Annotated in this window: 49 protein-coding genes and 3 pseudogenes (1 of these 52 running past the window's edge); 23 read left to right on the forward strand and 29 right to left on the reverse strand. The window is 67.3% G+C overall.

The genetic code is table 11. The features are described from left to right. Positions 1 to 330: 330 nt before the first annotated feature. The 4 genes from GQ56_RS0131345 to GQ56_RS0131360 are packed head-to-tail and all read left to right on the forward strand — an operon-like array spanning position 331 to position 6,864. Positions 331 to 1,827 (forward strand): efflux transporter outer membrane subunit, encoded by a 1,497-nt coding sequence (locus GQ56_RS0131345; RefSeq protein WP_031402413.1) that lies wholly within the window; start codon positions 331 to 333, stop codon positions 1,825 to 1,827. After that, positions 1,824 to 2,897, forward strand: coding sequence for an HlyD family secretion protein (locus tag GQ56_RS0131350; RefSeq protein WP_031402414.1), 1,074 nt, complete (start codon positions 1,824 to 1,826; stop codon positions 2,895 to 2,897). Before GQ56_RS0131345 ends, GQ56_RS0131350 begins: the two co-directional genes overlap by 4 nt. Beyond that, the gene (rbbA, locus tag GQ56_RS0131355; protein ID WP_031402415.1) at positions 2,894 to 5,737 is read left to right on the forward strand and encodes a ribosome-associated ATPase/putative transporter RbbA; all 2,844 of its coding nucleotides are present in this window, start codon (positions 2,894 to 2,896) and stop codon (positions 5,735 to 5,737) included. The genes GQ56_RS0131350 and rbbA overlap by 4 nt, the downstream gene beginning before the upstream one ends. Positions 5,738 to 5,739: 2 nt before the next feature. Then, positions 5,740 to 6,864 carry an ABC transporter permease gene (locus GQ56_RS0131360; RefSeq protein WP_031402416.1) on the forward strand — a complete coding sequence of 375 codons (1,125 nt, stop codon included), beginning with the start codon at positions 5,740 to 5,742 and terminating at the stop codon, positions 6,862 to 6,864. Positions 6,865 to 7,195: 331 nt separating this feature from the next. On the opposite strand, the gene GQ56_RS0131365 is transcribed toward GQ56_RS0131360, so the two are convergent. Next, positions 7,196 to 7,651, reverse strand: a complete 456-nt coding sequence (locus GQ56_RS0131365; protein WP_031402417.1) for a hypothetical protein — start codon at positions 7,649 to 7,651, stop codon at positions 7,196 to 7,198. 276 nt (positions 7,652 to 7,927) lie between these two features. Between GQ56_RS0131365 and GQ56_RS0131370 the strand changes: the two genes are divergently transcribed. Next, on the forward strand, positions 7,928 to 9,331 hold the full coding sequence (locus GQ56_RS0131370) for an MBL fold metallo-hydrolase RNA specificity domain-containing protein (protein WP_031402418.1): 1,404 nt from the start codon (positions 7,928 to 7,930) through the stop codon (positions 9,329 to 9,331). 75 nt (positions 9,332 to 9,406) lie between these two features. On the opposite strand, the gene GQ56_RS0131375 is transcribed toward GQ56_RS0131370, so the two are convergent. From GQ56_RS0131375 to GQ56_RS0131390, 4 genes are all read right to left on the reverse strand, one after another. Further along, the gene (locus GQ56_RS0131375) at positions 9,407 to 10,447 is read right to left on the reverse strand and encodes a zinc-dependent alcohol dehydrogenase family protein (protein WP_031402419.1); all 1,041 of its coding nucleotides are present in this window, start codon (positions 10,445 to 10,447) and stop codon (positions 9,407 to 9,409) included. Positions 10,448 to 10,615: 168 nt separating this feature from the next. Beyond that, entirely contained in the window at positions 10,616 to 12,469 is a 1,854-nt protein-coding gene (locus GQ56_RS0131380; protein ID WP_031402420.1) for a PHA/PHB synthase family protein, read from the reverse strand. Continuing rightward, positions 12,466 to 13,212, reverse strand: a complete 747-nt coding sequence (locus tag GQ56_RS0131385; protein ID WP_031402421.1) for a beta-ketoacyl-ACP reductase — start codon at positions 13,210 to 13,212, stop codon at positions 12,466 to 12,468. The genes GQ56_RS0131380 and GQ56_RS0131385 overlap by 4 nt, the downstream gene beginning before the upstream one ends. After that, positions 13,202 to 13,738 (reverse strand): hypothetical protein, encoded by a 537-nt coding sequence (locus tag GQ56_RS0131390; protein ID WP_031402422.1) that lies wholly within the window; start codon positions 13,736 to 13,738, stop codon positions 13,202 to 13,204. Before GQ56_RS0131390 ends, GQ56_RS0131385 begins: the two co-directional genes overlap by 11 nt. A gap of 189 nt (positions 13,739 to 13,927) precedes the next feature. On the opposite strand from GQ56_RS0131390, the gene GQ56_RS0131395 reads away from it, so the two are divergent. The 5 genes from GQ56_RS0131395 (at position 13,928) to fnr (ending at position 18,545) form a co-directional block, all read left to right on the forward strand. Further along, positions 13,928 to 14,767 carry a universal stress protein gene (locus GQ56_RS0131395; RefSeq protein WP_031402423.1) on the forward strand — a complete coding sequence of 280 codons (840 nt, stop codon included), beginning with the start codon at positions 13,928 to 13,930 and terminating at the stop codon, positions 14,765 to 14,767. Positions 14,768 to 14,989: 222 nt separating this feature from the next. Then, entirely contained in the window at positions 14,990 to 15,493 is a 504-nt protein-coding gene (locus tag GQ56_RS0131400) for a universal stress protein (protein WP_031402424.1), read from the forward strand. Beyond that, positions 15,490 to 16,323 carry a universal stress protein gene (locus GQ56_RS0131405; RefSeq protein ID WP_031402425.1) on the forward strand — a complete coding sequence of 278 codons (834 nt, stop codon included), beginning with the start codon at positions 15,490 to 15,492 and terminating at the stop codon, positions 16,321 to 16,323. Before GQ56_RS0131400 ends, GQ56_RS0131405 begins: the two co-directional genes overlap by 4 nt. A gap of 501 nt (positions 16,324 to 16,824) precedes the next feature. After that, positions 16,825 to 17,472, forward strand: a complete 648-nt coding sequence (locus GQ56_RS0131410; protein WP_031402426.1) for a response regulator — start codon at positions 16,825 to 16,827, stop codon at positions 17,470 to 17,472. Positions 17,473 to 17,771: 299 nt separating this feature from the next. Then, entirely contained in the window at positions 17,772 to 18,545 is a 774-nt protein-coding gene (gene fnr, locus GQ56_RS0131415; RefSeq protein WP_031402427.1) for a fumarate/nitrate reduction transcriptional regulator Fnr, read from the forward strand. Positions 18,546 to 18,569: 24 nt separating this feature from the next. On the opposite strand, the gene GQ56_RS0131420 is transcribed toward fnr, so the two are convergent. Continuing rightward, positions 18,570 to 19,559 carry a zinc-dependent alcohol dehydrogenase family protein gene (locus GQ56_RS0131420; protein WP_031402428.1) on the reverse strand — a complete coding sequence of 330 codons (990 nt, stop codon included), beginning with the start codon at positions 19,557 to 19,559 and terminating at the stop codon, positions 18,570 to 18,572. Between the two features lie 167 nt (positions 19,560 to 19,726). On the opposite strand from GQ56_RS0131420, the gene GQ56_RS0131425 reads away from it, so the two are divergent. The 4 genes from GQ56_RS0131425 to GQ56_RS0131440 all read left to right on the forward strand — a co-directional run bounded on the left by GQ56_RS0131425 (position 19,727) and on the right by GQ56_RS0131440 (position 22,502). Next, positions 19,727 to 20,728 carry an Acg family FMN-binding oxidoreductase gene (locus GQ56_RS0131425; protein WP_031402429.1) on the forward strand — a complete coding sequence of 334 codons (1,002 nt, stop codon included), beginning with the start codon at positions 19,727 to 19,729 and terminating at the stop codon, positions 20,726 to 20,728. Positions 20,729 to 20,775: 47 nt separating this feature from the next. After that, positions 20,776 to 21,111, forward strand: a complete 336-nt coding sequence (locus GQ56_RS0131430) for a c-type cytochrome (protein ID WP_031402430.1) — start codon at positions 20,776 to 20,778, stop codon at positions 21,109 to 21,111. A 40-nt stretch (positions 21,112 to 21,151) separates the two neighbouring features. Next, the gene (locus GQ56_RS0131435; protein WP_031402431.1) at positions 21,152 to 22,138 is read left to right on the forward strand and encodes an LOG family protein; all 987 of its coding nucleotides are present in this window, start codon (positions 21,152 to 21,154) and stop codon (positions 22,136 to 22,138) included. Between the two features lie 139 nt (positions 22,139 to 22,277). Beyond that, positions 22,278 to 22,502: a hypothetical protein gene (locus tag GQ56_RS0131440; RefSeq protein ID WP_031402432.1), complete on the forward strand. Its 225-nt coding sequence runs from the start codon at positions 22,278 to 22,280 to the stop codon at positions 22,500 to 22,502. Between the two features lie 394 nt (positions 22,503 to 22,896). On the opposite strand, the gene GQ56_RS0131450 is transcribed toward GQ56_RS0131440, so the two are convergent. The 5 genes from GQ56_RS0131450 to GQ56_RS0131475 all read right to left on the reverse strand — a co-directional run bounded on the left by GQ56_RS0131450 (position 22,897) and on the right by GQ56_RS0131475 (position 25,911). Further along, positions 22,897 to 23,547, reverse strand: coding sequence for a BON domain-containing protein (locus GQ56_RS0131450; protein WP_031402433.1), 651 nt, complete (start codon positions 23,545 to 23,547; stop codon positions 22,897 to 22,899). 301 nt (positions 23,548 to 23,848) lie between these two features. Next, positions 23,849 to 24,283 carry an Hsp20/alpha crystallin family protein gene (locus GQ56_RS0131460; protein WP_031402434.1) on the reverse strand — a complete coding sequence of 145 codons (435 nt, stop codon included), beginning with the start codon at positions 24,281 to 24,283 and terminating at the stop codon, positions 23,849 to 23,851. Positions 24,284 to 24,462: 179 nt separating this feature from the next. Further along, a complete protein-coding gene (locus tag GQ56_RS0131465; RefSeq protein WP_031402435.1) occupies positions 24,463 to 24,738 on the reverse strand; it encodes a DUF1488 family protein in 276 nt (91 codons plus the stop codon). 110 nt (positions 24,739 to 24,848) lie between these two features. Further along, positions 24,849 to 25,319 (reverse strand): universal stress protein, encoded by a 471-nt coding sequence (locus tag GQ56_RS0131470; RefSeq protein WP_031402436.1) that lies wholly within the window; start codon positions 25,317 to 25,319, stop codon positions 24,849 to 24,851. Between the two features lie 133 nt (positions 25,320 to 25,452). Further along, positions 25,453 to 25,911 (reverse strand): hypothetical protein, encoded by a 459-nt coding sequence (locus GQ56_RS0131475; RefSeq protein ID WP_031402437.1) that lies wholly within the window; start codon positions 25,909 to 25,911, stop codon positions 25,453 to 25,455. A 451-nt stretch (positions 25,912 to 26,362) separates the two neighbouring features. On the opposite strand from GQ56_RS0131475, the gene GQ56_RS0131480 reads away from it, so the two are divergent. Next, on the forward strand, positions 26,363 to 27,979 hold the full coding sequence (locus GQ56_RS0131480) for a bifunctional aminoglycoside phosphotransferase/ATP-binding protein (protein WP_031402438.1): 1,617 nt from the start codon (positions 26,363 to 26,365) through the stop codon (positions 27,977 to 27,979). 58 nt (positions 27,980 to 28,037) lie between these two features. Here GQ56_RS0131480 and GQ56_RS0131485 read toward each other — a convergent pair whose 3' ends face one another. From GQ56_RS0131485 to GQ56_RS0131505, 5 genes are all read right to left on the reverse strand, one after another. Continuing rightward, the gene (locus tag GQ56_RS0131485; protein WP_031402439.1) at positions 28,038 to 28,487 is read right to left on the reverse strand and encodes a CBS domain-containing protein; all 450 of its coding nucleotides are present in this window, start codon (positions 28,485 to 28,487) and stop codon (positions 28,038 to 28,040) included. 152 nt (positions 28,488 to 28,639) lie between these two features. Then, a complete protein-coding gene (locus GQ56_RS45940; protein WP_152601914.1) occupies positions 28,640 to 29,029 on the reverse strand; it encodes a hypothetical protein in 390 nt (129 codons plus the stop codon). Between the two features lie 411 nt (positions 29,030 to 29,440). Continuing rightward, positions 29,441 to 30,322: an endo alpha-1,4 polygalactosaminidase gene (locus tag GQ56_RS0131495; protein WP_161788591.1), complete on the reverse strand. Its 882-nt coding sequence runs from the start codon at positions 30,320 to 30,322 to the stop codon at positions 29,441 to 29,443. Positions 30,323 to 30,677: 355 nt separating this feature from the next. Next, a complete protein-coding gene (locus GQ56_RS0131500) occupies positions 30,678 to 31,082 on the reverse strand; it encodes a VOC family protein (protein WP_031402441.1) in 405 nt (134 codons plus the stop codon). A gap of 332 nt (positions 31,083 to 31,414) precedes the next feature. Next, positions 31,415 to 32,380: an SDR family NAD(P)-dependent oxidoreductase gene (locus tag GQ56_RS0131505; RefSeq protein WP_031402442.1), complete on the reverse strand. Its 966-nt coding sequence runs from the start codon at positions 32,378 to 32,380 to the stop codon at positions 31,415 to 31,417. 139 nt (positions 32,381 to 32,519) lie between these two features. On the opposite strand from GQ56_RS0131505, the gene GQ56_RS0131510 reads away from it, so the two are divergent. Beyond that, positions 32,520 to 33,440, forward strand: a complete 921-nt coding sequence (locus GQ56_RS0131510) for an AraC family transcriptional regulator (RefSeq protein WP_031402443.1) — start codon at positions 32,520 to 32,522, stop codon at positions 33,438 to 33,440. A 369-nt stretch (positions 33,441 to 33,809) separates the two neighbouring features. Continuing rightward, the gene (locus GQ56_RS0131515; protein ID WP_031402444.1) at positions 33,810 to 35,015 is read left to right on the forward strand and encodes an NAD(P)/FAD-dependent oxidoreductase; all 1,206 of its coding nucleotides are present in this window, start codon (positions 33,810 to 33,812) and stop codon (positions 35,013 to 35,015) included. Between the two features lie 59 nt (positions 35,016 to 35,074). Here the strand turns inward: GQ56_RS0131515 and GQ56_RS0131520 are convergent, their stop codons facing one another. From GQ56_RS0131520 to GQ56_RS0131555, 8 genes are all read right to left on the reverse strand, one after another. Further along, positions 35,075 to 35,596, reverse strand: coding sequence for an RrF2 family transcriptional regulator (locus GQ56_RS0131520; RefSeq protein WP_031402445.1), 522 nt, complete (start codon positions 35,594 to 35,596; stop codon positions 35,075 to 35,077). 416 nt (positions 35,597 to 36,012) lie between these two features. Next, positions 36,013 to 37,533: a flavin-dependent monooxygenase QhpG gene (gene qhpG, locus GQ56_RS0131525; RefSeq protein ID WP_235212799.1), complete on the reverse strand. Its 1,521-nt coding sequence runs from the start codon at positions 37,531 to 37,533 to the stop codon at positions 36,013 to 36,015. A 14-nt stretch (positions 37,534 to 37,547) separates the two neighbouring features. After that, positions 37,548 to 38,960, reverse strand: coding sequence for a radical SAM/SPASM domain-containing protein (locus GQ56_RS0131530; protein WP_031402447.1), 1,413 nt, complete (start codon positions 38,958 to 38,960; stop codon positions 37,548 to 37,550). Next, positions 38,950 to 39,813, reverse strand: coding sequence for a hypothetical protein (locus GQ56_RS0131535; protein WP_034198383.1), 864 nt, complete (start codon positions 39,811 to 39,813; stop codon positions 38,950 to 38,952). Before GQ56_RS0131535 ends, GQ56_RS0131530 begins: the two co-directional genes overlap by 11 nt. Further along, positions 39,803 to 41,239: a hypothetical protein gene (locus GQ56_RS0131540; protein ID WP_031402449.1), complete on the reverse strand. Its 1,437-nt coding sequence runs from the start codon at positions 41,237 to 41,239 to the stop codon at positions 39,803 to 39,805. The genes GQ56_RS0131535 and GQ56_RS0131540 overlap by 11 nt, the downstream gene beginning before the upstream one ends. Before the next feature lie 9 nt (positions 41,240 to 41,248). Further along, complete coding sequence (locus GQ56_RS0131545; RefSeq protein WP_031402450.1) at positions 41,249 to 42,763, reverse strand: ferritin-like domain-containing protein; 1,515 nt, start codon at positions 42,761 to 42,763, stop codon at positions 41,249 to 41,251. Positions 42,764 to 42,979: 216 nt separating this feature from the next. Continuing rightward, a complete protein-coding gene (locus tag GQ56_RS0131550; RefSeq protein ID WP_031402451.1) occupies positions 42,980 to 44,971 on the reverse strand; it encodes a flavin monoamine oxidase family protein in 1,992 nt (663 codons plus the stop codon). Between the two features lie 33 nt (positions 44,972 to 45,004). Next, positions 45,005 to 46,201 carry an FAD-dependent oxidoreductase gene (locus tag GQ56_RS0131555; RefSeq protein ID WP_031402452.1) on the reverse strand — a complete coding sequence of 399 codons (1,197 nt, stop codon included), beginning with the start codon at positions 46,199 to 46,201 and terminating at the stop codon, positions 45,005 to 45,007. Between GQ56_RS0131555 and GQ56_RS44930 the strand changes: the two genes are divergently transcribed. The 3 genes and pseudogenes from GQ56_RS44930 (at position 46,184) to GQ56_RS0131565 (ending at position 47,581) form a co-directional block, all read left to right on the forward strand. Continuing rightward, positions 46,184 to 46,450, forward strand: a complete 267-nt coding sequence (locus tag GQ56_RS44930) for a hypothetical protein (protein ID WP_152601916.1) — start codon at positions 46,184 to 46,186, stop codon at positions 46,448 to 46,450. The two genes, GQ56_RS0131555 and GQ56_RS44930, sit on opposite strands and share 18 nt — an antisense overlap. A gap of 306 nt (positions 46,451 to 46,756) precedes the next feature. Continuing rightward, positions 46,757 to 46,981 (forward strand): annotated as a pseudogene (locus GQ56_RS47395) (IS6 family transposase); the annotation flags it as partial. 66 nt (positions 46,982 to 47,047) lie between these two features. Then, a complete protein-coding gene (locus GQ56_RS0131565; RefSeq protein ID WP_152601917.1) occupies positions 47,048 to 47,581 on the forward strand; it encodes a hypothetical protein in 534 nt (177 codons plus the stop codon). Between the two features lie 638 nt (positions 47,582 to 48,219). Here the strand turns inward: GQ56_RS0131565 and GQ56_RS0131570 are convergent. Further along, positions 48,220 to 49,428: a chitinase gene (locus tag GQ56_RS0131570; protein WP_407638613.1), complete on the reverse strand. Its 1,209-nt coding sequence runs from the start codon at positions 49,426 to 49,428 to the stop codon at positions 48,220 to 48,222. An 835-nt stretch (positions 49,429 to 50,263) separates the two neighbouring features. Between GQ56_RS0131570 and GQ56_RS0131575 the strand changes: the two genes are divergently transcribed. Then, positions 50,264 to 51,667 carry a GGDEF domain-containing protein gene (locus GQ56_RS0131575; RefSeq protein ID WP_031402455.1) on the forward strand — a complete coding sequence of 468 codons (1,404 nt, stop codon included), beginning with the start codon at positions 50,264 to 50,266 and terminating at the stop codon, positions 51,665 to 51,667. Positions 51,668 to 51,765: 98 nt separating this feature from the next. On the opposite strand, the gene GQ56_RS0131580 is transcribed toward GQ56_RS0131575, so the two are convergent. Further along, positions 51,766 to 52,476, reverse strand: a complete 711-nt coding sequence (locus tag GQ56_RS0131580; RefSeq protein WP_407638614.1) for a lytic polysaccharide monooxygenase auxiliary activity family 9 protein — start codon at positions 52,474 to 52,476, stop codon at positions 51,766 to 51,768. A gap of 321 nt (positions 52,477 to 52,797) precedes the next feature. Between GQ56_RS0131580 and GQ56_RS0131585 the strand changes: the two genes are divergently transcribed. Next, the gene (locus GQ56_RS0131585) at positions 52,798 to 53,070 is read left to right on the forward strand and encodes a hypothetical protein (protein WP_031402457.1); all 273 of its coding nucleotides are present in this window, start codon (positions 52,798 to 52,800) and stop codon (positions 53,068 to 53,070) included. A 29-nt stretch (positions 53,071 to 53,099) separates the two neighbouring features. Then, a pseudogene (gene tnpA / locus GQ56_RS0131590) lies at positions 53,100 to 53,419 on the forward strand (IS66 family insertion sequence element accessory protein TnpA); the annotation flags it as partial. Between the two features lie 304 nt (positions 53,420 to 53,723). On the opposite strand, the gene GQ56_RS0131595 reads toward tnpA, so the two are convergent. From GQ56_RS0131595 to GQ56_RS0131605, 3 genes and pseudogenes are all read right to left on the reverse strand, one after another. Further along, positions 53,724 to 54,131, reverse strand: a complete 408-nt coding sequence (locus GQ56_RS0131595; RefSeq protein WP_081894998.1) for a hypothetical protein — start codon at positions 54,129 to 54,131, stop codon at positions 53,724 to 53,726. A 107-nt stretch (positions 54,132 to 54,238) separates the two neighbouring features. Further along, a pseudogene (locus GQ56_RS0131600) lies at positions 54,239 to 55,290 on the reverse strand (DUF746 domain-containing protein). Continuing rightward, positions 55,290 to 56,348: the 3' portion of a ShlB/FhaC/HecB family hemolysin secretion/activation protein gene (locus GQ56_RS0131605; RefSeq protein ID WP_031402461.1), read on the reverse strand. It continues 681 nt past the right edge of the window; 1,059 of the gene's 1,740 nt are visible here — the last part of the coding sequence; its start codon lies off the right edge, out of view; its stop codon occupies positions 55,290 to 55,292. Before GQ56_RS0131605 ends, GQ56_RS0131600 begins: the two are co-directional and overlap by 1 nt.

A 56,348-nucleotide genomic window follows, 5' to 3' on the forward strand; every position in this document is an offset into this window, starting at 1 on the left:
GGATGGCGGGTGGCACGTGCCACGTGGCGAACGACGGCCGAATGCCCGGGTGAATGCAAATCGATCGCGCAGCAGGGCTGCGACGGGATCGCGACCCGGGCACCACACGGCCCGCGACGCCCCTCCCGCACCACCTCGTCGCAAGCGCCCCGCCGCGAGAAACCTTGATGAACCGCCGATCTGTCAACCGAAGCACCGCTCGAAACGCAATCCCGCCGAGGTGATTCAGATCAAGGGTCGGCGCTGCAATCGTCGGATATAAGTGAACCCCGAAGCGGCGACGTCACGAGGCGGCGCCACCCTGCGTTCCCGTATTCGCCGAGGCCTTCCATGCGCGCCATCGCGCTTTCCGCAGTCTTCCGCTCCGCAGCCGTCCGGTCCGTGCGCCTCGTTGCGCTCGCAACGAGTCTCGGCGTGCTGTCCGGATGCCTGTCGCTCGCGCCGCGCGACGACCGTCCCGCCGCGCCGATTCCCGCCGTCTTTCCCGATCCGTCGGCCGGCGCGGCGCCCGCCGACGCGCAGGTGCCCGCGTGGCAGGACTACTTCGTCGATGCGCGTCTGCGGGCGCTGATCGCGCAGGCGCTGGCCAACAATCGCGACCTGCGCGCGGCTGTCGCGCGCGTCGGGCAGGCCCGCGCGGTCTACGGCATCCGCAGCGCGGATCAGTGGCCGACGATCGGCGCGGGCGCGGCCTATGCGCGGTTTCGCGCACCGGGCGGCTTCCTGACGCCGACGCCGTTCATCGGCCAGGTCTACGACGTCCAGCTGGCCGAAACGCAATGGGAAATCGATTTCTGGGGCCGCGTGCGCAACCTGAAGGACGCGGCGCTGCAACGCTATCTCGCGAGCGACGCCGCGCGGCGCGCCACGACCTTGAGCGTGATCACCGCGGTCGCGGACGCGTACCTGACCCTGTGCGAGTACGACGAGCGCATCGCGCTGACCCGCGCGACGATCGACACGCGGCGCGAGTCGCTGCGGATCTTCCGGCTTCGCCACGCGGCCGGCGCGATTTCGCGCCTCGACCTGACGCAGGCGGACATCCTGCTGCAGCAGGCGGAAGCGCTCGGCGCCCAGCTGCAACAGGCGCGCGCGGCGGCGGCCGACGCGCTGGCCCTGCTGGTCGGCGCGCCGCCGGATCTGGCCGGCGCGCCGCTCGCGCTCGACGACGGCGCCGTCGCACCGTCGCTCGCCCCCGGCCTGCCGTCGTCGCTGCTCGTCCACCGGCCGGACGTGATCGCGGCCGAGCACGAGCTGCAGGCGACGCGCGCGAACATCGGCGCGGCACGCGCCGCGTTCTTTCCGCGCATCGCGTTGACGAGCTCGATCGGCTCGGGCAGCAGCGCGCTGCACGACCTGCTGACGTCGGGCACCGGCGTCTGGTCGGTCATCCCGAACGTGACGCTGCCGCTGATCGACGGCGGCCGCAACCGCTCGAACCTCGCACTGGCGCACGCGCAGCGCGACGAAGCGCTCGCGCAATACGAACGGACGGTGCAGCGCGCGTTTCGCGACGTGTCCGACGCGCTCGCGTCGCGCTACTGGCTGGCCGACGAGGTGCGCATCGAGCACGCCACGCTGGTCTCGCAGGCCGAACGGGCGCGCCTCGCAAAGCTGCGCTACGACAGCGGCGCGACCCGCTTCCTCGAGGTGCTCGACGCGCAGCGGGACCTGATGAACGCGGAACAGCAATGGGTGATGACGCGCCGTGCGCTGCTGTCGAGCCGCGTCGCGCTGTACGGCGCGCTCGGCGGCGCCACGCACGAACGCGACGATGCCGTCACGCCACCGACCAACGATTCGACGAATCCGGATTCCACACGATGAACATCCAAAAGCGCCCTCTTCTTATCGGGGCCGGCGTCGCCGTGCTCGCGATCGGCATCATGTTTTACGGGTGGACGCGCTGGCGCGACGGGCAGGCCGATGCCGGCCTGGCGAGCGGCAACGGCCGCATCGAGGCGACCGAGATCGATGTGGCGACCAAGCTGCCGGGGCGCGTCACCGCGATGCTCGTCGACGAAGGCGACTTCGTGAAGGCCGGCCAGCCGCTCGCGCGCATGGACATCGTCGTCCTGCAGGCGCAACTCGACGAGGCCCGCGCCCGGGAGCAGCAGGCCGTGAACACGGCGGCGAGCATCGACGCGCAGGTCGCGCAGCGGCGCAGCGACAAGGCGGCGGCCGAGGCCGTCGTCGTCCAGCGGGAAAGCGAACTGGACGCGGCGACGCGGCGGCTCGCGCGCTCCGAGACGCTGTCCCGCGACGGCGCGTCGTCGCTGCAGGAACTCGACGACGATCGCGCGCGGGCCGGCAGCCTGCGGGCCACCGTGAACGCGGCGCGCGCACAGGTGGACGCCGCCCAGGCCGCGATCGACGCGACCCGGGCCCAGCTCGTCGCGGCGCATTCTGCAGTGACGGCCGCGCAGGCGACGGTCGCACGCGTGCAGGCCGACATTTCGGACAGCGATCTGACCTCGCCGCGCGACGGGCGCGTCCAGTATCGCGTGGCCGAATCGGGCGAGGTGCTGCCCGCCGGCGGCAAGGTGCTCAACGTGGTCGACCTGTCGGACGTCTACATGACCTTCTTCCTGCCCGAGACGGTGGTGGGCCGCGTGCCGCTCGGCGCCGACGTGCGGATCGTGCTCGACGCCGCGCCGGAATACGTGATTCCGGCCCGCGTGTCGTATGTATCGAGCACCGCGCAGTTCACGCCGAAGACGGTCGAGACGGCCACCGAACGGCAGAAGCTGATGTTCCGGGTGAAGGCGCGCATCGACCGCGATCTGCTGCAGCGCCATCTGAAGCTCGTCAAGACGGGGCTGCCGGGTGTCGCGTGGCTGAAGGTCGACCCGCAAGCCGCCTGGCCGGATCGCCTCGCGATCAAGGTGCCTCAATGAAATCGGCGCTCCCCGCCGATACCGGCGCAGGCTCGACCGAAGCGCCGCCGGCACCGCCGGCCCCCGCGCCGGTCGCGCGGCTGTCCGGCGTCTCGCTGCGCTACGGCGACACATGTGCGCTCGACGACGTGACGCTCGACATCCCGGCCGGCCGCATGATCGGGCTGATCGGGCCGGACGGCGTCGGCAAGTCGAGCCTGCTGGCGCTGGTGTCCGGCGCCCGCGCGATCCAGCAGGGGCAGGTCCGGACCCTCGGCGGCGACCTGTCGTCGCGCCGCCATCGCGCGCAGGTCTGCCGGCGCATCGCCTACATGCCGCAAGGCCTCGGCCGGAACCTGTACGCCACGCTGTCCGTCGAGGAGAACCTGCAGTTCTTCGCGAGGCTGTTCGGCCACGACGCGGCGGAGCGGCGCCGCCGGATCGACGCGCTCACGCGCAGCACCGGCCTGCGGCCGTTCCTGGACCGCCCCGCCGGCAAGCTGTCCGGCGGCATGAAGCAGAAGCTCGGCCTGTGCTGCGCGCTGATCCACGACCCGGACCTGCTGATCCTCGACGAACCGACGACCGGCGTCGATCCGCTGTCGCGCGCGCAGTTCTGGGAGCTGATCGCGCGCATTCGCGCCGCGCGGCCGGCGATGAGCGTGCTGGTCGCGACCGCCTACATGGACGAGGCGCGGCGCTTCGACCGGCTGATCGCGATGGATGCCGGCCGGGTGCTGGCCACCGGCAGCCCCGACGAGCTGCTGGCCCGCACCGGGTGCGCCACGCTCGAGGACGCGTTCGTCGCGCTGCTCCCGGACGAGCAGCGGCGCGGCCACCAGCCGATCCGGATCGCGCCGTTTCAGCCCGACGACGCCGCCGGCTACGCGATCGAGGCCGACGGGCTGACGATGCGGTTCGGCGATTTCGTCGCGGTCGATCACGTGAGCCTGCGGATCCGGCGCGGCGAGATCTTCGGCTTCCTCGGCTCCAACGGCTGCGGCAAGTCGACCACGATGAAGATGCTCACGGGCCTGCTGCCCGCGTCCGAGGGCACGGCCACGCTGTTCGGGCGGCCGGTCGCCGCGGACGATATCGACACGCGCCGGCGGGTCGGCTACATGTCGCAAGGGTTCTCGCTGTACGGCGAGCTGACCGTGCGGCAGAACCTCGTGCTGCATGCGCGCCTGTTCGGCGTGCCGGAGGCGGACGTGCCGGCGCGGGTCGCCGAGATGGTCGAGCGCTTCGGGCTGGCCGGCGCGCTCGACGCGCTGCCCGAGCGCCTGCCGCTCGGCATGCGACAGCGGCTGTCGCTCGCGGTGGCGATGGTGCACAAGCCCGAGCTGCTGATCCTCGACGAGCCGACGTCCGGCGTCGATCCGGTCGCACGGGACGATTTCTGGCGGCTGATGATCGAGCTTGCGCGGCACGACCGCGTCACGATCTTCATTTCGACGCACTTCATGAACGAAGCCGAGCGCTGCGACCGCATCTCGCTGATGCACGCGGGCCGCGTGCTCGCCAGCGCCGCACCGGCAGAACTCGTCCGCACGCGCGGCGCCGGCACGCTCGAAGAGGCGTTCATCGCGTACCTGACCGATGCGCAGCGCGCGGACAGCGTCCCGACGGACGCCGACGACGACGCGGGCTGGCTCGCCGCGCCGCCTGCCGACGCAACGAGCGCCGAACCGGGCGCCGAAGCCGGCACGGACGGCGGCGCCGGCCGCGCCGGCCCGTGGTTCAGCGCGGCGCGGGCGGGCAGCTACCTGTGGCGCGAAGTGCTGGAGCTGCGCCGCGACCCGCTGCGCGCGACGCTCGCGCTGTTCGGATCGCTGGTCCTGATGTGCGTCATCAGCATCGGCATCAGTCTCGACGTCGACAACCTGACGTTCGCGGTGCTCGACCGGGACCAGTCGATCCTGAGCCAGGACTATGCGCAGAATCTCGCCGGCTCCCGCTACTTCGTGCCGCGCGCGCCGCTTGCGGACGAGCGCGACATCGACCGCCGCATGCGCAACGGCCAGTTGTCGCTCGCGATCGAGATTCCGCCCGGGTTCGCCCGCGACGTCGCGCACGGCCGGCGCGTCGAGATCGGCGCGTGGGTCGACGGCGCGATGCCGATGCGCGCCGAGACGATCCGCGGCTACGTCGCCGGCATGCACGAGAACTGGCTGCGCGACCAGGCGAAGCGCCGGCTCGGCGCGTCGCTCGCCCCGGCGGTCGAGATCGCCGTGCGCTATCGCTACAACCCCGACGTCAGGAGCCTGCCCGCGATGATTCCGGCCATCATGCCGATGCTGCTGCTGATGCTGCCCGCGATGCTGACGGCGCTCGCCGTGGTCCGCGAACGCGAGCTGGGGTCGATCGTCAACCTGTACGTGACGCCCGTCACGCGGGCCGAATTCCTGCTCGGCAAGCAGGCGCCCTACGTGATGCTGGCCATGCTGAACTTCCTGCTGATGGTCGTGCTGGCGGACGTCGCGTTCGGCGTGCGGATCAAGGGCAGCTTCATGACGCTCGCGGCCGCCGTGCTGATTTTCAACGTGGTGGCCACCGGCATCGGGCTGTTCGCGTCGACCTTCACGCGCAGCCAGATCGCCGCGATCTTCATGACGATCGTCGGCACGCTGATACCCGTCGTGCAGTTCTCGGGGCTGCTCACGCCGCTGTCGTCGCTGGAAGGCGCCGGCAAGTGGGTCGGCACGGTCTATCCGGCCACCTACATGCTCGCGATCAGCCGCGGGGTGTTCAACAAGGCGCTCGGCTTCGGCGACCTGTCGTCGCAGTTCTGGCCGCTGCTCGCGGCGGCGCCGGTCATCCTGGTCATGACCGGCATCCTGCTGCGCAAACAGGAGCGCTGACCATGTCGCGCCTGCTCGTCATTTTCCGGCTCGGGGTCAAGGAACTCTGGAGCCTCGCGCGCGACCCGATCCTGCTCGCGCTCATCGTCTACACATTCAGCGCGTCGATCTACGTCGCCGCCACCGCGCGCCCGGAGACGCTGCACAAGGTGCCGATCGCGCTCGTCGACGAGGACGCCTCGCCGCTGTCCGCGCGGATCGCCGCGGCGTTCTTCCCGCCGCAGTTCGCGCCGCCCCCGCTGGTCGACGCGCGCGCAGCCGATCGCGGCCTCGACAACGGCGACTACACGTTCTCGCTCGACATTCCGCCGGATTTCCAGCGCGACGTGCTCGCCGGCCGCCCTGCCACGATCCAGCTCAACGTCGACGCGACCCGCATGACCCAGGCGTTTACCGGCGCGGGATACGTCCAGCAGATCGTGTCGGGCGAGATCGACGCGTTCGTGCGGCGCTATCGCGGCGCGTCGTTGCCTCCGGTCGATCTGGCGCTGCGGATGCGCTTCAACCCGAATCTCGACGAAGTGTGGTTCGGCGCGCTGATGGAGCTGATCAACAACGTGACGATGCTGTCGATGATCCTCACCGGGGCCGCGCTGATCCGCGAGCGCGAGCACGGCACGATCGAGCATCTGCTGGTGATGCCGGTGACCGCCGCGGAAATCATGCTCGCGAAGGTGTGGTCGATGGGGCTGGTCGTCACGGTGGCGGCCGTCGCGTCGCTGACGCTGGTCGTGAACGGCGCGCTGCACGTTCCGATTCCGGGGTCGATCCCGCTGTTCGTCGCCGGGATGGCGCTGCACCTGTTCGCGACGACGTCGATGGGCATCTTTCTCGCGACGCTCGTGCGCAGCATGCCGCAGTTCGGCATGCTGCTGGTGCTCGTGCTGCTGCCGCTGCAGTTGCTGTCGGGCGGGCTCACGCCGCGCGAAAGCATGCCGCTGGCCGTCCAGGACATCATGCTGGCCGCGCCGACCACGCATTTCGTCGAGCTGGCGCAACGCATCCTGTATCGGGGCGCGGGCCTCGACGCGGTCTGGATGCAGTTCGCGGTGCTGTTCGCGATCGGATGCGCGCTGTTCGCGCTGTCGCTGATGCGGTTCCGGAAGACGATCGGCCAGATGGCGTAATCGTCCGATCGCCCGCGCGGCGCACGGGTTCGTCCGTCGATGCGGAGTCCGTCGACGCGGGTCGAGCGTGCCGGGGATCGGCACGCGACGCGCTGGCGCTCGCGCAGGCCGGCTGCGACGCGGGAAGCGAAGGCTACGGGCCGCTTCCGGTCGCCGACAGGCAATACGGCCAGGCCGGCCCTGGCGTGGCTGCCGGCGGTCGCGCGGCGGCTGCTGCTGCGGCTGCGGCTGCGGCTGCGGCTGCGGCTGCGGGAAGCGTCGCGTTCTACGTCGTGTTCGTCGCACCCGGCGGCGGCTGGAGCGACACCGGCTGAAACGCCTGCGCGGGCGCTCAGCCCGTTCCGGCAGGCGTCACGATGCCGGGCTGCTGCCACGGCGGCAGCTCCGCCCAGCCGAGCGGGCCGTAGACGGTGCCGCCGGCGGCCTCGATCGTCTCGACGAATTCGGTGAGCGTCGCGCCGGCCGGCACGGCCAGCTTCATCGCGTCGACGAATTCCTCGCTGCGCAGCCACGGCACCGCGCCGCCGTTGATCTGCTCGACGCTCCACGCGTGCCCGTGGCGCCCGGCTTCGGGCGTCAGCAGGCGCGGCGCGTCGAACGCCACGCGCAGCAGCTGCGCGCGCGAATCGCTGTAAGGGGGTTGCGCGGCGTCCTGGTAAGGCGCGTCGGCCCAGCGTTCGCCGCATTGCAGGTCGAGCGGCAGACAGGTGAACCACGCCCAGGGCCGGCGGACGAAGCACAGCCGGTAGCCGGTCCGCGCGCCGTCCAGGTTGGCGATCAACGTCATGATGAGTCCGCTCCGAAAGCGTCGTGATCCCGCCGCGCGTTGCGTACGCGGCATGCGCGGACAGCGGGGTCACGACATCGCATTCGCGCATGCAATCACTATCATGCCACCGCCCGGCCCGGACGTTGACCGGCGTCAAGCCGGCGCGGCGACGCGCCACGACGCGAACCGCGCCCTTCCTGCCGCCGAATCCGGCAATTCCTGATTTCCATCAACCGTTCCGGGTTCGTCCGCGCTGTAATCGATTCACTGCTCCCCTTGCCGGCGAGGCGATCCATGAAACTGACCTTTCTCGGCGCGACCGAAACCGTGACCGGCTCGAAGTACCTGATCGAGCACGGCAACCGGCGCGTGCTGGTCGACTGCGGCCTGTTCCAGGGCACGAAGAACCTGCGGCTGCGCAACTGGCGCCCGCTGCCGCTCGCGCCCGGCACGCTCGACGCGGTCGTGCTCACGCACGCGCACATCGACCACACCGGCTATCTTCCGGTGCTGGCGCGCGACGGGTTTCGCGGGCCGGTGTACTGCACGACGGCCACGGCCGAACTCTGCGACATCATGCTGCGCGACAGCGCGCGGCTGCAGGAGGAGGAAGCCGAGTTCGCGAACCGCCACGGCTATTCGAAGCATCATCCGGCGCAACCGCTCTACACGCTGGACGACGCGCAGCGCGCGCTGCGCCTGCTGACGCCCGTCGCCTTCGACGAGTGCACCGCGCTGGGCGGCGACCTGGCGTTCCGCCTGCTGCCGGCCGGGCACATCCTCGGCGCGGCGAGCGTCGTGGTGCACTGGGATCACAAGGTGCTCGCGTTCTCGGGCGATCTCGGCCGCTATCGCGACCCGATCATGCAGCCGCCGCTGCCGCCCGCGCATGCGGACTACCTGGTCGTCGAATCGACGTACGGCGACCGGCTGCATCCGGATTCGGACCCCGAAAGTGAACTGGCCGCGCTGTTCGACAAGACCTTCGCGCGCGGCGGTGTCGTCGTGATGCCGTGCTTCACCGTCGGCCGCGCGCAGGAAATCCTGCACTACATCGCACGCCTGAAGGCGTCCGGCCGGATGGCGCGCGTCCCGGTGTTCGTCGACAGCCCGATGGCGACCGACGTGACCGAGATCTATCGCCACCATCTCCTCGAACACCGGCTGACCCTGTCCGAAGCGAACGCGCTCGGCCAGGCGGCGACGATGATCCGGTCGGTCGAGCAGTCGAAGGCGATCGCCGACCATCGCGGCCCGATGGTCATCATCGCCGGCAGCGGGATGGCGACGGGCGGCCGCGTGCTGCACCACCTGAGCCGCTACGCGCCCGACGCACGCAACACGATCGCGCTGGTCGGCTACCAGGCGGCCGGCACGCGCGGCGCGGCACTGGCCGCGCACGAGCCGACGCTGAAGATTCACGGCGAGTACGTGCGCGTGCGCGCGCAGGTCGAATCGATCGCGGCACTCTCCGCGCATGCCGACTACGAGGAGATTCTCCGCTGGCTCGGCACGATGCAGCGCGCGCCCGTGCGGACCTTCGTCACGCACGGCGAACCGGCGGCGGCCGATGCGTTGCGGCGGCGCATCGCGGAGCGGCTGCACTGGCCGTGCGAGGTGCCGGAGTACGCGCAGTGCGTCGATCTCGACGCGATCGACTCCGGCGGCACGCAGGCCCCTGCCGTGCTTTCATCCTGACGACAACGCACCCCCGGCGCGGCGGGAACCGGACATCGCACGCGGTTCCCGCCATACGCCATACGCCATACGCCGTCAGCCGACTTGGATGATGACCTTCAGCGCATGGGTCTGCGCCGCGCGGCTGAACGTGTCGTACGCACGCTCGACGTCGCCGAGCGAGAACCGGTGCGTGATCAGGTGGTTCGGATCGAGACGCCCGGCGCTCACGGTCTTCAGCAGCATCGGCGTGCTGACCGTGTCGACCAGCCGCGTCGTGATCGAGATGTTGCGATCCCACAGCTTCTCGAGGTGCAGGTCGGCCTTGACGCCGTGCACGCCGACGTTCGCGACCACGCCGCCCGGCGCCACGAGCGACGTGCACATCTCGAACGTCGCCGGAATGCCGACCGCCTCGATCGCGCAATCCACGCCGACGCCGTCGGTCAGCTTCATCACTTCCGCCACCGGCTCGCCGCTGCGCCCGTCGAGGCAGTCGGTCGCGCCGAAGCGCCGCGCCACGTCCAGCCGGTTGCTGTCCGGATCGATCATGATGATCCGCGCGGGCGAGTAGAACTGCGCGGTCAGCAACGCCGCCAGCCCGATCGGGCCCGCGCCGACGATCGCGACCGAGCAGCCCGGCTGCACCTTGCCGTTCAGCACGCCGCATTCGAACCCGGTCGGCAGGATGTCGGACAGCATCACGAGCGCGTCCTCGTCCGCGCCCGGCGGAATCCGGTAGAGGCTCGTCTGCGCATGCGGGATGCGTACGTACTCGGCCTGCGTGCCGTCGATCTTGTTCCCGAGGATCCAGCCGCCCGTCGTGCAGTGCGAGTACAGGCCGCGGCGGCAATATTCGCAGCGGCCGCACGACGAGATGCAGGAAATCAGCACGTGATCGCCCGGCTTCAGCGCGTCGACCGCCGCGCCGACCTGGTCGACGACCCCGACGCCCTCGTGGCCGAGAATGCGGCCGGGTTCGCACGTCGGCACATCCCCCTTGAGGATGTGCAGGTCGGTGCCGCAGATCGTCGTGCGCGTCACGCGGACGATCGCGTCGGTGGGCGACTGCAGTTCGGGCCGGGGCCGTTCCTCGAGCGTCTTGTGCCCGGGGCCGTGGTAGACGAGTGCTTTCATCGTGATTGCTCCATCGAAAAGGTGATGCGTTCGTTCATCGGGACCGGCGCATGCCGGCCGGCGTCGCCGCGCATTCGCGGGCGGGCGGCAGCGCCGCGTTGAGCGCCCGCGCGCGGCAACCGGCGGGGCCGGCGCGTGCAGCCGGATGCTCCGGCGACACGCGCCCGTTTAGGTTTCGAGCACATACGTGCCGGGCGCGGCGGCGAGTCCGGCGGCCGGCGTGCGGGCCGGCACGTCGCCCGACGAGCGGGCGTGCAGCCAGTCGCGCCAGCACGTCCACCACGATCCGTCGACCACCGGCGTGTCGCGCACGAAATCGTGCGGACTGCGATACGGCGCGCCGGCTTCGCGGGTCGCGCAGCGGTAGTGGCGTCCCGCATGACCGGGCTCCGACACGATGCCCGCGTTGTGGCCGCCCGCCGTCAGCACGAAGGTCAATGCGTGATGCGTCAGCAGGTGCAGCTTGTAGACTGAGCGCCACGGCGACACGTGGTCGCGCTCGGTGCCGACCGCGAAGGTCGGCACGTCGAGATCCGACAACGCGACCGGCCGCCCGTCGACGCAGTAGCGGCCGGCGGCGAGATCGTTGTCGAGGAACAGCTGCGTCAGGTATTCGGTATGCATGCGATACGGCATGCGCGTGGTGTCCGCATTCCACGACATCAGGTCGTTCGGCTTGGTGCGCTTGCCGAGCAGGTATTCGCTCATCATCCGCGACCAGATCAGGTCGCGCGCGTTCAGCAGCTCGAACGCGGCCGACATCTGCGCGCCATCCAGGTAGCCCTGCCGCCACATCAGCGCATCGAGCGCGGACAGTTCGCTCGCGTCGATGAACAGGCCCAGCTCGCCGGGTTCGCTGAAATCGGTCTCGGCCGCCAGCAACGTGACGGATCGCAGTGCTTCGTGTTGCCGCCCGTCGCGCGCGAGCGCCGCCGCGCCGATCGCCAGCAGCGTGCCGCCGAGGCAGTAGCCGGTCGCGTGGACGGGCTCGCCGCAGATCGACCGGACGGCGTCGAGCGCGGCCAGGCAGCCGTCGCGCAGATAGTCGTCGAGCCCGAGATCGCGCGCCTCCCCGCCGGGGTTGCGCCACGACACGGCAAACACGGTATGGCCGGACTCGACCAGGAAGCGGATCAGCGAATGATGCGGCTGCAGATCGAGGATGTAGTACTTCATGATCCACGACGGCACGATCAGGATCGGCTCGCGCGCCACGCGGGGCGTCGCCGGGTCGTACTGCAGCAGCTCGCACAGCGCGTTGCGCCACACGACCCGGCCCGGCGTGATCGCCACGTCGCGCCCCGGCAGATACGCCCGGGCGTCGCGCTTACGCGTGCCGCACGCGCGATCGATCAGCGCGTTCGCGTCGTCGAGCCAGTGCCGGGCGCCCGCCGCGAGATTCGCGCCGCCGCTGCGCAGCGTCGCGTCGAGCGCGACCGGATTGGTCGCCAGGAAATTGCCGGGCGAGCAGGCGTCGAGCCATTGACGCGCGGCGAAGCCGACCAGCGCCTCATGGTGCCGCTCGACGCCCGGCACGCCGCGAGTCGCATCGCGCCACCAGCGCTGGATCGACAGGAAGCCGTCGCGATATGCGCGAAACGGCCAGCCGGCCCACTCGGGCGCGGCGAAACGCGGATCGGCGTCGCCGGCATGCACGGCCAGCCCGTCGGCGTCCGCATCGATCGCCGCACCGGCGTCCGCTGTCGCTGTCGCTGTCGCTGTCGCTGTCGCTGTCGTCACCATCGTCGGCGCTGCTGTCAGCCAGGCCTGCATCGCCAGCTCGAAGCACTTGCCCGGCGCCACGGCCAGATGCGCGCCCCAGTCGAGCACGGCCAGTGCCAGCGACGCGGGCGACAGCCCGAAGGTCAGCGCCGCGACGTTCGCATGCGTCGCGCGGTTCCACTGCTCGGCCGGCGACAGCGCGCCCGCCGGGCCTTCGGCCCGACCCGGCGCCTGCCCGTCCCGATTCGGCGGCGGCCCCGATTCGCGCGGGAACGGCGTGCGGATGACGGCGGCTTTCATCGCATGTACATGCCGCCGTTGACGTCGAATTCCGCGCCGGTCGCGAACGCGCCCGCATCGGAACACAGGAACGCGACGAGCGCGGCGATTTCGTCCGGTTCGCCGAGACGCCCGGCCGGAATCTGCGGCAGGATCTTCGTATCGAGCACGTCCTGCGGCACCGATTCGAGCATCGCGGTGGCCAGGTAGCCCGGCGCCACCGTGTTGACGGTGATGCCGTGCCGCGCGAGTTCGAGCGCCAGCGCCTTCGTGAAGCCGTGGATGCCGGCCTTCGCGGCCGCGTAGTTCGCCTGCCCGTACGCGCCCCGCTCACCGTTCACGGAGCCGACGTTCACGATCCGCCCGAAGCCGGCGTCGATCATGCCGGGCACGAACGGCTTCGTCATGTTGAACATGCTGTCGAGATTGGTGCGCAGCACCGCATCCCACATGCCCTTGGTCATCTTCACGAAGGTGGCGTCGCGCGTGATGCCGGCATTGTTGACGAGCACGTCGACGCGGCCGAACTCGGCCAGCACGCGCGCCGCGCAGTGCTGGCACGAATCGTAGTCGGCGACGTCGACCTCGTACGCATGAAACGTGCGGCCCGCCTCGCGTTCGCGCGTGAGCCAGGTTGCGACGTGGTCGTTGCGTTCGGTGTGCGACACCGCCACCTTCATGCCGGCCTCGTGCAGGCGGCGGCTGATCGCGGCGCCGAGGCCGCCCATCCCGCCCGTGACGAACGCGACGCGCTCAGCGGACATGATCGTGCTCCTGCGCGGCTCCGCCGCCGCCGAGACGCCGCACGGCGGCAGCCCCGTCGCGCGCGTCGGCGGCTTCGGCGATGCCGAGCTCGAACGCGGCCATCCAGTCCCGCCACGGCATGCTCGCCTCGTTGACCACGGCCAGCCGCCCGAGATCGGGCAACCAGTCGGTCTGGCCGCGCGACAGTGCGGCGGCGCCGTAGTCGCGCAGCCATGTGCGCCATGCGCCGGCCCGCTCGAACTGCCCGCGCATGCACAGCTCGACGGCGTCCTGCCAGATCGCGACGCTGGCGATCGCGTAGTCGCGCCACACCTGGCTCGCCGCATCGCCGAAGGCCGTCCACTCCTGCGTGTCCGCGAGCGCCTGCTGCAGCCGGTGCACCGCGTCGCGATCCCGTTCGATGCGCCGCCCGGCCAGGGCATGCCATTCATGCCGCCAGTCGCGCTCCAGCGCGGCCATGCGCAACGCGAGGTCGCAGCCTGCGCGGCAGGCGTCGTTCGGCGTCGTCAACGCGTGGGGGCTCATCGTCTTCCCTCCTTCGATCCGGTCCATGGGTTCGCATCCGACTTGCGCCGCCTGCCCGGCATCGGCATCGCGACCGCTTCACTGTGCGGCCGCGGCGCGCGGCGCCCGTTGATCTGAGTCAAGCGCGCGGACAGCCCGCTTCGTAGACTGGATTGCACCGGCGGATCTCCCGTCGATGGAGCGATTCCGATGAGCTACAAGAGCATGGTCGTCCACCTCGATACGAGTACCCGTGCGCATGCGCGCCTCGAGTTCGCACTGCGTCTCGCCCGTCACTTCGGCGCGCACCTGACCGGGCTGTTCGCGGTCTACACGCCCGAACCCCATTCGTTCTACGTGATGGCCGGTTCCGCCGATTATTTCCGCGCGCATCGGGAGCAGCGCGACGAACGGCTCGCCGCGCTGGAGCGCCTGTTCCATGCGGAAGCGGCCCGCGCGAAGGTGCCGGCCGCGTGGGTCCGCGCGGACGAGCGCGCCAATCTGGCCGTGCCGCGCGCCGCGCGCCTGGCCGACCTCGTGATCGCCGGCCAGAGCGACCCGAACGATCCCGAGACCTTCATCGACGACCAGTTTCCGGAGAACCTCGTGCTGACCGCGGGGCGTCCGGTGCTGTTCGTCCCGTACACCGGCACCTTCCCGTCGGTCGGCGAACGGGTGATGGTCGCGTGGGACGGCAGCCGCGAAGCCGCCCGCGCCGCGCACGACGCGATCCCCTTTCTCGCGCATGCGAAGCGCACGACGGTCGTCGCCGTGGTCGACGGCGCGTCGGAAGCAGCGGCCACGCGCATTCCGGCCGCCGACGCCGCGTTGATGCTGGCGCGCCACGCGCCCGACGTGAACGTGCTCGACATCGACGCCGGCGCGGGCGCGCCGGTCGGCGACACGCTGCTGTCGCGCGCCTACGAAACGGGGTCGGACCTGCTCGTGATGGGCGCCTACGGCCACTCGCGCTGGCGCGAGCTGGCGATGGGCGGCGCCACGCGCACGGTGCTCGCGTCGATGACGCTGCCGGTGCTGATGTCGCACTGAACGCGCCGCCTGCGCCCGCGCATTGCGCCGCGCGGGGCGGTGCACGTTTCGCGGCGCCGGCGGTCGACGGCGATGCCGCGATGCCGCGATGCCGCGATGCCGCGATGCGGCGCGCGTGCCGCGCGGCCGCCGCGGCGCTTGATCCAGGCTTGATCCAGATCAGCGCGATCGACCCGCGCGCGCCGATGATGGGTGCATCGACATCCGTACAGGGGAAACGCCATGTACTCGAACATTCTGGTGGCGCTCGACGGCAGCGACACGTCGTCCCGCGCCCTCGATGCCGCGCTGACGCTCGCGTCCGAGACGGGTGCGCGGCTGACGCCCGTCTACGTCGTCGACTTCCTCGTGCCGGCCTACGACACGTACGGCTACGACCCGTCGATCCTGATCGACGCGTTTCGCGAGGAAGGGCTGCGCGTGACCGACGACGCCGCGCGACGCATGAAGGCGCGCGACGTGGCCGGCACGCCGCAGATTGTCGACGTCGCGCCGGCGGGCGAAGACGTCCCGCACCGGATCGTCGGCCTGGCCGACGAGCTCAAGGCCGACCTGATCGTGATGGGCACGCACGGCCGGCGCGGTTTTCAGCGCCTGTTCCTCGGCAGCGTGGCCGAGCGCGTGCTGCGCCTGTCCCCGCGCCCGGTGCTGATGATTCCGGCGAACTGCCCGGCGGCGCACCCTGCCGAAGCGGCCGCCGCCTCGACCGAAAAGGAGCCGTCATGAGCTACAAGACCCTGCTCGTCCACCTCGACGACAGCGAACGCTGCACGACGCGCGTCGACCTCGCCCTCGAACTCGCGGCGCGCTGGAACGCGCACCTGATCGGTCTCTACGTGGTCTGCCAGGACCTCTTCGAGCCGTTGCGGCGGCCCGACGAGCCGCTGAAACTGGCCGTCTACGAGCGCCTGTGCGACCAGCGCTGCAAGGACGCGGAAACGCGCTTCCTGACGGCCGCCGAACGCGCGGGGCGCAGCGTCGAGTGGCAGGCGCCGGCGGGCAACGCGACCGACGCCGCGATCCTGCATGCGCGACATGCGGACCTGCTGATCCTGGGCCAGGAAGATCCCGACGACCGGATGACCTACGTGGCGCGCCATTTCATCGAGGACGTCGTGATGGCCAGCGGCCGCCCGGCGATCGTCGTGCCGTATGCCGGCGACGTGCGCACGTTCGGCGAGAACGTGCTGATCGGCTGGGACGGCGGACGCGAAGCCGCGCGCGTGGTGGCCGATGCGCTGCCGCTGCTCGCGCGGGCGCGCTTCGTCAACGTCGAGACGGTCGTGCGCGGGCAGCCCGATCCGGACAGGACGCCGGCGGGCGTCGACGTGGCCGCGTATCTCGAACGGCACGGCGTGCGCGCGTCGTTCTCGGCGACGCCGCGCGAGCGGGCGGTCGGCGTGGGCGCGACGCTGCTGAACCGGGCGACCGACCTGCATGCGGACCTGCTCGTGATGGGCCTGTACAGTCACACCCGCGCGCACGAACGCGTGCTGGGCGGCGCGACGCGCACGATCCTCGAGACGATGACGGTGCCGGTCCTGCTGTCTCACTGACACCCGGCGAACGCAACCGGGGCGGCCGCCCACAGCCGCCTCGTGCATCACCGCGCCGCTGCGCCGGCTCCGGTCCCCTCCCGCACGACCGGCGCCGGCCGATCCGCGGTGCGCTGTCCGCCAGCAATTCGGCCACGCTGCCGGCCAGCGCGCAGCGCATGCCGCGGCGGCCATGCGCCTCCATCGCGATCAGGTCCACCCCGCACGCGGCGGCGGCGCGCGCCGGTCGATACAGCCGCTGCCGACGTCGGACAGCGCGCCGACCCTCCGCATCGGTACCGATTGGCGAGCGCCGGCAACGGGCGCACCATCTCCTTCCCGTTGGGGCGCCGGATACCGTGCCGATCCCGCCCCGACGACGACGGACATCGTCCGGTCATCGGCGGCGGCCATCATGACGGCCGCCGATCGCCGGACGATGGCGGGCGCCCGTCCGCGAACAGGTTCGACGAAGGCCGCCGCGTGGGCCGCGCCACGCGATCCGGCGAAGGACGCATTGCCATGATCCGGGTACTCATCGCCGACGACCACACCCTCGTCAGGGACGGCCTGCGGCACATCCTGCAGAACGCCAGCGGCTTCGAGGTCGCCGGCGAAGCGTGCGACAGCGCTTCCACGCTCGCGCTCGCGCGCGACGCCGCGGCGAACGTGCTGGTGCTCGACCTGTCGATGCCGGGCCGCAACGGCATCGAACTCATCAGACAGATCAAGGACGAGAAACCGGCCTTGCAGATCCTCGTGCTGACGATGCACGCCGAGCAGCAATACGCGGTGCGCGCGTTCCGCGCCGGCGCGTCCGGCTACATGACCAAGGAAAGCGCCAGCGCCGAGCTGGTCGCGGCGCTGACCAGGATCGCGGCCGGCGGCGTCTATGTCAGCCTGACGATGGCCGAGCAGTTCGCGCAGAGTCTCAACGAGCCGACCGATCTGCTGCCGCACCAGCGCCTGTCCGACCGCGAGTTCGACGTGTTCCGGCGCGTCACCGCCGGCGAGTCGATTTCCGGAATCGCCCAGGCGCTCGGCGTCAGCGTCAAGACCATCAGCACGTACAAGACGCGGATACTCGAGAAGATGCAGTTGCCGAACGACACGGCGCTCGTGCGCTATGCGATGCGTCACACGCTGTTCGACGACCCCGACGCGGGTTGAGCGCGTCAAACCGCCGCACCCTTGTAGGAATTGCCCTACACGCCTTCCCGATCACTTACCGCATCTTCAAGCTCCGCTGATTTCAATCGCGCGGCCGCCCGTCCATACTCACCATCAAGCAAAACGAACGCGCGCCTCCCGGAGCAGCCCGGCGATGCCGTCCAGTCACGACGGCATCGCCGTTGCGCCGCCCCCATGCGGCGCCGACCAGACGAGGGCGGCGACCTCCCTCCCGCCTGTACGGCGGCCAGCGCAACCGTGCCCATGCCACGCGCGGCCACCACCCAACGGAGCAGATCATGCCGAGCCATGCCGATGTCCCGACGAACGTGCCGTTACGCCCCTTCATTCCGCTGCATCCGGTCCAGCGAACCGACCAGCCGAAGCGCACGTCGTCGCGCTGTTCGTCCTGCACGCTGCGCACCGTCTGCATGCCCCAGGAACTGACGCCCGCCGATTTCGCGCGGGTCGACGCGATGATCTGCACGACGCGCCACGTCAGGCGCGGCGAAACGCTGTTTCGCGCGGGCGACGCCTTCAGCAGCATCTATGCGGTGCGCACCGGATCGTTCAAGACCGTCGTGATGCATCGCGACGGCGACGAGCAGATCACCGGCTTCCAGATCGTCGGCGAATCGCTCGGCCTCGACGGCGTGCACGACGGCCGCCACAACGGCGACGCGATCGCGCTCGAGGACAGCACGGTGTGCATCATTCCGTTCGGCCAGCTCGAGCAGCTGTGCCGCGAGGTGCGGTCGATGCAGCATCACGTGTACCAGATGATGGGCGGCGAGATCGTCCGCGAATCGGCGCTGATGCTGCTGCTCGGCACGATGAGCGCCGAGCAGCGCGTGGCCGCGTTCCTGCTGAACCTGTCCGCCCGCTTCAAGGCGCGCGGCTACTCCGCCGCCGAGTTCGTGCTGCGGATGACGCGCGACGAGATCGGCGAGTATCTCGGGATGAAGCTCGAGACGGTCAGCCGCATGCTGTCGAAGTTCCAGCACAACGGCCTCGTCGCCGCGCAAGGCAAGCAGATCCGCATCGTCGATCCGGAAGGCCTCGCACGGATCTGATCCGGCGGCGAGCGGGCGCACGGCTCAGCCGCGCATGCCCAGCACCGCCGCCCCCGACACCCGCCCCGCGCGCAGATCGTCGAGCGCGCGGTTCGCGTCGGCCAGCGCGTAGCGCACGGCCTCGACCCGCAACGGCATCGCATCGGCGATCCGCATGAATCCGGCGGCATCCGCGCGCGTCAGGTTGGCCACCGACGCGATGCGGCGTTCGCCCCACAGCCACGCATACGGGAAGCCGGGGATGTCGCTCATGTGGATGCCGCCGCATACGACGATCCCGCCCTTGTCGAGCGCGCGCAGCGCGGCCGGCACGAGCGCGCCCACCGGCGCGAAGATCAGCGCGGCGTCGAGCGGCTCCGGCGGCGCCTCGTCGCTGCCGCCGGCCCAGGCCGCGCCCAGCGACCGCGCGAGCTGCTGCGCGACGGTATCGCCGGGCTTCGTCAGCGCGAACACCTTGCGCCCCTCGCGATGCGCGACCTGCGCGACGAGATGAGCCGCCGCGCCGAAGCCGTAGATGCCGACGCGGCGCGCATCGCCGGCCATGCGCAAGGTCCGGTAGCCGATCAGGCCGGCGCACAGCAGCGGCGCGGCCTCGAGGTCGCCGTAGCGCCGCGGCAGGTGCACGCAATACCGGTGGTCGGCGACGGTGCATTCGGCATAGCCGCCGTCGATCGTATAGCCGGTGAATCCCGGGCGGTCGCAGAGATTTTCGCGGCCGGACGCGCAATACGCGCACTCGCCGCACGTCGAGCCGAGCCACGGCACGCCCACCCGGTCGCCGACGGAAAAACCCGTCACGCCCGCGCCGAGCACGCGCACGGTGCCGACGATTTCGTGCCCCGGGATCAGCGGCAGCTTCGGATGCGCAAGCTCGCCGTCGACGACGTGGAGATCGGTCCGGCAGACGCCGCATGCGTGCACGTCGATCAGCAACTGTCCCGCCGCCGGCAACGGGTCCGGCACATGCGCCTCGCGCAAATGCGGCGTCGCGCCGTCAAACGTCATCGCAAGCATGCCCGCCTCCCCGCGCGATCGCGCGCTTCGCATTCAAGGCTAGTCGCCCGCAGCAGTGCATGCACGGCCCGATGACGCGCGCTTGACGTGGGTCAACGGCCGCCGGCCGGTTGCTGACACGATGAAATGGCGCAATGCCGCCGCCGCGGCGACCTGGAGATGCCCGCATGATATCCGTTCCCCCTCTTGCCGCAAGCACCCGCCCCGACGCCCACCTGAGGTCGCTGCTGGCCTGCGCGATACTGGCCCCGTCCAGCCACAATTCGCAGCCGTGGCGATTCATCGTCGACGGGCCGACGATCGCGGTCTGCGCGGACCGCGCGCGCGCGTTGCCGGTGGTCGATCCGTTCGACCGCGAGCTGATCATCAGCTGCGGCGCGGCGCTGCTCAACCTGCGCGTCGCACTCGCGCACGCCGGGCTCGCGCACACGATCAGCACCTATCCTTCCGACGTCGATCCCGATCTCCTCGCGCTGGTGCGGGTATGCGACGACGGCTATGCCGACCCGGCCCTCGGTGCGCTGTTCGAGGCCATTACGGAGCGCGTCACGACCCGCGCGCCGTTCGAATCGACCGCCGTGCCGGACGAGATCCAGCGCGAACTGATCGCGGCCGGCGTCGCGGAAGGCGCTGAAGTCGCGTGCATCGACTCGGTCGCGCATCGCGCGCGGGTCGCCGAGCTGGTTGCGCAAGCCGATCAGCAGCAATTCGCGGACCCGCGCTTCCGGCGCGAGCTGGCGAGCTGGATCGATCCGCGCCGGCACGTCGACGGCATGCCGGCGTTCGCGGCCGGCGTGCCGGCGTTGCTGGACTTCGCGGCCCCCGTCGTGACGATGGCGGTACGGACATTCGATCTCGGCAACGGGCTGGCCGCGCTGCATCACCAGCTCGTCGGCGCCTCCCCGCTGATCGTCTGTATCTCGACCGCGCGCGACGATCGCGACGCATGGCTCGCCGCCGGGCAGGCGCTGGAGCGCATCCTGCTCGTCGCGGCGCGCGCGGGCCATACGGCGTCGTACCTGAACCAGCCGATCGAGACGGCCGAGCTGCGCGCCCACCTGCGCCGCACGCTCGGGCTGCACGGCGAGCCGCAATTGCTGCTGCGGGTCGGACGCGGCCCGCATACGCCGCATTCGCCGCGCCGCCCGCTCGACGAGGTCGTCTCCTGATTGCACCCGGCGACCCGATGCCCCACCCGATCCGGACAAGGAAACACATGAAACGCCTGCGTTGCCTCGCCTTCTGCCTGATCGCCGCGACGGCCGGCCCGGCCGCCGCGCAGACCGCCGCGCCCGAGCCGACCGACCTCGTCAACGCGCAGCACTGCATGTTCTGCCATACGTCCGACCAGGCGTTCCTCGGGCCGTCGTTCCACGAGATCGCACAGCGGTATCGCGGCGATCCGGCGGCCGCCACGGAACTGGAACGCAAGCTGCGCGTGGGCGGCCGCGCGCACTGGGGCGACACGCCCATGCCGTCGGCCGAGGATCGCGGCGGCCCGCTATCCGCCGACGATGCGCACCAGCTCGTGCAATGGGTGTTGAGCCAGTAGCCGGCTCGCGGCCCCGCGGCTCCACGGCTCCACAGCTCTCATGTCGACCGTCGTCAAACGCGCCCCCGCCGCGACGCCCGCGAACGCACGCGGCAAGCGCACGCGTTCGCGGCCCGATGCGATCGTCGGCGACGACGTCGCCCGACGCCGCTCACGCCGGACGCTCGCCGGCAGCGCAAACCGCACGCGCGACGACGACGATGCCGTGCTGCTGCAGCGCGCGGGCATGCGCGGCATCCGGCTGCAACTCGACTACTGGAAAGCCGAGGAGCGCCTGCAGAGCGAGCGCATCGGCCATGCCGTCGTGATCTACGGCAGTACGCGCATCGTCGCCCCCACGGTCGCGCACGCGCGGCTGGACGAAGCGAACCGGCTGCTCGCCGCGCACCCGCACGACGCCGGCCGGCGGCGCGCCGTCGCAGAGGCGAGCCGGCTCGTCGAACTCAGCGCGTATTACCGCGTCGCACGCGCATTCGGCCGCATCGTCGCCCACGCCGACCGGTGCACGCGCGCCGCGCGGCTCGCCATCGTCACCGGCGGCGGCCCCGGCATCATGGAGGCCGCCAACCGCGGCGCCTACGAGCGCGGTGCGCCGAGCATCGGCTTCAACATCGAGTTGCCGCGCGAACAGGCGCCGAATCCGTATCTCACGCCCGGCCTGCGCTTCCGGTTTCACTATTTCGCGATCCGCAAGCTGCACCTGCTCGAGCGTGCGAAGGCGGCCGTATTCTTCCCCGGCGGCTACGGCACGTTCGACGAGCTGTTCGAAGTCCTGACGCTGCTGCAGACGCGCAAGATCGCGCCGCTGCCGGTCGTCCTCGTCGGCGAGGCGTACTGGCGCCGCGCGATCGACCTGGCCTTCCTCGCGGACGAAGGGATGATCGACCGTCGCGACCTCGACCTGTTCACGTACTGCGAATCCGCGCCCGACATCTGGCGCGCGATCGGCTGCTGGTATGCGCAGCGGCGGCGGCGCGCGACGCGACCGGTGCGACGCCGCGCCGCGCCGGCGACGCGTGCCGTGTAGGAATCCGCCGACGCCCAGCGCACGATTCCTACCGCAGCTTCGGGGCATGCCGATTGAATCGCGCCGGCGCGGCCACGATACTGGAGACACGGATCACGGCTGCGCGGTATCCGGATTCAGGACCCACAGGAGAGTCGCCATGTCCCACGCTATCCATCTTTCCGATTCGCTCGATCAGGCCGACCAGCCCGACGCCCCCGCGCTCGACACGCTGGCGCTCGTCGCCCTCGCGCGCGATGCCGGCATGCTCGTGATCCTCGACGGACAGATCGGCCGCGAGCGGTACGAAAGCGTGACGGGATCGATCGCCACGCTGGCCCGCTTCGCGCAGGCGCTGCAGCAGTCGGCGCTCAAGGCCGCGTGAAGGCGGCGTGAACGGTCGCGCCGCCGTGAGTGACGAGCGGCACGGTGCCGCCGCCGCGACGCGACAACGACCGCGCCCCGGCATCAGGCCATGAACGTGTTCGATTGCCTCATCCCGATCCGGGTCGTCCCGGCGCGCGGCCCGTCGATCGCGGCTGCGCGCCCGGTATCGGGCGTACGGCCTGGCGCAAACGCGCGCTCGCCCGTACCGTCCGGCGATACGCGCGTCATGCGGCTCCTGCCACGGTAGCCGCCCGTTTCGATGGCGGCCTTCCCGATCGCCATCGCCCCATCCGTCCGCATCGCTTAACTCACCTGATCGCCGCGTCGTTTGACGCCTGCGTAGACGCCCGCGTTTCCACGCGGACGCCTCATCCGGCCGCGACCCGCCTGCGTTACTCGACCACCAGGTCGTCGACGACGGCGCGCACGCCGCGCGCCGACCACGCGGCCCCGCGCACGGCCTTGCGCTCGGCGAACGAGCCGACCTTGCCGGTCAGCCGCACGGTGCCGTCGCGCACCTCCACGCCGATGTGTTTCGCCTCGCGCTCGGCATGGCGCAGGATCGCGCGCCTGATGCTGCCGCCGATGTCGGCCGAGTCGACCGCTCCCCGCACGGCGATATGGTCGGTCACGCCGGTCACGCTGTGCATCTGCGAGATCGTCCGCACGGCCAGATGGCTCTGGTAGGCCCACTCGACCCTGCCGGACAACGTGATCCAGCCGTGCTCGACCTGCACCTTGACGGCCTCGTCGTGCAGTCCGACCGTCCAGTGCAGCACCGAGCGCACCGCGTTCGCGATGTCCTCGTCGGTGCGGACGTCGTCGTTCGGCAGATGCACGGTCAGGTCGACGACGAGCGCCCTGACGCCGCCCACGCGGTTCGCCGCGCGCTCGATCGCCAGTTTCTCCGCATAGCTCGGCGGGTGCCCCGACAGCGTCACGATCCGGTCGGCCACCTCGACACCGATTCGCGTCGCGTCGATCGCCGGGTCGGACGCCAGTTCGTCCTGCACGTCCTGCTTCAACTGCCTGTCGGTTTTCATCGCCTGCACTCCCGTGAGCCGCGGCGTGCCTGTCAGCCGCACCCTTCCAGATTTGCACACGCGCGGCCTGGAATCGCTGACGCAGGTCAACGGACGCGTCACGTCGCGCGTCGCGGCCTGCCGGTGCGTCGCCTGACGAAGGCCGGGCCGCCTTGTCGTGAAATCGCCAATGCGCGACGCGCCACACATGCCATGCGCCGCGCCGCGCCGCGAAGACTCGCACGACGGAACGCCAACGGCGCGCGGATCGCGGATCGCGCCGCGCGCCGGATGCTTCGTCAGGGCGACCCGCGCCGCCCGATCAGCCGATCGTCAGCTTCTTCTGCCCGACCGGCGCCTTCTTCGGCAGCGTCAGCGTCAGCACGCCGTCCTGATATTTTGCCGTTGCCTTGGCGTCGTCGATCTCGCCCGCCAGCGAGAACGAGCGGCTGATCGCGCCGCTGTAGCGCTCGCGCCGGATCACGCGCTCGCCTTCCTTCTGTTCGCTGTCACGCTCGATCCTCGCGTTGATCGATACGGTTCCGCCCGTCACCTGGACCTCGATGTCGTCCCGGGCAACGCCGGGCAGTTCCGCGTCGACCTTGTAGGCGTCGTCGCTTTCCGTCACGTCGATCTTCATCGACGCGAGATCCGGCTGGTCCGTCGTCGCCATCCCGCGCAGCGGCCTGAACAGCCCCTGAAACAGGTCGGAAACGGGATCGATCGAAAACGGATCGTAACGCGTGAGATGGCTCATGGTTCGCACTCCTCGTACGGTTGACCTGCGGCCGGCGCTTTCGTCCCGCCAGCGCGGCGCCGCGACGAAGACCGGGTCGGCGCGACACCGCATGCCGCGCAACGGACGAACGATCATCAGGATTCCAGCGTAATGGCCCGCGCCCGCAGGTGCTTGACGCGCGTCAATACAACGGACGCTCACGCGCAGAACCGGAAATAGCCGCTGTGCAGCATGATCGGCCGGCCGTCCATCTCCTCGAGCAGGCAGCGTGCCGCGCGCTCGATCGCGGGGCGATGGCGCGCGAAGGCATTCACCAGATCCTGTTCGCGCGGCGACGCCGCCCGGAAGTGATCCTCGAGCGCCGCCGCGGTAATCGCGCAGCGCACGAGACGGCCTTCGACCAGCGCCGGAAAACTCAGCGCCGGATCGAGGCTGCAATACGTCGGATGTTCGGCCGGGAAAGAGATCTGCATGATGATCACCAGAACAGGTCGTACAAGGGCTGGCGCCGGCTTGAGGGCGTTGCGCGCCGTGTGCGATGCGTACGCTCGCCGCGCCGCCGCCCGCCGGCGCGTGCAACACGCTAGGCGACGGCCGCCGCCGGTGCGGCTTCGCTGCCGCGCACGAGCAGGACCGGGCGGCTCGACGCGCGCAGGAATCGTTCGGCGACGCTGCCGAGGAACAGCCGCCGGACCCCGCGGCGCCCGTGCGTACCGATCACGGCCAGATCGATCGACCGGTCGTCGACGTAGCGCTGCAGTCTCTCGGCGACATTCTGGCCGATCTCGGTCTCGACGAGTTCCGTCTCGCCGTTGACGCCCGCGTGCGCGATGGTCCGTTCCACGTCTCGCAGCACCGACGCACCGTCGCGCCGGATCTCGTCGAGCATCGCGTCCGGGTCCATGCGTCCGCCGTAGGTGATCAGCAGGGACTTGTCGACGACGAACACGGCGAACAGGCGGGCGCCATACGATCGCGCCACCTTCAGGCCTTCGTCGAGCGCCAGTTTCGATGACGGACTCCCATCCACGGCAACCATGATGTTCGTGTACATACCGACCTCGCTGGATGAACCGACGCGCCGGCGGCGTTCGGCCTGGCTTTCATCATCGGCGTTCGCCGCAGGCGGGCGTTGATGGAGGTCAACGGTTCGCCAGCGCGGCAAAACCGGAACACGCGACGCCGATCTACCGGGGAGCGGCCGGCAAGCGCGACGGGTTCACGTACGGCCCGAAGCCCTGCTCGATGTCGAGGATCTTCGTCGCGCATGCATCGTATTGCCAGCCCGGGCCGCCATCGCTGTCGTACATGCCCTTGCACATCGCCTTGAGCCGGATCGTCGAGGCGCCGTCGCCCGACGCCGTGCGGGATGCCCACAGATAGACTTCGCCGGCCAGCAGTGGAGGCGCCGTCTCGATCGTGTCCGCGTCGGCGCGCGTGATCCGGGACGACGAATGTGCTTCGACATAGCGGCGCGCCAGACGCCACGCACGATCGCATTCGGCGGCGGTCCCGCACGACAGCGTCGCGGCCTGACGCGTCGCGAGCAATTGCGTTTCCGTCGACCGGAAGGCGGCGTCATACGCAGCACCCGCACACGCGCCCAACGCAAGCAGCACGCCGACCGCCAACACCCGTCGTTTCATCGCCAATGCCTCGCACCCTTCGCGTACCGCTCGCTAGCGAGCGGCATGATCGCCCGCGACGTCGTTCCGGCCGCGTCGCGGCAAACATGCCGCATGGCGCGCGCCGCAGGTCGCACGCGCTGGAATCGACTGTATTGCCGTCACCGGGAATCCGGTTGACCTGCATCAAGCGTCCGCCGCCACGCGACGGACCGGGCGAAACGGGAGGCTGCGGCGGCGGCGCTTCAACACCGGGCTGCGACAAGCCGCCCGGTCGCCCGGCATCGACGCGCTTGATGCGCGTCAAGCCCCGATCGGCTCCAGTCGGCTGCAATAGGGTTCGTCGGACAAGTCGCGCGGGCCCGACGGCCCGATCCCGCGACATCGAGCAGACGGGAACCTGCCGTTCCCGTTCGCCCCCAACCCGCGGGCGCCGCGACAGGTACGCGCGCGCCGCATCGATCCATTCGCCATGCCCCGAGCACCACGCCAGTCGTTCACGCCGAGTCGCGGCGCCGCGCGACGAACCGCCACGCAACTCGATCGCGCATTGCGCCGGCCCGCCACCTATCCGCACCCCGCCGGCCGCATCGAACGGATCGAAACCCACCTGTCCGTCGTGTATCTGGCGGGGCGTTACGCGTACAAGCGCATCAAGCCCGTTCGCTTCGCGTTCGTCGATCTCGTGCGACCCGCGCAGCGACGCCGCTGCGCACTCGCGGAGTACACGCTCAACCGGCCGCTCGCCGGCCCGCTGTATCTCGACGTCTGGCCGCTCGTCGCGCGCGGCCGGCGCAGCGCATTCGGCCCATCCGTGCGGACCGGCGCGCACCGGCATCGGCAGGCGGCGGCGCCGGGCGAGTACGTGGTGCGCATGCGCCGGTTCGATGCGCAGGCGATGTTGTCGGTTCGCAGCGCGTCGCACGATGCGGGGCTCGCGGATGCGGACGCGCTCGCCCGGACGCTGGCCCGCCATCATCTGCACGCGCCGCGCCATGCGCCGCGCGGCCACCCGGGCAGCGCGGCGAGCGTCGCGGCCCAATGCCTGGCGTTGCGCGACACGCTCGACGTCACGGCGCCCGACGAAGCCGCGTTGCGCCGCTGGTACGAAGCCGAGCTGGCCCGTATCGCGCCGCGGCTCGCCGACCGGCACGCGAACGGCTTCGTGCGCGCATGCCACGGGGACCTGCATCTCGAGAACATCGTCCGCTGGCGGAACCGGATCCTGATGTTCGACTGCATCGAGTTCGACGATGCGCTGCGCTGGATCGACGTGGCCAGCGATCTCGCATTCGCCTGGATGGATTTCGCCGCGCGCGGGCGGGCCGATTGCGCGCACCGCCTGCTGTCCGGCTGGCTCGCCCGCACCGGCGACCATGCGGCACTGGGCGTGCTGCCGTGCTACTTCGTCTATCGCGCGCTGGTGCGTGCGCTGACCGCGCGGCTGCGCGGCGACGAGGCGGCGCGCAGCCGCTATCTGCGGATGGCGTCCGACATGGCCGCGCAGCGGCGCCATGCGCAGCCGATGCTGCTGCTGTGCCACGGGATGTCCGGCTCGGGCAAATCGGCCGCCAGCCGTGCGCTGGCGGAACGGCTCGGCGCCATCCGGCTGTCCAGCGACGACGAACGCAAGCGCTTCGCCGGCGCGCCGGCGGAGGCCCGGCTGTCCCCGGCCGCCTATTCGGACACGGCGATCGACGCCGTCTACGCAAGACTGCTTTCGCAGGCCGGCACGGTACTCGCCGGCGGCTACACCGCGATCGTCGATGCGACGTTCCTGCTCCGGCGCAACCGGACCGCCTTCCTCTCGCTCGCCGCGCGGCTCGGCGTGCGCGTCGCGATTCTCGATTTCACCGCGAGCCGGGCGACGCTCGTCTCGCGTGTCGCGGCCCGGGCCGCGCGCGGGCGCGACGCCTCCGATGCCGACACGGCCGTGCTGGCACGACAGCTCGACCATGCCGAACCGCTGACCGGGCCCGAGGCCGCCCTCGCGATCCGCTTCGAAACCGAGTGCGAGGTCGCGGCTTACGACAGCCGCGCGTTCTGGGCGCCGTTGCTTGACGCGCCGCACATCCGGACGCCGCGCTGACGCGCGTCGCGCGGCAGGCAGCGCATGCGCGCCGCAACGGAAACCGGAGCGTCCCGGCTTATCCGCGCTGCTTCTCCTCGAAATACGACTGGCGCGCCGTCGCCAGGCGCAGCTCGTCGAGCAGCGTCGCGACGGCGTGAAGCAGATCGTCGAGCGAGACGATCCCGACCAGTTCGCCGCCGTCGCCGACGACGGGCAGCCGACGGACGCCGTACTGGCGCATCCGCTTCGCGAGCAGCCAGATATCGTCGTCGACGTTCGCGACCGCGACGGGTTCCGACATGATGTCGCCGACGAACAGCGCGCCGGCCGGTGCGTCGGGGCTGACCACGGCCAGCACGATGTCCCGGTCGGTCAGCATGCCGACCGGCTCGCATCGTCCTTCCCGGTCACGGACGACCACCAGGTCGCCGACGTGCGCGTCGCGCATCATGGCGGCCGCCTCGACGACGGTCGTCCGTGCGGAACACATCGCGACATCGCGGGTACAGAGCAGCGCGGCATTCATGTTCATTCTCCCGGCCGGAGCGACACGGCGCGTCGACGCGCGACGCGGTCCGTCCGCGTCGTCGCGAGTGCCTGTTCGCTTCCGGTGCAGATCACGGAAAATCCGGCGCGCCGCCGGAGATCGGGCCGATCAGCGCGCGGCGCCATGCGACGTCACGCGCGACGCCGCGGCCGTGGCAACCCGGCGTGCGGTCGTGACGCGGTGCCGCCGTCGCGACCGGGGCGATCGCACTCGGCGAGGCGCAACACGATCTGGCACCCGTCGTCCGACAGGCGGGCGCGGGCCTCTGCAAGCGGCGCGGCATCCAGCCGAACGAGGCCGCGATCGATGAGACAGCGAAGGTCGGCGGGGTCGCCCTGCTGGCGTCGCGGCTCGCTCGCGAGCACCATCAGCATCGCGATCTCGTGGGGACTCAGCAACCGATCGCCGCCGGCGTCGACCGGCGGCTTCGGGCGGGGTGCGGCGGACGGCAGGTTCGACGCCCGCTCTTCGGAACGGGCAACGTTCCGGTAATACGGCGTGTCCGTGAACAGGGAAAGCATGATGGCATCCGTATCATGAACGTGAAGACGCAAACGGCACGGAACATGCCGGCTCCGATCGCAACCGGCATGCATGAACAGCCATCTTCGCGCTTGCGGGACAATCCACCTTGACGCAGGTCATCAAGCGCGTGCAGGCGCTCGAAAGTGCCGCCGGTTCGTCTAATGAAAATCCGCGGCGTGTGTCGGTATGTGCACTTGTCTGTGACACGCCCTGTCGATCCGGCCGCATTTGCGCCGGCCGGATCGATGCATCGCCGCCCGGTTCCTGTGGCTATGTCGGGCGAGCCTTGCATGTGCGGCATTTTGTCCATTCAATGCCGGACTCCGAACCATTTTCAGGTCATACGCATGACCGCGCGCCGCCAGCGCGACATGCCGAACGAAACGAGAAACATGCCCCCTCGCCGCTCACTCGAACCGGCAGGCCGCGCGCGGCAGCGCCGAGAGCGTGTCGCTCGACAGTTTCAGAATCCCGTCGAAATTGGCCTGATTGTCCGCCGGACAGAAATCGGCGAGCGTCATGCCGTCCGGACGCGTGTACTCGACGTTGAAGACGGGCTTGTTCAGCGCGATGAAGCTCGCGTATCCGCCGCACTCGTGGAACCTGTTGCATTGCTCGTTGAGCGCCCAGTCGGCCACGGCCGCCATCGCGGCCGCGATGCCCGAGCCATTCTTGAGGCCCATCGACATCCCGCGATCGTGCGCGGCGGCAATCAGCGCCGTGTTGTACCGCAGCTGATCGTCGCGCGTCAGCGGAAAACCCGTCTCCTGACGATAGCTGTCGTCGAGATCCGGCTCGATCCCCTCACAGCCTTTTTTCTTCGCCTGGTCGAGGCGCGCCAGCATCAGGGGCATCAGGATCGTCGTCTGCCGAATATCCAGCCAGCGCTCATGATCCTCGTATCCTTCGACCGGATTGCCGAGCACGCTGTCCGGAAACTTGCCGGCATCGCCGCGGGTGTCCTCGCGTCCGCCGACCTCCATGTAGCACACGACGTAGATGCCCTTCGTCTTCAGACGCTTGATCGTGTCGGCATCGGTCAGCTCCATGTCGACGTCGTACATCTTGCGGGGATTGTTCACGCCGTCCAGCACTTTCTCGTTGATCGTGTTGCCGTCGATCTGCCATTGCCAGCTCGTGCCGGGCACGAGCGGCTTCCACGCCGCGGCCTGCGACGCGCTCTCCGCGGCCTCCGCGACGGAAGTGCCGGACAAGGACGAGCCGGAGTCACCCCCGCATGCCGCAAGCAGCAGCATCAGCACGAATGAACCGAACGATCTTGCAGACATGGCGGGTCCTTTGCCTCTTGGCGGCTTGTCAGGATGCGGGGATGCGAGGGAGTCTCGTGCGGCGGACGGCAGGCAACGCATCCGCCGGCACCGCGGCGATGCGGGAATGCACGAAGCACGTCCGGATGGTAGGCGGGCGCGTCGGATTCGACTGTTCCGTTTTGTCGATTTTTGTTAGCGCGGCGGGCCGCGCTTACCGTTCGCGGATCGAGAAATCGGGCGCCCCTTCATGCGGCAAAAAAACCGGACATCCAGTGCATGAAGGGGCGCAACGGCCGAAGCGTCAGACGCCCGTGGCCGCGCTCGATGGAACGGCGGCCACGGGGCGCGCAAGACGCTGGCCGATCCGCGGCGATCAGGCCGCGTCGCCCGAGGGCGGGAGAACCTGGCCGATATCGATGCGATTCCCGTCGGGGTCCGCCAGCACGAAACACCTGAGCCCGAAGTCGGCATCGCGCAGCGTCTTGATGATCCGGACGTTGCAGGCCACGCAGTGCTCGTAGAGGACGGTTGCATCGTCAACCGTCAGGTGCGCGACGTTATTGACCGACGCCTTGTGGTTCTTGTTCTGCGACAGATGCAGTTCGGCGTGGTCCTTCTTCAGGATCACGAACCCGACCGGATTCCCGTTCTCGAACACCGTGTTGAAACCCAGTACATCGCGGTAGAACGCAAGGCTTCGGCTGATGTCCCGCACTCCGATACCGGGTGCGAGTCGTCCGAAGCTGACGCCATGCGGCGAAGACAAAGCGGTTTCCATATCGACACTCCATCGAATGAGCCAGAGGCAGCCCGCAAGGCGGTGCTTATCGACAGCGTGCGTGGTCTCTCGTCAAGCGGAGCGGTGTCCGCATGGTAGGCGGCGCGCAGCATGGCTGCGGCGCGCTCGAAACGATATCAGAAAGTCGCGGCGAGCCCAAGCATGCCCCGCCGCGATGCCGCGACATCCGGATCCCGACCGGATCGGCAACCGCCGCGAAACCGGCTGCGCCGGTCTTTCACTTCCGTCCGGATGCGCGACGGATACCTTGCGCCCGCCTTCCCGTGTTCAAAGCGGCTGCCGAACGGATGCGAAGCCGGCAACCCGGCCCGTCAGCCGCGTGCCGCGAACGCATCGACGCCCGTCGATGCCGCCGACCACGCCCACAACCGCGCCGCTTCACCGGGATCGATCGCATACGGCCGCACGCCGGCTTCCTCGTCGCCGTGCGCGATCGCCGCGACATCGCAATCCTCGCAGTAGACGCCGCCGAGACCCGCGAGGCGAGCCGACGTTGCCGCCCACACCTGGGTTGCCGCGCCCTGCGCAGGTGTCTTGAACGTGGGATCGATCGGCACGCCGTGCTCGTCCACCCAGCCCTGCGCCATCATCTCCGCGCGTGTCAGGTGCCGCTGCAGCGGCGTCGCGATCTTGCCCGGATGCAGCGAAAAGGCGCGCACGCCGAACGGCGCGCCAAGCGCATCGAGCTGCACCGCGAACAACGCGTTGGCCGTCTTCGATTGGCCGTATGCGAGCCATTTGTCGTAGCCGCGCGCGAACTGGACATCGTCCCAGCGGATCGGCGATAGCCGGTGCCCGAGCGACGACACCGCGACCACGCGCGCGCCGTGGCCATGCGCGAGTACCGGCCACAACCGGTTCACCAGCGCGTAGTGGCCGAGATGGTTGACGGCCATCTGCATCTCCAGGCCGTCGCCGACGCGCGTCTCGGGGCATGCCATGACGCCCGCGCTGTTGATCACGACATGCACGTCGCGCCGCGCGTCGACGATCTGCGCGGCGAACGCGGCCACGCTGGCGAGGTCGGCGAGGTCGAGCGCCGCGCACGTCACGCCGGCGATGCCGCGCGTCGCTTCGCGCGCGGCATCGGGGCTGCGCGCGCCGACGACGACGTGCGCACCGGCCTGCGCCAGCGCCCGTGTCGTTTCCAGGCCGAGGCCCGAATGTCCGCCCGTCACGATCGCGATCTTGCCGCCAAGGTCCAGGCCGGCCAGTACGTCGCCGGCCGTCGATGCGGCGCCGAATCCGGCATGAAGGGGTTGCTGCCTGCTCGTCATGGAACACTCCTCGAACGATGCGCGAAGCGCGCGGCCGCCCGTCGGCCACGTCGCTGCACGAGATCATTCTCCGGCCGCGCCTCCGGACTGTGAATGCAATAGAATCCGCTTTTCTGTCGAGATCGTCCGGGGGTGACGGATGGACCCGCTATCGGAAGTGCTGTCGCTGCTGGAAACGCGCGACTCGTATTTCACCGGCCTGCGTGCCGGCGGCGAGTGGGCCGTGGCCCTTCCCCCGCCGGAAGGGATCAAGTTCAACGCGGTCGTGGAAGGGCATTGCTGGCTGACCGTCGACGGCGCGGGGCCGCCCGTCCGCCTGAGCACGGGCGACTGCTTTCTGCTCGCGTCGCCGCGGGCATTCTCGCTGGCGAGCGACCCGTCGGTCGCGCCGGTGCCCGCCGCCGATGTTTACCGGCATCTCGAACGCGGGATCGCGCACCATGGCGAGCCGACGAATTGCTTCCTGATCGGCGGCCGCTTCTCGTACGAGGAAGGCATGCCGCTGCTGCTCGGCAGCTTGCCGCCGGTGGTGATCGTGAGCGGCGACTCCGGCCAGGCGGCGGTGCTGCGCTGGGCGCTGCAGCAGCTCGCGCATGAGTTCGGCGCGTCGCCGCCGGGCGGGTCGTTGATGGTTCGGTATCTCGGACACATGATGCTGGTGCAGATCCTGCGCCGCTACGTGGACGAAGGCGCGAGCGGCGACGCCGGATGGCTGGCCGGCTTCGCCGATTCGCGGGTGAGCGCGGCGCTCGCCGCGATTCACGCGGCCCCCGCACGGCGCTGGACCGTCGACGAGCTCGCAACCTGCTGTCACGTATCGCGCTCGACGTTCGCGCTGCATTTCAAGCGGCGGCTGGGATTCGGTCCGCTCGAATACGTGCTGCGCTGGCGGATGCAGCTCGCGATGCGCGAACTGCGACGCTCGCATGCCGCGATTTCGACGATCGCACAGACGCTCGGCTACGACTCGGATAGCGCGTTCGGACACGCGTTCAAGCGAATCGTGGGGTGCTCGCCGCGCGCCTACCGTCTCGACATGACGACGCTGCAGGAAGAATAAAGTCGCGGCCTCGGTTGCCGCCGCTTTCGTCGGCGCACCGAGCCTGCTTCGATTGCGCGACGTGGCTGCCGACCGGACGCGGCATTCTCGCTTCTCGCTGCTGCGCAAAGGCCGGTACCGGCCACCCGAACGCCGACCGAGGCGCGACAAGGCCATTTGGAAAATGGCTAGCTCCCGACAGCCCGGGAACTCCGCCGCGCCCTCTTCCGGCGCGGCAAAAACTTCTTGCGCGATCAAACTACGACTCATAGAATCGCAGTTACCGGGCGTGATGACGCGCCGCTTCCAACGCGTGATCCGCCACTGGAACCCGCATCGATACGGGGTTAGTGCCAGGCGGAACTCATGCCGCAACCCAGGAGCAAATCGATGTCGAAACGTATTTTGATTGTGGGAGCCGGGTTTGCCGGCATGTGGAGTGCACTGAGCGCCGCTCGTCTACTCGATGAGCAACGCAACACCGACGTGGAAATCGCGTTGATCGCGCCCGACCCGCATCTGCACGTGCGTCCCCGTCTTTATGAAATCGGTCCGGCCAACATGCGCGCGCCGCTTGCCGAGATCTTCGGCGCGGTTGGCGTCAGGTTCATTCAGGGCACCGTCGAGCGCATTCACGTCGAGCGCGACACAGTCGATGTGCTCGGCGCCGATGGCAGCCAGTCGACGCTCGCTTACGACCGGCTGGTCCTGGCCGCCGGCAGCAAGCTGTTTCGTCCCGAGATTCCGGGCCTGGCCGAATATGCGTTCAGCGTCGATCAGGTTGACGAAGCAACAGCCCTTGAACGGCATATCGAGCGCCTCGCAGCCTTTCCCGACACGCCGGCGCGCAATACCGTCGTCGTCGTGGGCGGCGGCTTCACGGGCATCGAAACCGCCGCCGAGATGCCGGCGCGACTGCGCGCCGTGCTGGGCGACGCCGCCGACGTGAACGTCATCGTCGTCGAGCGAAACGTGGAACTCGGCCCCGATCTCGGGCCGCGACCCCGGCCCGTCATCGAGGATGCGCTCGGCGAACTCGGCGTGACGTGGCGGCTTGGCACGGGGGTAACGTCGATCGACGCCGACGGCTTGATGACTTCCGACGGGAATCGCATCGACGCGAAGACCGTGATCTGGACCGCCGGCGTTCGCGCAAGCGCGCTGACCGGGCAGATTCCGGCCGAGCGCGACGCGTTCGGCCGCCTGCACGTGGATCGCGACTTGCGCGTCAAGGGCGTGCACAACGTATTCGCGACGGGTGACGTCGCCTATGCCGCCACGGACGACGAAGGCAACTACGCGATGATGTCGTGCCAGCACGCGATGAACCTCGGCCGCGCGGCGGGACACAACGTCGCGGCAGACCTGACGGGCGCCGATCTCGTCGCGTACAGTCAGCCGAAATACGTCACGTGCCTGGACCTCGGCCCGTGGGGCGCGGTCTACACGGAAGGCTGGGAGCGCGAAGTCAAGATGACGGGTGCCGAGGCGAAGGCTCTCAAGCACCGCATCAACACCGAGTGGATTTATCCGCCGGCCGCTAACCGAGACGAAGCGCTTGCCGCGGCCGATCCTCGTCGCATCGTCGTGGCCTGAGGCAGGCACCGGGCAGTGAGCGTCCACGCGCGTTATCCGGCGCGTGGACGCTGAAGCATTCAGCCTTCGTGTCGCCGCGAGGCCGCGCGGTCGTTGAGCCAATTCACGACATGATCGCCAAAGCTGGCGGGCGCTTTCGCCATCGTGCGGTCCGCGAGGTCGGCCAGCGTGTGTTTCTCGAGTTCCTCGCGCATACTCTTCTCTGCCGCCTGCATCACCGCGTGAATCGAGCAGACGCCTCGCGTCGCCCATGCCGGCGCCGTTTCGCCGAACACCGCACAACGGGAGCGAATCTCCCGGCAGTCGAAGAGCGGCTTGTCGCCATCGATCGCCTCGACGACGTCGAGGACCGTGATGCGATCGGCCGCGCGCGCCAGCGTGAAGCCGCCTCGCACGCCCTCGGTGGCGGTGACGATGCCCGCCTTGGCGAGCTTGGTGAACAGCTTGGCCAAGTACTCGCCGGAGACGCCCTGAAGTTCCGCCAGATCGCGTACGCTCGCCCCCCTCACCCCGGCGGACGGGTCCGCGAGGTATATGAGGCAATGCAATCCGTACTCCACGCCTGTGCTGATGAAAGACATCGCTTTAACTAAGACCTGAAATGTCGGAGTATAAAGCGTATAAGGATCGGTGGATCGTTGCAAGTCAGCGCGCTTCGAGCCTGACGACCCCGCGCAGATGAGGGCCGGCCGGGATTCGCAACATTTTCGCCAAGGCCGGTCGGCCGGCGGCACCTTCCGCTGAAGGGCCAGATTGCTCAAACGCGAAGGCCGCCATGCGACCGGGGGCGCCTCGCCTGGCGGCGAACAACTCGCATGCGTCGCGGTAAAGCAGCAGATCCAGCGCATGTATGGTCCGCCTCGCGCTGAGGAGAGACGCAGTGGATTACGTGGTGAGCCACTACGGATTGACGATGAGGCGGGCCTGTCGTCTCGTGCAGCAACCGCGCAGCGTTCAGTACTACGGAAGCGTCAAGGACGCTCGCCCAGAGCTGCGCTCACGCATGCGCGAGATCGCCTCCTCCCGCGCCGAAGACAACGGCCTCGACCATTTGCTTGCTCCACAGCCACTCGAGCAGCTGTTGCGCCCTGGCCGCTTCCATCGATCTGCCGAGAACCGCGATCAATTCGAGCGGATGCGTTGCCCGCGTCAGCATGTCGAGGAGCGGAAGCAGCGCCACGCCGTTCCAGAACGCGACGGGTCGGTCAAGACTCGGATGCTGCAAGGCGGGATGCGCGGTGACGCGGTCGCCGGTCGCGCAAGGCACCACGACAATGCCGGTATTGCGGGCGAAGCGGATCGGACTGTCCAAGGGAAACGGAGGCGCGGGTTCGCTGGACTGGGGCTGGTCCGACGGCACGCGCGCCCATTCGTCTTGCAGCGCCTGCGTCATGAGTTCCAGGCGCGCCGCGGTTTCGTCGCCGAGCGAGGACGTCGCAACCGTATCGGACGTCAACGCGGGCGTCGAGCGCAGGCGCCAGAAAGGCGATTCGGCGCACCACGCCTGACGGTAGTACCCGGCGGTCCATGCGAGGTGACGCGCCGCGCTTTCGATCAGGCGCGATTCGTAAAAGCGCTGCGCCAGTTCACGCTCCGACGCATCGCTTGCCCGGCACCACGTGTTGATCGCGATGGCGGCCTGGAGCGAGAAGCGCATCGCCTTCTCGACACCCGAGGACGAGATCGGGTCGAGCGCGAAGGCCGCGTCGCCGAGCCTGATGCGTCCGTCCTGCCAGGACAGCGCATCGACGTAGGGCGTCGATACGCACATGCGCGGCGGATCGCACCAGGGCAAACCTGCCATGTCCTTGAACAACGCGCTTTGCGTGCAGGCGTTGCGCAAAACGGACTCCGGCTCGCGTTCGAGCGCGTCGTCCCGCGCGGCGGGATCGAACGTGAACATGACGCGGTAACGGCCGCCCGGCAGCGCAGCGCCCCACATCCATCCGTCATCGAGCGCATCCACGCGCGTGGCGGCATCGGCATGCGCAGCCGGTGTTTCCATCGCGGCTTCGGCCCATACCGTGGACAGCCGACGCGCGTGCAAGCGCTGCGGCTCGCGCCGGCTCTGCCGGCCCCGGGCATCGAGCAGCACGTGCGCGTCGACGTTCCGCAGCCCGTCGGGCGTAGCGATTTGCACGCGCCAGGCGCCGGGCGCTCCGTCGACTTGCACGAGGTTCGCCGGCCGCAGCACTTCCACGCCGCGCGCCACGGCCAGGCGCAGCAGCGCCGCGTCGAATGCGGCGCGCTCCACGACGGCGCCGTCGTGCGCCACCGTCTCGATCGATTCGCTCGTCCAGCGTACGCGCGTGGGCTTGCCTGCGAGGATGGGAACGGATTCGAGCGCCTCGTCCGCGTCGAGGTAGCCGATGATGTTTCTGACACCCGGCGTCAGCGCTTCCCCGATCTGCGGACGAGGCCATAGCGGGCTTCGCTCGACGAGCAGCACGCGATGCCCGAGATGGTTCAGGCGAAGCGCCGCGCACAGGCCGGCGGGACCGGCGCCGGTCACGAGCATGTCGAACGCGCGATTCACGCCGTTCCCGCACCGCTGGACGACGCGCCGGGCGAACCGGCATACCAGGCCGGCGCATGGCGCGCGAGCCTGCCGTGCGCGCCGATTGCATAGTGCAGCCAGCCGCGGATGTAATCGCAGGCGCTGCGTCCGCGCTCGAGGACCTCGTGATGGCATCCGCCGCCGCAAAGATAGCGCGCCCAACATCCATTGCAGGGCTGTTGCTGGTGCACGTGACGCTCGGCGAGCCAGATCGTCTGGCGCGCCTGATCGACGCCCGTGGAGAGATGCCCCATGACGCCGGCCTCGTCGCCGACGAAGCGGTGACACGCCGCCAGCTCGCCATCGGCGGAGACGCCGAAGTACCCCGCCCCGGCGCCGCACGGATACGGCCGATGCGTGCCGCGCTGGATTTCGCGCAGCGCGTTCTGCATGTTCGAGAACGGGTAGCGCTCCCCGCGCATGACCTTTTGCTCGAACGCGAGCCCGCAGGCGATCATCCCTTGCAGCATGTCTGCCATATCGGCCGGGCCCATTTCCGCGCGGCCGTTCGACGCGCGCAGCAGCGGCGAGAAGCCGACGCTGTGGAACCCCATGTCGACGAAAGTATCGAGCGTACTCGGCAAATCGAGATTGAACGGCGTGACGGTCACGCGCGCCGAGACCTGCATGCGCCGCTGGCGCGCAAGCAACGGCGTGACCCGCTCGACGATGTGATCGAACGAACCCATGCCGCCCTTGAACGGACGCAAGCGGTCATGCACGGGCGCGGGGCCGTCGAGGCTGACGGTGACCGCGAAGCCGTGCTCTTCGAAGAACGCGCCGTCGTCTTCCTGCAGCAGGCTACCGTTCGTCGTCACGGAAAACTGGCATCGGATTCCGCGGGCATCGGCGCGCTCCCGCGCGTGGACGGTCGCCGCGCGCAGCACCGCGCGATTGGCGAGCGGCTCACCGCCCATGAACGCAAGATTGATCTTGCCGCCCTCGCTCGCCTGCTCGATCAGCAGGTCGACTGCCGCCAGCGCGGTTTCGAGCGGCATGTTCTTCGCCTTGCCGCCAAATTCCCCTTGCTGCGCGTAGCAATAAGTGCAGCCGAGATTGCATTTCTGCGCGACGGCAAGCGACAGCGCGTGCACCGGCATCTCGGTCAAAGGCTCGTCGCCGATCGCCGGGCGCATGTCGAGCCCGCGGCTCGCGACCAGCGAGTCGACGGCCTGCGCATCCCCGTCCTCGAGCGCCGCCTGAAACGCGTCATGCAGATCGTGCGGCACATGAAACAGGCGGCTTCCGTTCACGAGCAACAGTTGCGCGCCCTCCGCATCCTCGACCATGTGGATTCCGGGATGCCGCGGGCGCGACGCCTCGACGATGTGCGCCGCCATCGCCGAGGCCAGCGGCGCGAGCGGCTCGACAGCGCGGTCAGGTTTCATCGGCATCCTTGCCGCGGATCACGAACTGCAGATCCTCCTGCCAGGACCGGAACAGATCGTCGTATGACCACAACCGTGTGTCGACGCGATTGTCCGGCACGTAGGTGCCCGTGCGGCGCTTGGAGAACCACATGTCGCCGCGCGCCAGCCCGTCGTCGCCCGGCTCGACATTGACGAAGTCGGGTCGCGACGCGGCCCAGTAGTAGCACGCGCATTCGCGATAGTCGTTCTGCCAGGGCGCGCAGAGGCCTTGCGTCAGCTCGCCCGGCTTCAGCATCTCGAGGTTGAAGCTGGCGGTGTCGCCCTCGAAAAAGCGCCGCAGCGTGAGCGTCACCTTCAGCGTCTCGGTTTTGCCGTGGTCGTAGTACACCTCTTCCAGCGCGTTCTCGTGAGCCGTGAATTCACATTCGACCGGCTTGCCCTGCAAATGCACGATGCGGGCGATGGAGTTCGACCACTCCATGAACGACACCGCATTGGGGTTGGGCACGCTCGCCAGCGTGACAGGATCCCCGCCTGGCAGCACCGGCCCTTTCGTGAGGACCATCGTGCCGACCTTGTGGCCGTCGAAGCTCAGCAGGCGGCGCGACTTGAGATGCTCGTAGCCCGGCTCCGCATCGATGACGTAGTTGTTGTTCTCGACGAGGGTGATGCCGACGAATGCGCGCCGCCAGAAATTGCGGAAATCGAACTCAAGGCCCGGGAAGCAATTCGAAATCGCCGTGCGCGGCAGCACCGAGACCGGGTTGCCCACGCCGCGATGGTGAATCTGCGCGGTCAGGTTGGACGCGCGGATCTCGCCGTTGCCGGGTTGCTCGCGGTCTTTCGGAACGTTCGGATCGTTAGCCGACATGCTTGTCTCCCTTCGGATCAGGTTGTCCGAACATCGCGTCTCGCGCCGCCTTGATCACCAGGTTGATGTGGCGGCGCGTGAGCGTCAGGCTGCGGCCATCCGCCCCGCGCATCAGGGCCGGCATCTTGCGCAAGCCCTCGGCGGTCAGGTCGCCGATGTCCTCGGGCTGGCGCATCAGCTTGGCGAACCACGGCGCGCCACCCGCCGCCAGCGTGCTGAACACGCGCTCGTGCAGCGCACGCAGCGCGAGATTGTCGACGATCGATTCGGCGGCGATCGGCTCGTAATAGCGCTCGAAGTCGGCCGTGTTCTGCCGCACCATCGTGCTCGCGACGTTGAGCCTGCCGTTGACCGGGTTGCCGTTCATGACGGCGGTGTTCATGAGGCGGATCGTTTCGAGCGCGCGCAGGACGATCTCCGTGGCTTCGTCGATCGATACGCCCTCTTCCGGGACGCGGATGCCGTGGAGGATCTGCTCCATCTCGTCGGACACCACGCGCACCGGCATGGTGTCGGGCGCATAGGCCGGCGGCCCGGCGCCGATATAGCCGTGCGCGCGCAGCGTGGAGCCGTCCTTCCTCGTCAGCACGACCTGCACGTGGCCGTCGCATTCGTCGTCGAGATAGCCCCAGCTGACCTGATTGCCGTCCTTGTCGGCGTATCCGGCAAAAATCTGCGCGGGGTTGGTCGGCGCGGGATGCTCCTTCGTGGGGCCGTCCGCCTCCCTGAAGCCGAGCCACTTGCCGGGCTTCTCCGCGTAGAGCAGCAGATCGTCGCGATCGATGACGGGATCGGGCTTCAGTTCGTCTTCGCGTTCCTTGTCCGAGGTGCGGCGCACCAGCCGCGTGCCGTACACGATGCCCGCGGCAGGGGTGTAGCGCAGGCGGATCTCGGGGAACTGCGCCGTCGGCTTGACGAACTGGACCTGGCCGAGCGGAAGATGCCGTCCCTCGCGAAAGTGCTCGCAATGGCCTTGCATCGCGTGCCGCTTGTGATCCTTGAGGCCGGTCAGGTTCGCGTAGATCTTGTCGTTCGCATCGTTGGTGCGGCGGTAGATCTTGATGTTGCCCAGATGGATATCCCAGTGCAGGGCGTCGAGATCGAGTTGTTCCTTCGCGAGCAATTGCAGCGTGAGCGGCTGCAGCGTATGGGGCGCCTCGCTCGTGCGCGCAAACACTTCGAGAAACGGCGCGACAGGCCGCACTTTCCTGTTCTCGTCCTTGAAGCGAATCGTGTCGGGCACATAGGCCTTCACGATCTCGCCGCTTTCGGGATCCACCTCCAGCGTGGTCTGCGGCACGATGCGTCGAAAGTCGAGCGGTTTGTCGGGATCGACGACGAGGTCGAACGCTTCCAGCGGCGTGGCCGCGGCGCCCAGCCTGCCGACCGCGACGGGCGGCAGAATCCGGAGTTCCAGTATCGGCATGTGCGGCTCCTAGAGTAACGCCGGGTCGACGCCGCCGGACAGGATGCGCCGGGCGACAGCCGCCAGGCTCTTGTCGGCTTCGCGCAGACTGAGCAAATACGGATGGCGCGCGGCATCGGTCCTGGCCAGCAAATCCACCACGAGGTTCTCCGAGGCCGCGAGCAGATCGAGGTGCCCGCGCCAGCGGTTTGCCTCGCCGAACGGACTGTCGAGCGTATAGGGCATCTGGAACGGCGGCCCCGCGAGCGGCGCGTCCGCCGCAGTCGACACGCGCGACTGCATCAGGATCTCCGAGAGCGCACGCAGGTTGTACATCTCGCCGAACGCCGCATTGACGATCGTGCCGCGCGGCGTGAACTGCCCGGCCGCATTGAGCCCGCCGTAGAGCGTGAAGCTGTGGATCAGATACTGCAGCAGCATGCGGTAGCGCAGGTTGAACAGCGACGCCCACCGCTTTGTCACCGTCTCGGTGATGGGCGTCGCGGGTGCGCCGTTCAGTGCCCGCACGAGCTCGGGATCGAGCGCCACGTAGGGATTGACCGCAACGGGCCGCGAGGGCCGCCAGGTGTCGTCCACCTTCGCCGCGTGCAGCTCGGCCGCCGCTGCCGGATAGGCTTCCGTCCAGACTTCTTCGAGAAAACCGTCGGGGCGTGCGGCAAGCCAGATGTCGGCGCCGCACAGCTCGCCTTCGAGGACGGCAAGCATCTCGACATAGATCCGCAAAAAGCGCGCGAAATGCGAGGGCTCCTTGCCGTGGGGCGCCTCCCCTTGCTCGGAGATTTTTTCCAGCGCGTTCACCGCGTCGTCGCGCGAGGTGGCGGGCATCACGAGCACGTCCGGCGTGCCGCCTAGCGAGCGACCGCCGCCGCTGCCCCGGTGGCCGCCCTTGTACCCGCGTCCCCATTCGGCGAAATCCGCCTGGCAGCGGTAGGTGTCGGCCTGGAAGACATCGTCCGGCAGATGGTCCCTGACGAGCGGAATCAGCGTATGAAACAGCTCGGCGACCTTATGAGGCCTGGACACCTGATTTCCGACGCGTCGGCGGATATCCTCGCCCAGCTCGCCGCCGTCCCAATCGAGCGGCGCCTCCGTATAGACGTATTTCGCGAGCGAATCCAGCGTCAGCGGTTCGAGCATGAAAGGGAACGGATAGAACGGCGTATCCCACGGGTAATCGTCACGCTCGAAATGCAAGGGCGAGCCGATCAGACGCAGCACGTTCTGCACCGTGATCAGGTGGCCCATCTCCTCCTTGGCAATGCCGAGGATGGTTTCCTGCCAGTTGCGGACCGTGTCGCGAAACGCCTCCGGCACCTGCGGCCCGCCCAGCGAATAGCCCGCGTACAGGTACTGCACCATCAGGCAATGCTCGATTTCCGCGTCGATGGACAGCAGATAGGTGACGTAGTCACGCGTCGAGAGCTCATGCTTGATGAAGTCTTCGTCGACCGGCTCGCCAAGCGCAAGCCGCTCCTGGGATGAACCGCCGGGCGCGAGATGCCGCCACAATCTGAGAGATTGCATTGCCGCTCCTTATTATTACCTGCGTCTGAAAAAGAGGGTCGTGCAGCACTACAGGGAATGGCCGGTACTCCGGTATCGACGCGCGCCCAACGTCTTTCGACTGGCCGCGCGGTCGTTCGAGCGGGCGCGTCACCGCCCCTCCCGCTCGTCCTTCCCGGCTCCGGCACTCCGCAGCGATCCGCGGCGCGTTTGACTGCGACCGCATGCGCCGAACCATCAGGTTGGCTGGCAGATGAACGGGTATTCAGAATCGTCGATCAACGGCTCGATGTCGAAGAAGTCGTTGAGCACCGATTCCGCCGTGCAATAGGCGCCTTCCACCCAGGCCTGATCGTTCGAGTAGCATTCCCCGACGATAAAGACGGGGGCATCCTTGCCGTCGATCAGCTGCGACGGCTTGCGTATTTTTTGCTGGACGTCGGCAATGTCGTAGTGCGCAGCCCACGCATGGTAGCCAGCGCGGAACGGCGGCAGCGACCAGTCGACATAGGCCGCCTCGAGCGGCTCGGGCACGTCCGCAAAGTCCGAGTTCGGCCCGAAGTGCAATTCCGCCAGCTGCTTGCGCAGCATCTTGACCATTCTGCCGGGCACCTTGCGCGGCCCGATCAGGGGCTGGATATCGTCGGCGATCGGCACATGCCGCTCTTCCTTCGGCCCGAGCTCCAGCTCGCGCCAGAACGTAGTGAAGGCTTCGTCGTCGTAGGAAGCCAGCAGGCCGTACACCGGCTTTGCATTCTTGTCGGCGGCGTTGTTGCCGAAGTAGACCACCATGCGGATCGGCGTGTCGGTCACGCTCGGCCCCATGGTGTTGCGCTTGGCGACGGCGAGCAGCAGCGTTTCCTGTTTGACGGTCATCCGCTCGTCGGCAGCTTGTTCCACAGCCTTGACCAGCGCGTCGGCGCTCGCGAACTGGACATTCAGGATCGCGTCCGAACCGGACATCGCCTGCACGAACACCGGCGGGAAATCCTGCTCCTTGAGCGACGCGATCACGGCATCCGTTACTTCATAGCCATCGATCTTCGGCGGATAGGGCGTAGCCGGGTCCGACCACCATTCATTCTCGAAGAACATGCCGACCTTGTAGGACGGTTGCATGATGGACGACTCGAGATAGAGCCTGACCTTCCGGTCGTTCAGGACGTCCAGTCCGCCCCGGTCGTCATAGCGGGAGCCCTGCGCGACCTGTTCGAGTGCCGCGCGCGGCATGGCCAGCCAGGCGGCCGCCGTGGTCCGACGGGCCGCCTCTCGGTAAGGATCGTCCCGCGTCGCGATCGTGTAATGGACGACGCCGTTCTCGACGTGGATCGAGCGCAGCCGCTGGTTCGGGTAATACTGAAGCGTGACGCCGCGCTGCTTCGCCAACTGCTCGATGGCCGCGAACAATGCGTGGAACATGCCCGAGTAGCCGGTCGTCAGCGTCATGTACTGATTGCCCGGCGTGAATTCGTTGTTCGACTCGAAGGCGACCGCGGCATTCCAGTTGATCACGTTGGACGAGTATCCGTTGCCGTCCGCGGCGTACTGATAGCCTTCCGAGCCGAGCTGGTCGTACATCAGGTTCCAGTAGCCGATGTCCTTGAGCAAATCGCCTTTCTGGAAGATGGAGCTCGACGGCAGTTCGGCCGTGATGCGGCCATGCTGATAGAACTCGTCCCACTGCTTGCGCGTGCTCGGACCAGTGGTGCTCGTCACCGACAACGCTTCGACGACGGCGAAGCCCTGATCGGGCGTGGTCGCGGCGCCAAAGTTGTTGGCCGCGTACGGCGCCGGCGTGCGCGAGGAAATATCGCTTTGATAGAGATTCCTGGCGCGCAGGTAGTAAAGGGGATCGCTCGATTCGTTGAAAGGCACCGCATAGCGGTCGAGCCCGAGCTTGGCGATCACCGTCGTGACCAGCCGGTGGCCCGGCGCTTTACCGTCGTTCTTGCCGTTCCATTGCGAATAGCGCATGCCGCCCAGCTCGAGGTACGAATGGTCGGGATTGTTCTGGTAGTGCCAGGTGCAGACCCGGGCGCCGGGCGCACGGGTGCCCTGAAATTCCTTCGAGAAATCGTACTTGCCCCAGTCGAAGAGTTCCAGGACGTCACCCTGCTGCAACTGCCGATGCGGATCGCCCCCCGCTCGCGTCTGGCCGTTCAACAGTCGCCAGGCCGTGTACAGACCGGCGGCACCGCATCCGAAGATCGAATAGGTCTTGCTTGCCATGGTGTCCTGCTCCCGTAGATGCCCGGCCCGTGCTCAGGCCAGCTTGTTGAAATAGCGGCTACCGGTGGAGAAGTGCGAGATGTCGAATGGGGTATGACCGTCGAGGGTCAACTGGCAAAGAATTTCGCCGAGCAGCGGAACGAACTTTCCGGCCCAGCCGGTTGCATAGATGACGATGTCGCGGTGGTTCGGCACATAGTCGGGCGCGAAGTCGATCAGCAATTCCTTGTTCGCGATCTTGCTGAGGGCAACGAGGCAGGTGGACGTGAAGCGCGGAACCGGTTCGAGACCCTCCATATGCTCGCCGACCCACTCGGCCGTGAACGCGAGCTCCTGGGGATTCGGAATGGGCGTGCGCTGATCGGGCGACGTCAGCGGCGCGAGGACGAAATCGGACGCGACACGGATATAGCCCGGGTAATTCCAGGTCACCTCCGGGAAGCCGTAGAACTGATTGCCGTTGTCGCCCTCCGGGTTCTGGAAAACGAACCAGGTGGGGTACTGGATATCCGGCCGGGTCTTGCGGTAATAGGCCGAGGCCATGTTCCAGTAGGTCGCCGCGATACGGAACCCCAGCAGCTTGAACACGTCGTCGGCATAGGGGCCCGGCGTCAACACCAGCTTTTCGGCACTGAAGGTCCCAAGCGGAGTCCTCACCTCGAAGACGCCCTGCCGACGCTCGATGCCGATGACCGGTGCTTCCTGCAACAGCTGCACGAAGGGGGAGCGCCGATTCCAGTCGAGCAGCGTCCGCTGCGTGGCCGCGAGATCGATGCTGGCGCCCTGGGCCTGAAATAGTCCCGTATACGTCGACGGCAGATTGCGAAAGTGAAAACGCCGCTCCAATTCGCGCGCGTCCAGCGTTTCATAGGCAACCCCTTCGGCCTTCAGCGCTTGCTCGGCGGCGGGGATATTGCCCTCTGTCGACTTGACCGACGGATCGCCGAACCACAAGGTGCCGACCGTGTCCATGAGCGGCTGCGGCGTCAAGCCTTGCAACTCGTCCCAATAGGGGATCGACTGCTTGACCAGCTTGACCATGTAGGCGTCGGGATAGGGAATGCGGAACTGGCGCGACACGCCGGCCGAGCTGCCAAGCTGGTTCACGAAGGTGAACTGCTCGAGCACCAGCGTCCTGGCCTTGCGCTTGCCGAGATGGTAGGCGGTCGACAGGCCCATGGGCCCTCCACCGACAACGACGACGTCATAGCGATGCGTTGTATCGTGCATGTGGGGCTCCACGGAATCCGGAAGCACATCTATTTTTCAGCGATCCGCGAAATCACGGTCCTGATTAATGCAGCAATGGTCGAGTCGCCAATCCCGGCTTTAAAAATGCTTTCAAAAGCGGGATTGATTACGCCAATTTCAAGCCTGGCGATGCATCGTCATCCGTATCACGCTTGGCCAGTTGCCGTGGCCAAATTACATGCCGAGCGACCATATATGAGCAAGCTGGCAATCCTGACAGGAGGTTGAGATTTCAATCCAGGTTCGTCGCGATGAATCAGGGTTTACTCAAATGTTCTTTTTGCCGAGGTAGAGGCGGTACATGACCTCGCGGAGCGGATCGATAAGGGTGGCCGCAATCGCCCGGGCCGTAGACATCGAGCCCGGATTCGATCAGGCCGGTCGCGCAGCTTCCAAAGCGATTTCATCCCGGGTAGCCTCGATCCATTCGCTCTTGCGCACAATCTGCACTGCAGTAGCCGACGCGCCACGATCCTTGACTCGCATGCAGAGCGCTAGCACTTCACCAGCGCTGAATTCGCAAAGCAGCCTTCCCTTGCAAACGCAAAAATCTCGCATCAGCCGACTCGGTTACGGGAGAAGGTGATACGGCGATTCAAATCGGCGCGCCAGCTGCAACGATTTGCCTCGGTCCACGGACAGGTTTCGAATCTGTTCATGGGGTGCCGCTATAATCGCGGCGCGCAATGCAAACGCGAGGCGCACGCCCAAGCCTTCGCGTCCTGGGAAAGGGCTTCATGCACCCGGATGCCGGCGTGAGCTGATCGGCACCCGCTTCAGTCGTCCTTGCTTGTCCGGCCACCGAACAACCTGACAGTACCGTCAATGCCAATAGATCCAGTTGCACAATCAGAAACGCCTCCCTGGCGAAAGATTTTCGATCTCTTTGAAAACGATGATGGATTTTTGCCAGATTTTTTCGTCGATGATCTGACCTCTGATCAAGTGGTCACGGTTTACGACTGGGTAATGTCGCAGTGCAAGGCATCTGAAAATGCGACCGCCTGGCATATCACCGCGCAAAAGGATCTCCCGATCGGCGCCATTCATGAACCTGCGCGGGCGTATGTTGCGGGTGAAATCGAGTCGTTCCGACATGGCCTTGTTGGCCTTTCAATCGACGGTATCGAATTGCCTTACCTGACCATCTGCGTGGAAGGTCGTGAGTGTATGTCGTTCGACTACCGAAAAGGACCCGAATGGAACGCGCACGCCATCACCGCTCTTCTCGAAATGTTCGCTCGCATCCATGAACTGGCTCCTAACGCCCGTATATGGCACACCGAAGTAGGTTGTGGCCATCGCCCTACCTCTCACTTCGCCGAAGCGCTTCTCCAGTTTGAGGTCGAGCGCCGTTGATCAGGTCACAAAGTCTGCTAGTGGCGTAGCGGTAGTTGATATCGAACGACCACTTTGCGGCCGGATCAATGATTCGCCAGGCGCTCGCACAGCAGCGCCGCGGCCGCTTCGGTGGTTTTGTCGCGACAAGGACGAAAGGATGAGTGTTTCTCGATATGTCCAGGAGTGCTTATATAGTGACCTTGCCCTCGAAAACGTATCCGTTACTGAGAGTGTGTAAAACTCCAGCAATGGAGGATTTTGCAATGGGTAACGCCGGTGTACGCCGATCGGCACCCGCCTCAGTCGTCCATGCTTGTCCGGCCACTGAACAACCTGACAGTGCCCTCGCGATCGTGTCCAGCGGCAAGAAATCGACGGCCGGGCTCATCGTGCCATCGGCGGCGTTGCGCCGATGGCCTGACTTGCCGCGTCGAGAAACAAGCTCATGACGCTTCACATCTTCGACGAGCGTGGCGCGCCGTCCCGGGGCGGACGCCGACCCTCCGCCCCGACGAACGCACCCGGCGCGTGCCGGCGGCCCGGCCCCCGACCACGGCAATTCCTCCGGTTGCCGGTCGTGGAAGCCGGAGACCATGGGAAACGTCGTCACCATGATACAGACGGCCCGCATGGTCCCCTCCCGGGCCCCTCTTCGTTCAATTGCCGGGCGCCAGATCGTTGGCAAACCGGTTCGTATAACCGAGCGTACCGACCCCGCCGATGGAGTTGCACGTCGACGATGCGGCGCCGGGCGGACAATCGACGTCACGGTCGAACGACCAGAAGTGGACACCCACGAGACCATTCTGTTTCACGAACTGCGCAACGGTGTCCGCATCCGCCGGCGTAAAGGTCTCGCCGCTCACATCGTTGCCGCCGATCATCGGCGTCAGCTCGATCTGGCTGTACGGTACGCCCCAGTGATCGTGCAGGTTCATCGCCGCCTGGATCGCCGACTGTCCCATCTGGCAGGTGCCGTTCGCGACCACGCAGTTCCCCGCCCCCGCCGACCCGTAGTCCATCGTCATCAGGTCGATCGTGTAGTTCTTCAGGCCGTAGGCCTGGATCGCCTGCATGACCCAGTCGCCATACACGTTGAAGCTGTCGGGGGCGCTGGCGCCCCAGGAACTGGCCGTGGTCGCGCCCTGCTGGGAAGGGGCCAGTGTCGCGAGCGTGAAGCTGAAGCGCAGGCCGGGATAATTCTGCTGGGCGACTGCCACGCGCTGGACGAGATCGTTGATCACCTGTTGTGTCTGCCCGCCCTCGATGTCGAAATCGATCCCGATGAGGTTGTTCGATGCATAACGATTGATGAAAGCCGCCATGCCCGCATCCGACCCGCACGTGAACATGCCGGCCGCGCCGCCGGTGGAAATCACGTAATTCACATTGGCCGCGGTGAAAAGCGGCACGTTGGCGGCCGCCATCGCGCCGCCGTCCACGCCCGCCCAGTTCTCGCTGCCGCATTCGCCGGTCGCGAACGCGAGCGTCATCGTACGGACACCGGCCGGCAGCACCGACAGCACCGGGCTCAATTGACCGGTGACGTTCGTCGAGATGACGTTCGTGTTCCAGTTCATCGAAATCGTCGCATCCTTGTACGGGCTATAAACGAATGCCGGCGCCGTGCCGGTAGCCGTCCCGGCTGCCGCGGCAGCGCCAGTGCCGCAAGACGACCATGCCAACAGAAGCGCCAGCGCGCCCTTCAAGGTCGATCGCTTCATGATTCCGGATTGGTTGCTCTTCATTTTCATGCCCTCATCGCGTTTTACGCATGACCGGCACCGGTGTTTCACACCATGCATGCCGGGAAATATTTCAGGAAGACGCGCTCCGCCCGCATGGGCGCAACGGAAACCCGCCACGTCACACGGACGGCAAGCGGCCGCATCATTGATATGGACTACAAAACAAAAATCGTGATCGGATCCGCCTTGGGGCGCCCCCACCCGCTAACACGGTCATGGCCTTTCACTGCCGGGTAGCCGCCTGCGGTACCACTCGCCATATCGAGGAAGGTGGCCGCACCGGCGGGTATCAGCGCACCGTTGACCTAGCGCTGCGCGTCAATCGACGGATTGCCGCCGTCTCTCCGTCAGTCAGATCTGGTTCATGGTTTCTCCTTTCGATTGACAAAGCTCCGCCCGGGTCGAATTCAAAAGAACCCAACCTTACAAATCGTCACTTGACGACAAATTTCGATATTGATTCTGCTTTTATATCTACGACGGACAACACGACGACTTCGCTCAATGCCGGTGAAGCATGTCGCGCCCCACTTTCGCGCAAGACCGGATGTTCGTCACGACGCGCCACAGCGCGCTATCATGAAGTCGTCACGCAGGCCCGGGATAGCGGGCCTGCCATGCGGCGGCGGATACCGATATTTCGACAGCCGATGTAGTGATCCTTCAGTCCGACGCCCGCACTTCGATTTGTTATACTACATAATCATCAGGCATCAACCCTGGAATCGGTTATTTCAATCAATATCGAAATCCGAAAATATTCACGGGATCACATTGGCATATTGCAATTGTCGCCATTCGACAATTCAACCGGATATCTCGCAGCCATTGGCGTGATTGTTCAAATCAACGAAATTCAGGCAATGCGATCGGGCTTCATCGTATTGGCGACCGACCCGCGATGACGTCACGTTGCCGTCCTTGATGCATCCACCGAACCCGGAGGCCGAACATGACTGTCGATCTCGCCACCCAGGCGTCGACCCGCACCGCCCAACTGGTCACCCGGGTGTACGCGAGGCTCCTGCTGGTTGGCTTCGCACTGGTGCCTGCCTATCTGATCGCCTACCTGTACTTCTTCCAGGACCCGTCGCTGAAATTCGAGAATCACGCCTTTCACGAACTGGCGATCGCGGCCGCCACGCTCGAAGGCGTGTTCGTCACGTATGTCTGCTGGCGCTGCTATCGCCTGTCGGGTGAGCCGTTGCTTCGCTGGCTTACGCTGGGCTTTCTGGGCTTTTCCCTCGTCTATGCGTTGCATGGCTTGTTCACCGGCATGGCGCATCACAATATCTGGCTGTTCCTGCTGTACGGGCCGGCATCGCGCCTGACCATGTCGATCCTGATCCTGGTCGGGCAGCTCGCCTATAGTCACAAGGCCGACAGCGCAACCGCCCGCGCCGATCCCCGCACCTGGTTACCCTGGCTCGCCGTGTTCGGACTCGTCGACGTCGCGGTCGCCGTGATCGCCTTCTCGCCGGTGGCCGGCAACCTGTGGGTACGCCTGTCGATGGAAGGCGGCGCACTGCTGCTCTCGGTCGTGAACGTCGTTGCGCTGCTCATCCGCCGCATCCGCTCGCCGCTGATGACGATCTACGGCATTTCGGTCACGTCGTTCGCGCTCTCCTCGCTCGCCTTCATCCTCGGGCGGCCGTGGAATCACATGTGGTGGCTCGCGCATGCAATTTTCGCGGCCGGCTTCTTCCTGCTCAGTTTCGGCGTGGTGCAGGCCTTTCAAACGACCCGTTCGTTTTCGAAGATCTACAGCCAGGCAGAACTGTTCGCCCGGTTGAGGGACGCGATGGCCAGGACGGAGCGCGCGCTGCAGGCGCTTCAACAGACCAACGAAAAGCTCGAGCACCTGGCGGCCACCGACCCGCTCACGGGCGCGGCCAACCGGCGGCAATTCATCGAAAGCGTGGAAGCGGAAATCAACCGGGCAAAGCGCAATGGCGCGCCGTTCTCGTTGCTCGCGCTCGATCTCGACCACTTCAAGGCGATCAACGACAGTTACGGGCATCAGGCGGGCGATCAGGTGTTGCAACGCTTCGTCGACAAATGCGCCGATGCGATCCGGCCGTACGATGGCGTCGCGCGGGTGGGCGGCGAGGAATTCATGGTGCTGCTGCCGCAAGCCGCGCTGGACACCGCCCGGTCGATCGGCGAGCGCATCCGCGCGGCGATCGCCGGCGCGCCGTTCGAAGCAGGCATCGGCGAACCTATCCAGGTCACCGTGAGTGTCGGCGCGTCCGAATTCGGCCGGGACGGCGAGACGATCGACGCGATCCTGCGCAAGGCGGACGAACGCCTGTACCGCGCGAAGCATCAAGGCCGCAACCAGGTGGTCGCCTGGTAAGCCGCTTGCCGTGTCGGCGCCGTCCATCGCGTCCGTGGCAGGCGTTCTTCAATGCATGACGCCCCGGGCATCGCCGGGCGCGTCATGTCGCGGCAGGATCAGAACGGGCTGCGTGTCGTATCGCCGTTGGTGAACACCGCGTCGACGACCTGATAGAACGCCATCGCCGTATCCGCGACTTCCCAGACCGCCAGGATGACGTGGTAGCCGCTACGCATCGGCAGCCGGCATGAGTGAATGGTCGGCTGCTGCGGCACCAGGTTCGCGTTCGGATCCCAGTACGGCTGGCCGGGATTCTGGATCGTACAGAACGGCGTGGGCTCGAACTGCGCGCGCGTCAGCTTTTCCGACGGGTTCCAGTCGGCACGGGTAATGAAGTAGTTCCAGCGACGCGTCTTGTGCACGGCGCTGAATTCCCATTTGAAATTCTGGACCGCGCCCGGCCGCAGCGGGATCTTCCGCCAGCGGCCCGGCGACTGCTCGTTCAACACGGGCAGCGGGCCATTCGTGCTGGCGCCGGCGATTTCGCCGTCCTTCGGCGGTGCGGCATTCTTCGCGTCGGCCGGCGCGAACGGATCCGACAGGCCGCTTTGCGTCGCGGGGAAGAACTTGCCGTTCTCCATCGCGTTCGCGTGCCAGGCGTCGACAGGACAGTCCGGATTCTGGCCTTGCGTGCACAGCACGATGCGCGAAGGCGGTTCGGTCAGACGGCCGTGCGCGTGAGCACCGGCCGCCGCAACCAGCAGCGCCACGCCGGCCAGCGAGCATGGCATGACGGAAGCAACGTACCTGCGGATGATCTTGTTCATGAGCCCTCATGGCATTGATGTCGAAACGGATATGCGCAGATCGGGCCTGTCGCCAGATCCCGGGCAGGGATTCCTGTCGACGCGTCGTCGCGCACGCGGATCGGCAAAAGCAGCGGTCAAATGAAACCGTGGCAGGCGATGATCAATCGCCACGCTTCCTGACAAATCACTTTCACCGGATTGAACCTTATCCGCAAAAATCGGAAAAATAAATTCCCGTTATTAATAATTATTTGATTATTGACATCAAAACATTCATTTCCCGAATGCTTCGATCGTCAGCCGCGATGCAACACGGATTGGGTTGTTTGACGATCGCGAATGATCGGCCTCGACATTTCGTGTTTGGAGGGGTATCGCATGGGCCCGTTCGTTATTCAATCATTTGGTTGCCGACGGCTGTATCAGCCGGTGCAGCAGTTCGTCAAATCCGCAGCCCAGATGGAGATGCGTCTGCCATTGGACTTTGACGTACGCATTGAAGAGTCGAACTTCCAGGAGCAATTCTTTTCCCGCATCAATCGGCAGGTGTGGCGCACGCAAAGGCCTGGCCTATGCGACGTCTCCCCGCCCTTGAATAGCACAACGCTTTAGAGTCCAATCACGTAGTCAGGAAATTGGGCATGAAGAAACGATTCGCGGAAGAGCAGATCATCGGTTTCCTGCGCGAGGCGGAGGCCGGCTTGCCGGTCAAGGAGTTCTGCCGTCAGCATGGCTTTTCCGAAGCGAGCTACTACCTATGGCGTAGCAAGTTTGGCGGAATGAGCATGTCCGACGCGAAACGGCTGAAGGAACTGGAGGCCGAAAACAACCGGCTGAAGAAACTGCTCGCGGAATCGAGGCTGGAGAACGAGGTGACGCGCGAGGCGCTGCGAAAAAAGTGGTGAGCGCACCGTCACGACAGGACTTGGTGCGCCATATGACCCACGGCGGCTTGAGCGAGACGTAGACCAAAATAAAGTTGTCACCGTTTGCGAAGGAAAGATGTCACTTCGCTGCTTGGCGTCGCCTGAGAGAGGCGAAACCGTCAGGAATTCATGAGGTTACGCGCTGCGCATTAAAGTTGTCACCGGGCGGACGTCGCGAAAGTAGTTGTCAACCGCTTTCCTCCCTGCCGCGACGATGAGATTTGCGGCCAGACGTTGTCCAAATCGCGAGTTTGATGGCTTGATCGTGCCGTTGTGATAAGAAATTTATCTCGCCACCACCCCAGAAATCTGCTCTGTTCCCTGCCGTCGCATCGCGGGCTAGCTGCCGATTGCGGGCGCCGGAATCGGTGAATGTTTGCCGCTCGTGATGAAGCGCTGCAACTGCTCCCAGGCCTCGAGGTAGCGAAACTTGGGCACGGCCGCCAACTGGTCATCGTCCAGCACCAGTACGTGCTCGACCACCGTCTGCTCCTGGTCGAGCAACAGGCACGGCTGATCCTGCTCGATGCGCTTGATACACGCGTCGAGCGCGCCCTCCGCCCGGCGGTAGGGCTCGACATCTTTGCCCGCCGTGGTCTCGCCCCGCATGAAGTACGCGAGATAGACGACCCGGATCAGGCAACAAATCTGGTCGAAATCACCACGCCCGGCGCGAACCGTCGCCAGGGCGAGATGGTTTTCCAGCGATAGCGCGCTCACCTTGGCTGTCGTCAGCGGCAACAGCATCTCCTTCGTGCGCGGTGACCGCGGGGGCCGGGATATAGCTTGCTTGCTCATTGATCAAGACGATTCGTTCTTTCAGTCCGCCCGGCATGGCCAGGTGCCCCAATACGTTACGCTTCATCGGCCACGATTTGCAACCGGCCATTTCGCTCGACCACCTCGCGCCGCATCGAGAACAGCCGCCCACATCCCGCGCACGACCAGTGTTCGCTCTCTGTCCGCCGCGCGCTTCCCACCCGGCCGCAAAACGGGCACGGCGTCGTTTCGGTGGGTTCGACATCCAACTGAATCCGTGCGGACAAGCTGCCGCTCGGCTCAAGTCGATCCGCGAATTCGGTGAACATCCCGCACCATTTCTGGACCATCCCGTGGCTCGTGCCGACAAGGTCCGCCACCTGCATAATCGACAACGGCAGCGACAGGTGCCGAATGAACAGGCGCATGCGCTCGAGCGAGCTCATCTTCGTGTTGACGAACGGTGTGCCGCGGCGTCGGGTAAATTTGGTCCCGCAATTCGCGCATTTGAACCGCAGGAAGGCGCCGTTCGGGCACTCATCGAAACGCGTCTTGTGACTGCTGCAGTCCGGGCAATGCGGAGGTCGATGGCTGAGCGAATTCAGCTCGTCGAATTCTTGCGTCAGACGAGCCGTCAAGGTGAAGTCTTCGCGCGCGCCGATTTCGGCGAAGGCCAGCGGTGCGGGTTCCAGTTCGGTGGGGCGGCCACCGAGCCTCACGCGGCGCTCCCACTTGCCGCTCGGGTCGAACTCCAACAGCCACGCGCGCCAGGCCAGCACACGTTGGCTGATGTCGTTCGACAGGCTGCCCATGCGTTCACCCGCATCCGTGCACGAGATCGGCTGCGACAGCAGGGACACGAACAGATCGAGTTTCTTGAGGTGCTTCTCGCCGAGCGGGGTGTCAGCCGTGCGACTGAAGTAGCGCCGGCAAGTCTGGCACTCGAACATCGGCAGTCGACCGATGGGCCGCGTTCGGAATCCCGCGCTGGTGATGTGGCCGCCGCCACAGCGCGGGCAGCGCGACGCGGTTCGTGACTCGCGGACAAGATCCTGTCGAGCTGGGCGGTCAGAAACGCCGTCAATTCCTTGTCCTCGCCGGCGGTATCGGATCGGCGAAGTACCGGGTTGCTCGATCGGGCCTTCATCAGAACTGGGCGGTTAACTGGAACCCGAGTGTGACCCGGTTCGTCGGAAAGCCGGACAGCTTGTACACCGGCGTGCCGGCGAACAGATCGTAGCCGTACCCGCCGAAACGCGTCGCGACGCTACCCTTCACGCCGATCACCGCGCCTGCCAGTTGCGTGCCAACCAACGCGACCGGCTGCGGACCCCACACTCGACCGTAGTCGAGCCCCGCGTAAACCGCCATTCCCGTCTGTCCGATCGGCGCCTGCAGCTCGTTGCGCCAGTAGAAACCGCGAGAAGCCGCGAGCATCGTTTCGCCGTCGAAACCGCGTACCGTGTAACGACTGCCGATCGTCAGATCGTCGATGTAGTACAGCGTGTTGCCCGTGTACTGGCCGTGGAACGTCGTGACGTAGCGAAGCGGTTGCTGCGCGATCGCGAACGGCACCGACAGGTTCGCATCGAGCATAGCCATCTTGTAGCGGTAGGTCGGGCCGCCCTCGGCCGCCAGCATGTCGTCCGGCGCGCCGAACGCGCCGATGCCCTGCCGGTACGCGAGCGTACCGTCGAATTGCGCGTTACCGAAATAGTGGCGATCGGTCAGGCCGAACTCGACGAACGTGTTGTTGCGGCGCTGCTGCGAGATCTCCGTGTCCTCGATGAAGCTTTGCCCGAAGCGGCGCGACAGTCGGAACTGCGCACCGAACACGTCGTTCTGGCTGCGCGACAGCACGCGGTTCAGCTTAAAGTCGACGGTCTTCGAATTGCCGCTCGCAACGAACGTCTGGTTCACGCCGGCGATCTGCTGGTAGTACGTGTTCGTGTACGCCGAGAGCGTCGCGGTCCAGTAGCCCCACGGGATCGAGTAGAAGCCGTTCCAGCCGTGCGAACCGAGCCGCTTGTCGCCGAACTCGAGATCCTGGCTCACGCCGACGTTGAAGACGTCGTTCAGCCCAAGCGGGCTGTCGATGCCGACCGAGAGGTTGCCTTGCAGCCGGCCGGTCGCGCGCGTGCCGGAGTTGTCGATCGATGCGACGACGGTCCACGGCTTGCCGCGCTTCACGTCGAGCACGACGTC

It is taken from the genome of Burkholderia paludis (assembly GCF_000732615.1).
Taxonomy (GTDB): Bacteria; Pseudomonadota; Gammaproteobacteria; order Burkholderiales; family Burkholderiaceae; genus Burkholderia; species Burkholderia paludis.

Bases quoted from the DNA above. Each gene is read 5' to 3' on its own strand.
- GQ56_RS0131420 (WP_031402428.1), bottom strand. From the start codon at position 19,559: ATGCTTGCGATGACGTTTGACGGCGCGACGCCGCATTTGCGCGAGGCG.
- GQ56_RS0131365 (WP_031402417.1), bottom strand. From the start codon at position 7,651: ATGACGTTGATCGCCAACCTGGACGGCGCGCGGACCGGCTACCGGCTG.
- GQ56_RS0131505 (WP_031402442.1), bottom strand. From the start codon at position 32,380: ATGACGAGCAGGCAGCAACCCCTTCATGCCGGATTCGGCGCCGCATCG.
- GQ56_RS0131380 (WP_031402420.1), bottom strand. From the start codon at position 12,469: ATGAAAGCCGCCGTCATCCGCACGCCGTTCCCGCGCGAATCGGGGCCG.
- GQ56_RS0131405 (WP_031402425.1), top strand. From the start codon at position 15,490: ATGAGCTACAAGACCCTGCTCGTCCACCTCGACGACAGCGAACGCTGC.
- qhpG (WP_235212799.1), bottom strand. From the start codon at position 37,533: ATGCTCGTGACCGGCGCCGGTCCCGCCGGCCTGTGCGCGGCGCTTCGC.
- GQ56_RS0131510 (WP_031402443.1), top strand. From the start codon at position 32,520: ATGGACCCGCTATCGGAAGTGCTGTCGCTGCTGGAAACGCGCGACTCG.
- GQ56_RS0131540 (WP_031402449.1), bottom strand. From the start codon at position 41,239: ATGCCGATACTGGAACTCCGGATTCTGCCGCCCGTCGCGGTCGGCAGG.
- GQ56_RS0131345 (WP_031402413.1), top strand. From the start codon at position 331: ATGCGCGCCATCGCGCTTTCCGCAGTCTTCCGCTCCGCAGCCGTCCGG.
- GQ56_RS0131520 (WP_031402445.1), bottom strand. From the start codon at position 35,596: ATGTCTTTCATCAGCACAGGCGTGGAGTACGGATTGCATTGCCTCATA.
- GQ56_RS0131350 (WP_031402414.1), top strand. From the start codon at position 1,824: ATGAACATCCAAAAGCGCCCTCTTCTTATCGGGGCCGGCGTCGCCGTG.
- GQ56_RS0131390 (WP_031402422.1), bottom strand. From the start codon at position 13,738: ATGAGCCCCCACGCGTTGACGACGCCGAACGACGCCTGCCGCGCAGGC.
- fnr (WP_031402427.1), top strand. From the start codon at position 17,772: ATGCCGAGCCATGCCGATGTCCCGACGAACGTGCCGTTACGCCCCTTC.
- GQ56_RS0131565 (WP_152601917.1), top strand. From the start codon at position 47,048: ATGCCAATAGATCCAGTTGCACAATCAGAAACGCCTCCCTGGCGAAAG.
- GQ56_RS0131385 (WP_031402421.1), bottom strand. From the start codon at position 13,212: ATGTCCGCTGAGCGCGTCGCGTTCGTCACGGGCGGGATGGGCGGCCTC.
- GQ56_RS0131575 (WP_031402455.1), top strand. From the start codon at position 50,264: ATGACTGTCGATCTCGCCACCCAGGCGTCGACCCGCACCGCCCAACTG.
- rbbA (WP_031402415.1), top strand. From the start codon at position 2,894: ATGAAATCGGCGCTCCCCGCCGATACCGGCGCAGGCTCGACCGAAGCG.
- GQ56_RS0131535 (WP_034198383.1), bottom strand. From the start codon at position 39,813: ATGTCGGCTAACGATCCGAACGTTCCGAAAGACCGCGAGCAACCCGGC.
- GQ56_RS0131475 (WP_031402437.1), bottom strand. From the start codon at position 25,911: ATGAAACGACGGGTGTTGGCGGTCGGCGTGCTGCTTGCGTTGGGCGCG.
- GQ56_RS0131485 (WP_031402439.1), bottom strand. From the start codon at position 28,487: ATGAATGCCGCGCTGCTCTGTACCCGCGATGTCGCGATGTGTTCCGCA.
- GQ56_RS0131395 (WP_031402423.1), top strand. From the start codon at position 13,928: ATGAGCTACAAGAGCATGGTCGTCCACCTCGATACGAGTACCCGTGCG.
- GQ56_RS0131430 (WP_031402430.1), top strand. From the start codon at position 20,776: ATGAAACGCCTGCGTTGCCTCGCCTTCTGCCTGATCGCCGCGACGGCC.
- GQ56_RS0131460 (WP_031402434.1), bottom strand. From the start codon at position 24,283: ATGAGCCATCTCACGCGTTACGATCCGTTTTCGATCGATCCCGTTTCC.
- GQ56_RS0131595 (WP_081894998.1), bottom strand. From the start codon at position 54,131: ATGCTGTTGCCGCTGACGACAGCCAAGGTGAGCGCGCTATCGCTGGAA.
- GQ56_RS0131495 (WP_161788591.1), bottom strand. From the start codon at position 30,322: ATGTCTGCAAGATCGTTCGGTTCATTCGTGCTGATGCTGCTGCTTGCG.
- GQ56_RS0131470 (WP_031402436.1), bottom strand. From the start codon at position 25,319: ATGTACACGAACATCATGGTTGCCGTGGATGGGAGTCCGTCATCGAAA.
- GQ56_RS0131450 (WP_031402433.1), bottom strand. From the start codon at position 23,547: ATGAAAACCGACAGGCAGTTGAAGCAGGACGTGCAGGACGAACTGGCG.
- GQ56_RS0131435 (WP_031402431.1), top strand. From the start codon at position 21,152: ATGTCGACCGTCGTCAAACGCGCCCCCGCCGCGACGCCCGCGAACGCA.
- GQ56_RS0131585 (WP_031402457.1), top strand. From the start codon at position 52,798: ATGATCGGCCTCGACATTTCGTGTTTGGAGGGGTATCGCATGGGCCCG.
- GQ56_RS0131500 (WP_031402441.1), bottom strand. From the start codon at position 31,082: ATGGAAACCGCTTTGTCTTCGCCGCATGGCGTCAGCTTCGGACGACTC.
- GQ56_RS0131465 (WP_031402435.1), bottom strand. From the start codon at position 24,738: ATGCAGATCTCTTTCCCGGCCGAACATCCGACGTATTGCAGCCTCGAT.
- GQ56_RS0131410 (WP_031402426.1), top strand. From the start codon at position 16,825: ATGATCCGGGTACTCATCGCCGACGACCACACCCTCGTCAGGGACGGC.
- GQ56_RS0131375 (WP_031402419.1), bottom strand. From the start codon at position 10,447: ATGAAAGCACTCGTCTACCACGGCCCCGGGCACAAGACGCTCGAGGAA.
- GQ56_RS45940 (WP_152601914.1), bottom strand. From the start codon at position 29,029: ATGCTTTCCCTGTTCACGGACACGCCGTATTACCGGAACGTTGCCCGT.
- GQ56_RS0131530 (WP_031402447.1), bottom strand. From the start codon at position 38,960: ATGAAACCTGACCGCGCTGTCGAGCCGCTCGCGCCGCTGGCCTCGGCG.
- GQ56_RS0131580 (WP_407638614.1), bottom strand. From the start codon at position 52,476: ATGAACAAGATCATCCGCAGGTACGTTGCTTCCGTCATGCCATGCTCG.
- GQ56_RS0131370 (WP_031402418.1), top strand. From the start codon at position 7,928: ATGAAACTGACCTTTCTCGGCGCGACCGAAACCGTGACCGGCTCGAAG.
- GQ56_RS0131515 (WP_031402444.1), top strand. From the start codon at position 33,810: ATGTCGAAACGTATTTTGATTGTGGGAGCCGGGTTTGCCGGCATGTGG.
- GQ56_RS0131545 (WP_031402450.1), bottom strand. From the start codon at position 42,763: ATGCAATCTCTCAGATTGTGGCGGCATCTCGCGCCCGGCGGTTCATCC.
- GQ56_RS0131440 (WP_031402432.1), top strand. From the start codon at position 22,278: ATGTCCCACGCTATCCATCTTTCCGATTCGCTCGATCAGGCCGACCAG.
- GQ56_RS0131400 (WP_031402424.1), top strand. From the start codon at position 14,990: ATGTACTCGAACATTCTGGTGGCGCTCGACGGCAGCGACACGTCGTCC.
- GQ56_RS0131480 (WP_031402438.1), top strand. From the start codon at position 26,363: ATGCCCCGAGCACCACGCCAGTCGTTCACGCCGAGTCGCGGCGCCGCG.
- GQ56_RS0131555 (WP_031402452.1), bottom strand. From the start codon at position 46,201: ATGCACGATACAACGCATCGCTATGACGTCGTCGTTGTCGGTGGAGGG.
- GQ56_RS0131550 (WP_031402451.1), bottom strand. From the start codon at position 44,971: ATGGCAAGCAAGACCTATTCGATCTTCGGATGCGGTGCCGCCGGTCTG.
- GQ56_RS0131360 (WP_031402416.1), top strand. From the start codon at position 5,740: ATGTCGCGCCTGCTCGTCATTTTCCGGCTCGGGGTCAAGGAACTCTGG.
- GQ56_RS44930 (WP_152601916.1), top strand. From the start codon at position 46,184: ATGCGTTGTATCGTGCATGTGGGGCTCCACGGAATCCGGAAGCACATC.
- GQ56_RS0131425 (WP_031402429.1), top strand. From the start codon at position 19,727: ATGATATCCGTTCCCCCTCTTGCCGCAAGCACCCGCCCCGACGCCCAC.